This is a genomic window from Flavobacterium sp. MAHUQ-57 (assembly GCF_051908335.1).
Lineage (GTDB): Bacteria > Bacteroidota > Bacteroidia > Flavobacteriales > Flavobacteriaceae > Flavobacterium.
On sequence record NZ_JBPZTE010000006.1, the window covers coordinates 17,046 to 73,834 of the forward strand.

Here is a 56,789-nt window from a genome sequence, read left to right on the forward strand (position 1 = left end):
TTATCATGATGTTTGCCAACTTAAAATACAAACAAAAAAAGCACTTCAAATGAAGTGCTTTTTTGTTTGTATTGTGGGTGAATTATTTTTCAACCTTTTTGATATCTTTTAAAACCGCTCTGTTATCGTAATTTTCAATTACAATTTCTATAGGTTGGTTTTTTAAGGTTTTGCCTATAATCGTATATAATTTGCCACTTTTGTATTTGATATTACTTCGGTCAAAATCAACATCTCCATATTGTAAGGTGTTTTTAACATCTACGGTATCAATCCAGTCTTCGGCTAAAATTACAGAAGCTTCTTTCGATATGGTAAAAGATTTGGATTTGATGTTGCTTAGTACTCTATCATTTGGGAAATAGGTACAGCGCGTTTGCTTTTGGTTTAAAATCGCTACAACGGCAAACGAACTGATAGCAAAACCAATTAGAAAATAACTTAATCTATAACGTAATCTCATCTTGTTTTTATTTCTGCAAAAGTAGTGAGAATAATAAATTAAAACACAATTAAGTTGATATCTCTGTGTGTTAAATCAAACCATTCTCCGATAGTTTTGTTGGTCAAAATTCCATGGTAAAAGTAAACGCCACTTTTTAATCCTGCATCACAACGAATGGCACTTTCTATGCCGCCATCATCGGCAATTTGTAATAGATAAGGCGTGATAATATTGCTAATGGATAGTGAAGCTGTTTTTGAGTAGCGAGAGGGTATGTTGGGTACGCAATAATGAACAACACCATGCTTGATGTAGGTTGGGTTTTCATGTGTAGTGACTTCCGATGTTTCAAAACAACCACCGGTATCGATGCTTACATCAACAATCACAGCTCCTTTTTTCATGTTTTCAACCATGGTTTCAGTAACGATAATGGGTGTTCTGTGTTTGCCGCGCATAGCACCAATGGCAACGTCACATCTACGTAGCGATTTCATTAATGTTTTGGGTTGTACTGTAGAGGTAAAAATAGGTTGTTTTAAATTGTTCTGTAGACGGCGAAGTTTTGTAATCGAGTTGTCGAATACTTTTACAGAAGCACCTAATCCTAAAGCTGTTCTAACTGCGTATTCGGCTGCGGTTCCTGCTCCTAAAATAACAACTTCGGTTGGTCTGACACCAGTAATGTTGCCAAATAATAATCCATTTCCACCTTTTCCGCAGGTCATTAATTCGGCAGCTACTAAAACAGAGGCTGTTCCGGCAATTTCACTTAAGGATTTTACGGCAGGAAATGCATTGTCATCGTCTTTGATATATTCGAAAGCCAAAGCTGTTATTTTCTTCTTTTTTAAGGCTTCGAAATAGTCTTTTTTTCTGGTTTTAATCTGCAATGCCGATATGATGATCGTTTGAGGTTTCATCATTTCAATTTCGGTGATTGTAGGTGGTTCTACTTTAAGTATCATCGGACAATCGAAAACCTTTTGTGTATCGTTGGTGATTTCAGCGCCAGCATCACTGTAATCTTTGTCAGAATAACTGGCATTCACGCCAGCTCCAGCTTCAATTAAAACTCGGTGACCATGTGAAGTGATAGAACTTACAGCATCTGGTGTGAGACAAATGCGGCGTTCCTGATAGGAAGTTTCTTTAGGAATGCCAATAAAAAGTTCACTTTTATGTTTAGCTATTTCTAGTTTTTCTTCCTGAGGAAGTAATTCTTTCTTGCTAAAAGGGGTAATGGCCATAGTGTTATGTTATTTGGCACAAATTACAAAATTTCTCATAATCTAAACTAATTCCAGTAATCTATTTCCGTTCTCTAATTGGGTTATAGTTACTTCCGAATGATTTTCAGGGATTAAATCTGGGATTTTTTCGGCCCATTCAATGAAACACCAATTTCCAGAATACAAATACTCATCAATACCCATATCCAATGCTTCGGTTTGATTTTTTAGACGATACACGTCAAAATGATAAACTAATTGGTTGTTCGTAGTTTCGTATTCATTTACTAAGCTGAATGTAGGACTGCTGGTAGGATTGTCAACACCCAGATGTAAACATAACGCTTTGATGAAAGTGGTTTTTCCAGCGCCCATTTCCCCGTGGAAAAGAATCACTCTTTCTGGATTTGCAGTAATAACTTTTTCAGCAACTTCGTTAATCTGATCTATTGAAAATTCAATTTTCATGGGTGTGATGTTCTTTGTCATTCTTTTGCAAAAATACTAATTGAAAGAGAAATAAAAAGAGGAATTTTAATTAAGTAATAAAGGTTTTGATATTAAAAAAAAACCGATGAAAATTCATCGGTTATACAATTTATTTTTTAGGACTAAATACTAAAAAGGGTACAATCATTTCTTCTAATGAAATTCCACCATGTTGGTAGGTGTTTCTGTAATAACTCGCATAATGGTTGTAATTGTTGATATAGGCTAGGAAGTGATCGTTTTTTGCGAAAATATAAGAACTTGTCATATTTACGATAGGTAATCCAATTTTTTTCGGATCTTTTACTGCGTAGACATCTTTTTGTTCATAAGTCAAGCTTCTTCCGGTTTTGTAACGTAAATTCAAACTGGTGTTTTTATCGCCAATTACCTGTGAAGGGTTTTTTACGTTGATAGTTCCGTGATCTGTAGTCAGTACTAATTTGAAACCTAGTTTTTGAGCTTGCTGAATGATTTCCAATAGAGGTGAGTTTTTGAACCAGCTTAATGTTAGAGAACGATATGCTTTGTCGTCTGAGGCTAATTCTTTTACTACATCCATATCGGTTTTGGCATGCGACAGCATATCAACAAAATTGTATACAACAGCAACTAATTTTTTATCTTTTAATGCTTTGAAGTTTTCGGCTAATTTTTTTCCGTTGGTGAAATTTGTAATCTTGAAATATTCATGCGAAATGTCCATACGAAGTCGTTTCAACTGTGCCGTAAGAAATTCGGATTCATATAAATTTTTACCACCTTCGTCCACATCGTTTTTCCAGTACTCAGGATGTAATTTTTCCATTTCTAAAGGGAGTAATCCGGAAAACAAAGCGTTACGGGCGTATTGTGTAGCAGTTGGTAAAATGGCGTAATATGGTGTTTCGGCTTCCAACTTGTAATGATTGCTCAATACGCTTTCGAAAGCTTTCCATTGATCGTATCTTAAATTGTCGATGACCACGAACAATACATTTTCTTGTTTACGGAGTTCGGGTACTACCAGTTTTTTGAAAACTTCATGGGACTGAATAGGCTTGTGGGCATTGTGTTCAAACCAATCTTCGTAATTTTTTTCAATGAATTTACCAAATTGTGAATTGGCTTCGGCTTTTTGGGATTCTAAAATCTGGAACATGTTTTGGTCGTCTATATCTTCTAATTCCAATTCCCAGAATAGTAGACGTTTGTAAAATTCAGTCCATTCTTCAAAAGAATTTACCATCGCCATATCCATTGCGATTTTTCGGAATTCTTTCTGGTAATCTAAAGTTGTTTTTTCAGAAACCAATCGGGAATGATCCAGATTCTTCTTTAAGCTTAATAGGATTTGATTTGGATTTACCGGCTTAATAAGATAATCGGCAATTTTTGAACCAATGGCTTCTTCCATTATGTATTCTTCCTCACTTTTAGTAATCATAATTACTGGGACGGAAGATTTTTTTTCTTTGATTTCGGATAGCGTTTCCAGTCCTGACATACCCGGCATGTTTTCATCTAAAAAAACAATGTCAAAGTTTTCCTCCTGAAACATGTCAACGGCATCTCGGCCATTATTGCAGGTAGTTACTTTGTAATTTTTCTTTTCAAGGAATAATATATGAGGTTTTAATAAATCGATTTCATCATCGACCCAAAGTATCTTAATGTCCATAGTAGTTTATTTTCTGTTGCAATTTACTATTAATTAAACAGCACATTCATAATTTTATTATAAAAATAAGGATGCTTTTTTGATACAATTTTGAAATCAATATCTTTGATAACTAATCAAAACTAAAAAAAAACCAAATGAATTATTACAAAACGGCACTACTTTTAGTCGGAATTACTTTGTATACTGCAAGTTGCAAAAAGGAAAAAGACTTTGATCCGAATGCACCGGACGTTTTAGTGACTAACCGAGATACATTGGTTGATCCATCCGATGATTTTTTTGCTTATGCCAATGGTGGATGGTTTAAGAAAAACCCAATTCCGTCCACAGAACGAAGTAATGGTATTTTTAGAACTATCGGAGATACTATCAATAGTCAAATCAGACAGATTTGTGAAAAATCTGCGGCTGATTCAGCTGAAAAAGGTTCCAATAAACAGAAAATCGGTGACTTTTATGCTTCCGGTATGGATACCATTACAATTGATAAACTAGGTATTTCTCCACTGAAAAATGAATTAGCAAAAATTGATAAAATAAAAGATATTGATGGGCTTTTGCAAACTATGGCCTATATGCATACTATTGGCGCTAGTCCCGCTTTTGGGTTTTATGTAGGTCAAGATGATAAAAATAGTACACAATATGCTTTGTTTTTATCACAAGGTGGATTGGGTATGGGGAATAGAGATTACTATGTTAATTCAGATAAAGAAACAGTTACGATTCGCAATGAATATGTAAAGCATTTGGAGGCGATGTCTAAATTGATGGGTAATGATGCTTCGACTTCGAAGAAGAATGCTACAATTATTATGAAGTTGGAGACACAATTGGCTCTAAATTCACGTAAATTGGAAGATCTTCGTGATCCGAATAAAAATTACAACAAAATGTCTTTGGAAGAATTCAAAGCATTTACGCCAAATATGCCATGGGATACTATGCTAGCTGCAATGCATATAAAAAATGCAAAACAAGTAATTGTCGGACAGCCAGAATTTTATAAAGCATTGGATCAAACCCTAAGAACGTATTCGCTATCGGATTGGAAAACGTATTTAAAGTGGGATCTGATGAATACTTATGCTTCTTATTTAGGGAAAGATTTTGAAAAACAAAATTTCTACTTTTTCTCAACAGTTATGGGAGGAGTGAAAGAACAAAAACCAAGATGGAAGCGAGTAGTGGAGCAAACAGATAACTCTTTGGGGGAGTTGATTGGTCAAGTGTATGTAGAAGAATATTTGCCTGAAGGTACCAAAGAAAAATTGTTGGAAATAGGGAATAACATCCGTGATGTATATGCTGAGCGTATTCAGAAATTAGATTGGATGAGTCCTGAAACTAAGAAAAAGGCTTTGCATAAGTTGTCTGAAATTGTAATGAAAGTAGGATATCCAGATAAATGGAAAGATATGTCATCTGTAAATATCGATAGAAAGACTTACTGCGCTAATGTAATGAGTGTGAATAAGTGGGCATTTAATGATATGGTGGCTAAATATGGAAAACCAGTTGATAGAACAGAATGGGGAATGTATCCGCAAACCTATAATGCCTATTATAATCCAAGTAATAACGAAATTTGTGTTCCCGCATGCAATATAATTGTTCCTGGATTTGAAGGGCGTTTACCGGATGATGCTATTTTATATGGTATTATCGGTGGTTCTACCTTCGGACATGAAATTACACATGGTTTTGATGATCAAGGGTGTCAGTATGATGAAAAAGGGAATTTGAATAACTGGTGGACAGCGGAAGATCTGAAGAAATTCAAGGAGAAAACCAAGGCAATTGTTGATCAGTATAAACAATATGAGGCATTGCCAGGTAAGTTTGTAAATGGAGACGCTACGCAAGGTGAGAATATAGCCGATTTAGGCGGTGTGGTTATGGGATTCGAAGCTTTCAAAAAAACGACTCAATATAAAAACAAGGAAAAAATAGGCGGATTAAAACCGGAACAACGATTTTTCTTGGCATACGGGTATGCTTGGATGGTTAATATTAAACCTGAGGCACTGGGGCAACAATTGATAGTTGATGTTCATGCTCCAGCCAAATACCGAATTAACGGCCCGTTAAGTAATATTAATGAGTTTTATAAAGCATTTAATATCAAAGAAGGAAGTAAAATGTTTATTCCTTTGAAGAAAAGAATTGTAATTTGGTAAGTGATGTGCTGAATCTAAATAAATTAAGCCTGACAAGTTTTTGAAACCTGTCAGGTTTTTTTATCTTTGTTTACTTAAATCATTTTTTGTGAGTAACACGAATAAACTGAAAATCTTCAATGATCCTATATATGGTTTTATTACCATTCCGAATCCTTTAATTTACGATTTAATACAACATTCTTATTTCCAGCGTTTGCGTAGGATTTCTCAGATGGGTTTATCGTATTTGGTATATCCAGGTGCGAACCATACGAGATTTCATCATGCTTTGGGCTGTTTGCATATCATGCAGAAGGCAGTTGGTGTTTTGCGATTTAAAAATGTTCAAATATCCGAAGCGGAAGAAAATGCTTTATATATTGCTATTTTACTCCATGATATTGGACACGGCCCTTTTTCGCATGCTATGGAACACAGCATAGTAGAAGATGTGCATCATGAAGAAATATCGTTGTTATTCATGAAAAAGTTGAATGAAGAATTTGAGGGTAAATTAAGTTTGGCGATTCAAATTTTTAAAGGTGAATACCATCGAAAATTTATGTTGCAATTGGTTTCTAGTCAGTTGGATATGGATCGTATGGATTATCTGAAACGCGATAGTTTTTATTCAGGAGTGGAAGAGGGAAAAATCAATTCGGATCGTTTGATTCAAATGATGAATGTGGTTGATGATGTTTTGGTGATTGAAGAAAAAGGAATCTATTCGGTAGAAAAGTTTTTAATGGCACGCCGATTAATGTATTGGCAGGTGTATTTGCATAAAACAAGTTTGGTTGCCGAGGAAATTTTGACCAAAACATTGAAAAGAGCCAAAGAACTATACCAAAAAGGTGTTCAAGTAGAATGTAGTAAGCCATTGTATTTTTTTATTGAAAATAAAATTACCTTGGATGATTTTACTGATGAAATTCTTAACGAGTTTTCTAAATTAGATGATACAGACATTGTTGGAGCCATTAAAAACTGGCAATACCACGAGGATTTTACTTTGTCTGAATTGAGTAAAATGATCATTAATAGAGACTTGCTTAAAATTAAGATGAACGATGAAAAGTTTTCTTCGGAAGAAGTTCAGGAATTATTGGAACAATTTGCAAAAGAAAATGCATTGAGTATTCAAGAATCCAAATATTTTGTCTTTAAAGGAAAAATTAAAAATCAGGCGTATAGTAAAATTGCAGAACCCATTAGAATCTTGCAAAAAGACGGTGGTTTAGAAGATGTTGCTGTTTTGTCGGATCAATTATCTCTTAAAGCTCTATCGAAACACGTAACCAAATATTTTTTGTGTTACCCAAAACAACTCAATAAAAGTTAAATTATCATTAAAAATTTATATTTTTGTGCTAATGAAATTTACGGCCGAGCAAATAGCAGGAATTTTAGAAGGCGAAGTGGTGGGAAATCCAAACGCAGAAGTTTCTAAATTGTCTAAAATTGAAGAAGGTACTGAAGGTTCTTTAACATTTTTAGCGAATCCTAAATATATCAATTACATCTACGAAACGAAAGCTACAATAACGATTGTTAATGCTACTTTTGTTCCTGAAAACGAAATTGCAACTACCTTGATTAAGGTAGAGGATGCCTATAAGGCATTTTCAAAACTTCTAGAATTTTACAATCAAATTAAACTCAATAAAGTAGGAGTTGAGGTGCCTTGTGTGTTGTCAGAAACTGCTACACATGGTTCAAATTTCTATCTTGGAAGTTTTAGTTATGTAGGCGAAAATGTAGTAATTGGAGACAATGTGAAAATTTATCCCAACTCTTTTGTAGGTGATAATGTGGTAATTGGAGATAATACTATTATTTTTGCAGGCGCAAAGATTTATTCCGAAACAATCATTGGGAAAAATTGTACAATTCATTCTGGCGCCATAGTTGGAGCAGATGGTTTTGGTTTTGCACCTAATGAAAACGGCGAATACAGCAAAGTACCGCAAATAGGAAATGTAATACTAGAAGATAATGTTGATGTTGGTGCAGGAACTACTATCGACCGTGCTACCCTAGGTTCAACCATTATCCGTAAAGGAGTAAAACTAGACAATCAAATCCAAATTGCGCACAATGTGGAAATTGGTGAAAATACGGTAATTGCTGCACAAAGCGGTATTGCTGGCTCAACCAAAATCGGTAAAAATTGTATGATTGGAGGTCAGGTTGGTATTGCAGGTCATCTTGTTGTAGGCAACGGAGTTCGTATACAAGCACAAACCGGAGTAGGGAGAAATATTAAAGACAATGAAACATTACAGGGAAGTCCGGCTTTAAATTACAGCGATTACAATAAGTCGTATGTGCATTTTAAGAACTTGCCCAAAATCGTTTCAGAAATTGAAGAACTAAAAAAGAAAAATAACTAATCATGGTTAAGCAAAAAACCATTCAATCGGAAATTACTCTTAAAGGAGTTGGATTACACACAGGTAAGGAAGTAACAATGACTTTTAAACCTGCACCTATTAACAATGGATATACTTTTGTTCGTGTTGATTTAGAAGGGCAACCCGTTATCGAGGCGGATGCAGCTTATGTTGTCAATACGCAAAGGGGAACTAATCTTGAAAAATTAGGAGTAATGATTCAAACTCCTGAACACGTATTGGCTGCTTTTGTTGGAAGTGATATTGATAATGTGATTATTGAGTTAGATGCCTCTGAATTGCCTATCATGGACGGTTCTTCAAAATATTTCGTGGAAGCTATTGAAAAAGCTGGAATTGTTGAGCAAGATGCCGAAAGATATGTATATACTGTAAAAGAAGTTATCTCATATACCGATGAAACAACGGGAAGTGAAATTACTGTGATTCCTTCTGATGAATACCAAGTAACTGCAATGGTTGATTTTGGTACTAAAGTTTTAGGAACGCAAAATGCCAGTATGAAGGGAATTTCTGAATTCAAATCGGAAATTGCCGATTGTCGTACGTTCAGTTTCTTACATGAATTGGAAATGTTGTTGGAAAATGGATTAATTAAAGGTGGCGACTTGAATAATGCTATTGTTTATGTAGACAAAGAATTGTCTCCTGAAACTATGGATAAATTAAAAGTTGCTTTTGGTAAAGATAAAATATCGGTGACACCAAACGGTGTTTTGGATAATTTAACACTACATTATCCAAATGAAGCTGCGCGTCATAAATTGTTGGATGTAATTGGTGATTTGTCTCTAATTGGTACTAAAATTAAAGGTAAAATTATTGCAAACAAACCAGGTCATTTTGTAAATACGCAATTCGCTAAGAAAATGGCTAAGATTATTAAAAACGAACAACGAAACAATGTACCGGTTTATGATTTGAATCAAGAACCGTTAATGGACATTCATAAGATTATGGCAATGTTGCCTCACCGTCCACCATTTTTGTTGGTTGACCGTATTCTTGAAATGTCAGATACACATGTAGTTGGTTTGAAAAATGTAACCATGAATGAAGATTTCTTCGTGGGACACTTTCCGGGTGCACCCGTTATGCCGGGTGTGTTAATCGTTGAAGCGATGGCACAAACAGGAGGAATCTTGATTTTAAGTACTGTTCCTGATCCGGAAAACTACTTGACTTATTTCATGAAAATTGATAATGTGAAATTTAAACATAAAGTATTGCCAGGCGATACATTGATATTTAAATTGGATTTGCTTTCTCCTATTCGTAGAGGAATTTGTCATATGCAAGCTTATGCTTTTGCTAATGGAAAGTTAGTGGCAGAAGCTGAATTAATGGCACAAATCGTGAAGAAACAATAAGAAATTGAACAACTTGGTTGTGATGTATTTCATAACCTCAATTGTTTGACCCATTAAAAGAAAATTAAATGAATCAACCTTTAGCATATGTTCACCCGGGCGCTAAAATTGCCAAAAATGTGGTAATTGAGCCATTTACAACGATCCATAACAATGTAGTTATTGGTGAAGGAACCTGGATTGGTTCCAATGTAACCATTATGGAGGGTGCAAGAATAGGTAAAAATTGTAATATTTTTCCAGGAGCCGTTATTTCAGCGGTACCACAGGATTTAAAGTTTGGAGGAGAAGAATCTTTGGCAGTTATTGGTGATAATACCACTATTCGTGAATGTGTTACTATTAACAGAGGTACTGTAGCTTCAGGACAAACTAAAATTGGTAATAACTGTTTAGTTATGGCAACTGCACACATTGCACATGACTGTCACATTGGTGATAATGCAATTGTTGTAAATGGAGTGGCTTTGGCTGGACACGTAACAGTTGGAAATTATGCCATCATTGGCGGTTTGGCAGCAGTTCATCAATTTATTTCAATTGGTGATCATGCCATGATTTCTGGTGGATCTTTAGTTAGAAAAGACGTTCCTCCTTACACAAAGGCAGCAAAAGAACCACTTTCATTCATCGGAATCAATTCTGTTGGATTAAGAAGAAGAGGTTTTACAACTGAGAAAATTAGAGAGATTCAGGATATCTACAGAATTTTATACCAAAAGAATTTTAATACCACTCAAGCTTTGGCTAAAATTGAAGCGGAGATGGAAGCAACTCCAGAACGTGATGAAATCCTTGACTTTATCAGAAATTCTTCAAGAGGTATCATGAAAGGTTACACTGGAGTTTAATAATTATACAAATAATAAACATTTATATACACAAAAATGGCAAGTACGGCAGACATTAGAAACGGATTATGTATTAAGTTCAATCACGATATTTACAAAATCATAGAATTCCTTCACGTTAAACCAGGTAAAGGTCCTGCTTTCGTAAGAACGAAATTAAAAAGTTTAACTTCAGGAAAAGTGTTGGATAATACATTCTCAGCTGGACATAAAATTGATGTGGTTCGTGTTGAAACACATACTTTTCAGTTTTTATACGCAGAAGGGAATGATTTCCATTTCATGAACAATGAGTCTTTCGAGCAAATTACATTGAACAAAGATATTTTAGATGCACCGGATTTATTAAAAGAAGGTACAAACGTAATGGTTCAGATTAATACTGAAACTGATTTGCCTTTGTCAGTAGATATGCCAGCTTCTATTGTTCTTGAAGTAACTTATGCAGAGCCAGGTGTTAAAGGAAATACAGCTACTAATGCTACTAAACCAGCTACTGTTGAAACTGGAGCTAACATCAATGTTCCTTTGTTTATCAATGAAGGGGATAAAATCAAGATTGATACCGCTACTGGTAAATACATGGAAAGAGTTTAGTAGTAGGTTCTGAAGGCGATTTTCATTTACACTAATTAAATGTCAATCGACCTTTATTAATTACGCTTTACTAATCACTAAGTACTAAAAAATATGAAGTTTCCCCAAGCACATACTTTAAAAGAAATTGCGACTATCATTAATTGTAAGTTTGTCGGTAGTGAACAGTTTCAGGTTCTGGGAATGAATGAAATTCACGTTGTAGAACCGGGAGATATTGTGTTTGTGGATCATCCTAAATATTACGATAAAGCTTTACAGTCAGCCGCAACCATTGTTTTAATTAATAAAGAAGTGGAATGCCCTGATGGTAAAGCTTTATTGATTTCTGACGATCCTTTCAGGGATTTTAATAAATTAACTCTACATTTCAGACCTTTTCAGGCTTCGAATGTTGCAATTGCCTCTTCTGCAAGAATTGGCGAAGGGACAATAATTCAACCCAATAGTTTTGTTGGAAACAATGTGATTATAGGGAGGAATTGTTTAATTCATTCCAATGTTACTATCTACGATAATACTGTTATCGGAGATAATGTTATCATTCATTCCGGTACTATTTTAGGAGCTGATGCCTTTTATTACAAGAAAAGACCGGAAGGATTTGATCAGTTGATTTCAGGTGGTAGAGTAGTCATTGAAGATAATGTTGGTATTGGAGCATTATGTACCATTGATAAGGGAGTGACAGGTGATACCACTATTGGTGCCGGAACTAAAATAGATAATCAGGTGCATGTTGGACATGATACAGTTATTGGTAAAAAATGTTTGATTGCTTCTCAAACCGGTATCGCTGGTTGTGTGGTTATTGAAGATGAGGTAACACTTTGGGGTCAGGTAGGAACTACAAGTGGTATCCGTATCGGTTCCAAAGCAGTTGTTATGGGACAAACCGGTGTAACGAAATCAATTGAAGGCGGTAAAACCTACTTCGGAACACCTGTGGAAGAATCCCGTGAGAAATTGAAACAGTTGGCGAATTTGAAGAAATTACCACAGATACTCAATAAACTGAATCAGAATGAAGGTTAGGAAATTTATTGAAGAAATTTATTCTTCCGATGCGTTGTATAATAGCGAACGCTTAGAACAGTATTTACATCCCGAAATCACATTAGAGTGGAACAGCAGTAAAGGCTTTCTTAAAATGAAAAAGAAAGACATTATGTTGCTCACCAAAGAACTCGAGCGGACTTACATTGCTATGCGCAGTGATATTTCACATTTGCTGAAGGATGATAAAACAGTAACAATTCGGTACAAACATTACGGAAAAACAATTGAAAATCCATCTGAGGAAGTCTTGTTAGCCTCATTTATCACTATTTGGGAAATAAAAGACGAAAAATTGTTTAACGGCTTTCAGATGAGCCAACTATATTAAGAAATTCCAGCCTCTAAATTTCAAAATCCAAATTTCATGTTAATTGGGATTTTGTTATTGGAATTTAGAATTTAAATAAAAAATAATTTTCGAGAGTAGATATAAAAACTTACTTTTGCAACACAAAAAATAAACATAACAAGCAATAATATGAGTGTTTTAGTAAATAAAGATTCAAAAATAATCGTTCAAGGTTTTACAGGAAGTGAAGGTACTTTCCATGCTTCTCAAATGATTGAATACGGAACTAATGTTGTAGGTGGTGTAACTCCAGGTAAAGGTGGAACATCTCACTTAGAGCGTCCGGTATTTAACACAGTTAAAGACGCTGTTGAGCAAGCAGGAGCAGATACATCAATCATCTTCGTTCCGCCAGCATTTGCTGCAGATGCAATCATGGAAGCGGCTGACGCTGGTATCAAAGTAATCATTTGTATTACTGAAGGTATTCCTGTATCTGATATGATTACTGCATATGACTACATCAAAGGTAAAGACTGTCGTTTAGTTGGTCCTAACTGTCCTGGTGTAATCACTCCAGAAGAAGCTAAAGTAGGTATCATGCCTGGTTTCGTTTTCAAAAAAGGAAAAGTAGGTATTGTTTCTAAATCGGGAACTTTAACGTATGAAGCTGCTGACCAAGTTGTTCGCCAAGGTTTTGGTATCACGACAGCAATCGGTATCGGTGGAGATCCAATTATTGGAACTACAACTAAAGAAGCTGTTGAATTGTTGATGAATGACCCTGAAACAGAATGTATCATCATGATCGGTGAAATTGGTGGTCAATTAGAAGCTGATGCTGCTAAATGGATTAAAGCGGATGGAAATCGTAAGCCAGTTGTAGGTTTTATCGCAGGTGAAACTGCTCCTAAAGGAAGAACGATGGGTCACGCAGGTGCAATCGTAGGTGGAGCTGATGATACTGCTGAGGCAAAAAAACGTATCATGAGAGAAAACGGAATCCATGTGGTTGATTCTCCAGCTGAAATCGGTAAAAAAGTGAAAGAAGTTTTAGGATAATAAATATCTTAAAATCAATATACTAAAAGCGAATCCAAAAAGATTCGCTTTTTTTATGTAATCTACGCAACCTTTTCACAACTTTTCCGTCTACTTAATGGTTAATAAATGAATTCATAGTTTGTTTGGTTACAAAAAGAAAACGCTCTGTTATGTCAGAGCGTTTTTTTGCTTTCAGTAGAAAGCATTGAAATAATCTAAGGATTTGAATAAATTGTGATTTCAGTTATAATCTCATTACTTTTTGAAGTAAATACTCTGTTACTTGTTTGTTTTGCTGATTGATATCGTGTATAGTATTCACTACAATCTTAAATGACATTATAGGTTGAGAATTTCCGTTTTCTGCATACATTCCTTCGAGTTCATAACGTATCTCTTTGTCGTAACCCTCATTCTCATCGACGACTCTAGAGTTGTCTATTTTTAGTTGAATGTTAGGTCCGTCAGTAATTCCATTCATAAAAATAACAGATATTCCATTTTTGTGAAAGATTGTATATATGTGCTCTTTTAGGTCGGCAAAATAATAATTCGAATGGTCTTGGGTGGCAGTAAATACAAAATTTATTTTAGTTGGTTTGTTATATGGTCGAGTATAAATGCATTCTTTTTCTTTTAGTTCCAATTGTAAATCTTTGGAGTGCTTTTGTGAAAATGAAAAGGTTGAATGTAGAAAAATAGCGAATAGAATAGATGTAATACATAAAGAAATAATAGTTTTCATGGCGTAAATAGTTTTCATGTTTTGTACGATTCAAATCTAGAGAAGGTTGATTAACTGCACAAATTGTTATACCTAGGATTCATGAATTCAGGGTAGAAAATAACCCAAACTAATTCGAATAGTCTGTATCACCAAAAATGGAAAATTGAAAAAGGTAAAGAAGTTTTATTGTATAATGAATTTGTATTTTAGCATTAAATCTCATAACGCTATACAATAAATAACATAAAAAAAGCCCTGAATTTCAGGGCTTAGTTTTTTTATATTTTAAAGATACCACCTACAGTGATAATGCGTTGTAGAAACCAAAATTCTTGATCGGCTCTATCTACTGAATCATGTGTTGTACGGATATCGTTCATGTTGATATAACCGCCTTTTAATTCTGTCTGGATGAAATAGTTTTTAAACAAGGTAAAATTCAATCCTGCTTTAGCAGATACTCCAAATCCAGAAACGTGAAAATCATCGTGACGTTCTTTTCCTAAGACTTTGGCATTGGTTTTAGGGAATAAAATACCGGCACCTAATCCTTCTGTCAGGTTGATTTGTATTTTATCACTATTCCATGTTTTAAATAACTTAGAAGAAATATCATCTACTCTTGAAAATTCTGTATTCACATAGTTCAAACCATCTGTATGTTCAAACGTAAGAAAATCTTCAGTAAGTAATACCTGACCTGGAGCTATGGCTTCACCAAAAGTACCTCTATCTTGGTACGTCCCTGTGTAGTTAACTACTTTGTTTTGGTACATTACATATTTCATGTGGTCAACTCCAATAGAAACATTATAATGATCTGAAATGAAATATCCTATACGTAAATTAGTTTGTGGGATCGTCATTCTTGCAGGGTTGAAATAATCGATATGCCATCCTTTGGGTTTGTCACGAGCTTCTACATTGTGTAATGTAAAATCGTAATCGGCGCCTTTGAAATGAATATCTGATGTAGTGAAAGACTCTCGGTTTCCACCCCAGTAAACATAAAACTTTCCTTTATTATGTGCCGTGTATTTTTCAGGATTTTCGACTGTTTCTTGCGAAAAGGCGTACTGTGAAAAAACACAAAAAGTTAGTACAGCCATTAAAAATGGTTGTTTCATTTTTTGGGTATAAATAATTTAGAATTGATTGACAGTCTGACGGATAGCCACTAACTTTTTCATTAGATCTTCGAAATAATCCAAATGTAGCATATTTGCCCCATCACTTTTGGCATTCGCCGGGTCAAAGTGTGTTTCGATGAAAATACCATCAACACCAACAGCGATTCCTGCTTTAGCAATAGTTTCAATCATATCAGGACGACCACCGGTTACACCAGCCATTTGATTAGGTTGTTGTAAAGAGTGAGTCACATCAAGAACTGTTGTCGCTAAATTACGCATCGTTGGAATACCTCTGAAATCTACAATCATATCTTGGTATCCAAACATTGTACCTCTATCGGTTACCATAACATTATCGTTCTGACAATCCAATACTTTTTGTACAGCATGCTTCATACTTTCCGGACTCATGAATTGCCCTTTTTTAAGATTGACAGTTTTTCCCGTATTAGCAGCAGCTACCACTAAATCAGTTTGACGTACAAGGAATGCAGGAATTTGTAGTACATCTACATATTCAGCAGCCATTGGAGCGTCTTCATTTGTATGAATATCGGTTACGGTTGGAATTCCAAATTCCTTCCCAACTTTTTGTAATATTTTTAATGCTTTTTCGTCCCCAATTCCAGAAAAACTATCAATTCTTGAACGATTGGCTTTCTTGAAGGATCCTTTAAAAACATAAGGTATTTTAAGATTATCAGTAATACCGACTAATTTTTCGGCAATACGCATTGCCATTTCCTCGCCTTCAATAGCACAAGGTCCTGCCAATATAAAAAAGTTCCCACTATCTAAGTGCTTGATGTTAGGGATGTTGTGTAAGTTCATGGTATACAAAATTTTTTGCAAATATAGTTATTTTTTATCTTTACTTTAAGCATTCATTCTCAGTTTACAATCGACTCTATATAGGGAATTGTAAACTGAGAATGTAGATTCTTTTTTTAATGCATGGCTTCTGATAAATCGACTTTATTTTTGGATCGTTTAATCAGAAAAACGATTGGAATACAACATAGGAACATAATTCCCAATGCCATGAAGATATCCATATATGCTAATACCGTACTTTGCTTTAGAATGGTTAAGTTGAAAATTTCAAGTGCTTTTTGTGAGGCTTCATTAATAGAAAATCCTTTCGAACGAAACATTCTTTCCATGGTATTTAAACGCTCTTGGACTTCAAATTTACTACCATCCAAATTAGCAATCAGATCCACACGGTGTTTTTGTGAAAAACGAGTAATGAAAGTCGTAATGATTGCAATACCGAAAGAACCTCCAAGTTGTCTGAACATTCCTGTAAAAGCGGCACCTTCACCAATATGCTTTCCTTTTAAGGTTGAAAGTGAAAGGGTAGTGATGGGTACAAATAGTAATCCTAATCCGATACCTCTCAAAATCAGTGGCCAGTAAAAATGCTCAACTCCAGTATCGGGTGTCATTACATTGTGCATCCAGAATGTAAATCCGAAAAACACCAAGAATCCTACTGCAATCATGTAAGCCTGAGGCACTCCTTTTTGGATCATTTTACCCACAAATGGCATCAATAAAGCTGTTGTAATTGAGCCTGGAATTAGAAGCATTCCGGCATCTAATGCTGTCCAACCTAAAATCTGTTGTGTATAGATAGGAATGATTAATGTTGAACCATACAATCCGAAACCTAAAATGAATCCCATTAAAATTCCAATACGTAAATTTCCGTCTTTTAAGACACTCAAATTCACAATAGGGTGCTTGTAGGTGAGTTCTCTCCAAATGAAGGCTAATAAGCCCGAAAAGGATACTATACTCAGTATAATGATGGTTGTGTTGTCAAACCAATCGTCTTGCTGACCGTGTTCCAATACGAACTGTAACGAACCAATGAAAGCAGATAAGAATACGATTCCCCACCAATCCACTTGGTTGGCCTTAAGTTTTTCACCGTATTTCGGACTTCTTACGAAAGTAAACGTCAAAAACGTTGCGATGATTCCTAACGGTATATTGATGTAAAAAATATACGGCCATGAATGATGTTCTATTAAGTAACCTCCTAATGGTGGTCCTAAAGTAGGACCAACAATTACTCCCATTCCGTAGATAGCTTGCGCCATACTGCGTTTTTCTAAAGGATAGCTTTCTGTAATAATGGTTTGTGCAGTTACCAATAAAGCACCTCCACCTAATCCTTGAATGAAACGGAAAGCTACCAATTCCCAAATATTGGTTGCATTACCACATAGAAAGGACGCTACAGTAAATACAATAATTGAGGCCGCAAAGTAATTTCTTCGCCCGAATTGTTGGGATAGCCAACTCGTCATCGGAATTACAATAACATTCGCAATGGCATAGGCTGTAATTACCCAAGCTACGTCGTTTAATGTGGCGCCCAAAGTTCCGCGCATGTTAGTCAATGCTACGTTTACAATTGTGGTATCTACAATTTCCAATAAGGCACAAAGTACAGCCGTAATGGTAATGATAACCCTTCTGTAGCCGTATTCGACTAAGTCGTTGTCTGCTATTGCTGCTGTTGCCATTTTCTTTTTTTGAATTGATATTCTATGATTGTAATCACTTGTCTTGATTATTTGATGTGAACATCTACTTCAACGTTCATTCCAGGACGAAGTAACTTCACTTTTTCATTCGCGCTGTTTAAACTAATTTTAACGGGTAAACGTTGAATTGTTTTTACAAAGTTTCCAGTTGCATTATCTGGAGGTAAAATAGAGAATTTAGATCCTGTTGCAGGTGAGAAAGAAGCTACTGTTCCTTCAAATTCATCATCTGGAAAAGCATCAGCTTTGATGGATACTTTTTGTCCTACCACCATTTTATTCAATTGTGTTTCCTTGAAGTTAGCAATTACCCAAGTTTCATTGTTGTTTACAATATAAAATAGGGATTGTCCAGGTTGTATCATTTGCCCTGGTTGAATAGCAATTTTAGAAACTTGACCATCCGTTGCAGCAGTAACTACTGTATAGTTCAAATTCAATTGTGCGGCATTTAAAACGGCTTTGGCTCTTTCAATATTGGCTGCAGCTACTTCAGCTTGTTTAGCTGTAACATTCGTTTTTGATGCGGCAACCGTTTTTTGATAGCTACTTGCTCTTTGTTGGTCTTGTAATATCTTCACTTGGTTTTGTGCTTCTAACTTAGCAGCCTCTGCTTGTTCGAACTGTTGTTTTGTAATCGAATGATTTTTATACAAATTGGCATAACGCTCGTAATCATTAGTCGCTCTTGTTAATCTGATTTTAGCATTTTCGATACTTCCCACAGTCGATTGAACATTAGCATCAGAAACCGATACATTGGCCTGTGCTGTACCGATATCTGCTTTTGAAACGGCATAGTTTTCCTGAGCAGCTATCAAAGCGGCTTTAGCTTCTTCTACTTTTACTAAATAATCTCTATTGTCAATCGTAAAAAGTGTATCTCCCTTTTTTACAAAATCATTGTCTTTTACATTTACATTGGTGATGTAACCTCCAACTCTTGCAATGATGGGATTCATGTTTTTTTCTATTTGCGCGTCATCGGTTGTTTCGTGCGCTAAGGAATGCATGTATTTATAAACTCCGTAAGTAGTTCCTAAAAGGATGAATATACCGAAGATTGCGATGAATTTTTTATTGGTTTCTTTCTTTTTCATGATAGCTGATTTTATTTTTGGGACAATTCGAATGAGTTGATTAGTTTTCCGGAAGCAAACTGCAACTGGTAATATTTTAAGGCAATATCAGCTTGGGATAAGGCCAAATTGATTTTGGTTTGTAATTGTTGGATATCGGCTTCTAGTAAATCGTTGGTAGTTGATAAACTGTTGTCGTATTTGTCTTTTACGATTCTGTAATTCTCAGTAGCTTGTTCAACGGCTTGTTTGTAAACAACATTTTGTTTTTCCGACAAAGTATAGTTTTCCTGTGCTTGTTGTACTTCTTCCTTGATTTTATCGTTCATCATGTTAACAGCCGTTTTGGTTTGTTCTACCTTAGATTTGGCTAGTTTAACTTCTTTTCCGTTTTTGAAAATACTGGATAAGTCATAGCTTACACCCACGCCGAAATTCATGGCGTTGGAAACGGTCATTACATCCTTTAAATCGAAAGCAATATAACCTCCCATTAAAGATAGAGAAGGGTAGTAGCCACTTTGTGAAATCTTCACTCCAGCTTCGGCAGCTTTTTGTTGGTAATTCAATGCTTCTAAGTCACTTCTTTTAGCTTCTGTTGAGGTCGTTTTAGTAACTAGCATATCTCTTTTTACCGCTTCAATATCAATATCAACTACTGTTCCTTCCGGAAGTTTAAGTAAAGTCACTAATTGGTAATTGATAACGTTGAAGTTCTTCTGAGCACTATCCATCGATAATTGAATGTTGGATTCCTGTAATTGTGCTTTCAATAAATCGTTTCTTGCCATTAATCCGTTGTCAACCATTGCAGAAAAATCTGTGGTACGTTGTTGTGCACTTTTTAGATTTTCTTTGAATAGTTCAATCATTTCCTGCGATTGGTATAATTTGGCGAAAAGTTCTACTACATACAAACCAATTTCTTCTTTTGCATGAGTAGCATTCGCTGTTTCTGATTTGTATTGATTTTCCGATGCAGATACCCTATTTTTTAGTTTAAAACCGCTAAATAATGGCATGGAAAAATTGGCTTGTCCTAATAACAACTGACTAACTTCTACGCCTTGTCCGGTACTTCCTGATCCAAATGCTGTGGAAACATTAGCATTAGTAAGCTGCATGTATTGTGCCGAGGCTTTTAATGATGGATACTGATGGTTTTTAACCGTTTCCATTTCCAGTTTTGCAGTCTCAGCTTTTAAATTAGCCATCGTTGTTTGATCACTTTTACTGACTGCAATGCTTATGGCTTCTTTAAGTGATAATGTTTTTTTCTCTTGAGCAAAACCGGTAATGGTTGTCAAGATAGCAATGATAATTGCTGTTGTATTAATTCTCATAGGTTAAAAGGGCTTTTATTGTTTTCTGAATATGTTTTGTCAAGTCATTCGCTACATAATGATCAAAATCAGCTTCAGTTTGTAAATTGAATATTTCTTTGTAAAACGGACGATTCATTTGAAAGTGGAAATACGTTCCCATTATCGTTGGGGGTATCATCGCTACGTTTACGTCCTTGGTGAATAATCCTTGTTGTTGTCCTTCTTCTATGATGTTGATCAAAAGTTGAAGGTTTTCTTTTTTCACTTCATTAAATGCTTCGCAATTGATTTCTCTCTTTTTTAGCGATATTTCAAAGTGAATGATTTGATACATGCCTCTGTTTTTATTCAATCGACTAATGTATAATTCAATGAGACGGTCAATCTTCTCAAAAGGATTCAAATCTTCTTTAAAAAGATTTTCTATCTGAAGACGCATATCCGAAATTCGGGTAATAATTAAGGCTTCTAAAAGTCTCTCCTTAGAACCAAAATAATACGAAATCATCGCTACATTTATGTTGGCTTCTTTGGCAATATCTCGAACTGAAGCACCATCAAATCCCATTTGGGTGAAGAGCTTTTCAGCTATTTTTAAAATCTCTAGTTGTTTGTCGTTAAAATCATTCATAGGTATGAATTTTAAAATCGGGTACAAATTTAAACACTTGTTTAAATTAAACGTTTGTTTAAATTTGTTTTAACTTTTCTTTAACAACTTTGTAAGAATAAAAAAATCACTCTTTTTAAAGCGAAAAGAGTGATTTTTAGTACTATCGATAAAATTGATAGTAGAAGGTTAATGGTTTTGTTTTCAGTGGTTTTGTAAGAATTATTTAAATTATAGTTTTAATGAATTCCGGAATGTTTTCTATACTGTTGTTTTGTATGAATTTGATGAAAGCACTTCCTATAATAGCGCCTTTTTGATGTTGTGTTGCTTGTAGGAAAGTTGCTGAATTGGAGATTCCGAAGCCTGTTATCTGAGGATTTTTAAGTTCCATTTTGGCTATTCTTTCAAAGTAATTTTGTTGTTCTACATCGAAAATTTGTTGGCTTCCGGTAGTACTCGAACTACTTACCATATAGATAAAACTATCCGATTCTTGATCAATTTTTCGAATGCGTTCCTCAGAAGTTTGTGGTGTAATCAAGAATATGTTTTTAAGTTTATAGTGCTCAAATATGGCCTTGTATTCGTTCTCAAATGTTGCCATTGGAAGATCTGGAATAATCAATCCATCGATGCCAACTTGGGCACATTTTTGACAAAATTCTTCAATTCCAAATTGTAAAATCGGATTGAAATACCCCATTATGATTAATGGAATTGTCACCGTTTCGCGAATGTTTTCCAGTTGCTCAAAAAGCAATTTTGTGGTCATTCCATTCTTTAATGCAATAGTGGAACTTTCTTGTATGGTGGGGCCATCGGCTAAAGGATCACTGAAAGGCAATCCAATCTCAATCATATTAACGCCGCTTTTTTCTAGGGTTTCTAAGATAGGTACAGTGTCGTTGAGGTTAGGATATCCTGCCGTAAAATAGACAGAAAGTAGCTTTTTTTCTTCTTGTAGTTGGGTTTGTATTCGGTTCATCTTTGAGTTGTTTTGCTGTAATAATTACTAGATCTTCAAGTGCTTCTTGGGTGAATTCAAAAACCAAAATAGTTGATATAGGTATTCAAATCTTTGTCACCTCGACCGGATAAGTTGATGACCACAATGTCATTTTCTTTGAATTGTTGCTGATCAAGTACCGCCAAAGCATGCGAACTTTCGATTGCCGGTATAATACCTTCTGTTTTGCATAAATTCAAACCGGCTTCCATAGCTTCTGCATCGGTTATAGCTATAAATTGTGCTCTTGCTGTTGCGTGCAGATGAGCATGTAACGGACCAACGCCGGGATAATCCAATCCTGCCGAAATAGAATACGGCTCGGTAATCTGTCCATCTTCGGATTGCATCAATAATGTCTTGCTTCCATGGATAATTCCTATTTTACCAAGTACCGAAGTAGCCGCACTTTCTCCTGTGTTTATACCTTTTCCTGCCGCTTCTACTGCAATTAGCTGTACTTTTTCTTCATCTAAAAAATGATAAAAGGCACCTGCCGCATTGCTGCCTCCACCCACACAAGCAATTACATAATCTGGGTTTTCTTTGCCTTCTTTTTCTTGTAATTGGGCCTTGATTTCCTCAGATATGATGCTTTGAAACTTAGCTACCATGTCCGGATAAGGATGAGGTCCAACCACCGAACCGATGATATAAAAGGTGTCAATCGGATTGTTAATCCAATCTCTAATGGCTTCGTTGGTTGCATCTTTTAAGGTTTTAGAGCCTGATGTGGCGGGACGTACTTCAGCGCCTAACATTTTCATTCGTGCTACATTGGGTGCTTGGCGTTCTATGTCTACTGCTCCCATATAAACAATACATTGCAATCCCATCAAAGCGCATACTGTAGCTGTGGCCACACCATGCTGACCGGCTCCTGTTTCGGCTATAATACGGGTTTTACCCAATCGCTTAGCCAATAATATCTGTCCAATGGTGTTGTTGATTTTATGCGCTCCGGTATGGCATAAATCTTCTCTCTTTAAATAGATTTTTGTATGGTATTTGGAGGATAAACGTTCTGCAAAATAGAGTGGAGTAGGCCTTCCCACATAATCTTTTAATAATTGTTGGAATTCCTCCTGAAAATCGGATTTCGCAATAATTTCAAGGTACTGTTCACGCAACTCTTTTACGTTTGGATAAAGCATTTCGGGTATAAAGGCACCCCCGAATTCACCATAAAATCCTTTTTCATTAACTTGATATTTCATTTTGTAATTGTTTTAAAAGTGGTGTGTTTTTTAATCCTGGTTCAATTTCGAATTTGCTATTCACGTCTATCGCATGTATAGGTAAGGGCATCGCTTGTATGGCTTTAATATCTTCAATTCCAATGCCTCCACTCAAAAAAAAGGGTTTCGCCGATGGATATTTTTCTAAGATTTGCCAATTGAATGGAATGCCATTACCGCCGTGGTTGCTGCCTTTGGTATCAAACAGAAAGTAATCGCATACGTTTTCATAGGGCTTGATGGCTTCAAAATCGAAGGTGTCTCCTACCGAAAATACTTTGATGACTTTAACCTCGGTTTGTTGAAATAGCCTACAAAAATCGGGTGTCTCCTTACCATGTAATTGAACATATTGCAAATTGTAGCGACGTACTTTGTCTAAAATATCATCCAAATAGGCATCTACAAAAACGCCAATTTTTTGTGTCGTTGCTGGCAGAATGGGAAGGTATCCGTCAAAATATCGGGGCGATTTTTCGTAAAAGATAAAACCCATGTAATCAGGCTTTAACTGCGCTACCTCCTGAATGTTTTTTTCGTATTTCATACCACATACTTTTACTTTCATGGCTTAGGAAATTAAAACGGTTATGAATTCTTTCGCTGCTTTTGCTGGGTTTTCGGTTTTCATGAAATGCTCGCCTATCAAGAAGCCTTGGTAGCCGAAGGGTTGTAATTCGGAAATGGCACTGGTCGAATGGATTCCGCTTTCCGATACTTTTACAAATTCATCCGGAATATATGCAGCAAGTTGTTTGCTGGTATCCAAACTGACTTCAAAGGTTTTCAAACTGCGGTTGTTAACACCAATCATATCCAAACTTGACATAATGGATTTTTCAAGTTCTTCTCTATTGTGAACTTCCAATAGTACTTCTAAACCTAACGATTGGGCAAATTCTGACAAGTGCTTAATCTCCGCTCTGGTTAAAACTGATGCAATCAATAAAATAGCATCGGCTCCATGGGCTTTGGCTTCTAAAATTTGATATTCATCAACAATGAATTCTTTTCGCAATAAAGGAATGGTTACCGAGGCTTTGGCTAAAAGCAAATCGTCTAATGAGCCTCCAAAATATTTTCCATCTGTCAATACGGATACCCCTGATGCACCGGCATTCTGATAGCCAATAACGACTTCTTCTACCGAAAACGCATTATTAATTACCGACTTCGACGGTGAACGACGCTTGTGCTCGGCGATTATTCCAATCAAATTATGACGTAGATTTTTGCTTAATGATTGTGTTCTCGCTCCAAAAAGTACCGAATTTTCCAATTGTGCAACCGGAATCAGCTGTTTCTTGAGTTGAACTTCTCTCTTTTTATCTGCTATTATTGTATCTAGTATGGTCATGATGTCTTTTTATTAAATTGTAGTATTCACTGTTGTTTGTTGAGCCAATATTGCTGCTTGTGGAGCCTCTGTTGCCTATTGTGGAATCAATAGTGCCGCTTGTGGAGCCTCTGTTTCCTGTTGTGGAGCCAATGTTACCGCTTGTGGAGCCTCTAGTGTCTGTTGTGGAACCAATGTTGCCGCTTGTTGAACCTCTGTTGCCTGTTGTGGAGCCATCAAAACGTATAACTCATAATTCATAACTTATAATTTATAACTTAACTGCTGTAACTTCTTCAATTTCTCCAGTGCTTTTCCACTTAGCAGACTTTCCTTTGCTAATGCAATTCCTTCCGTTATCGGAATGTTTTTGACCGTAGCAATAGCCATTCCTGCATTGGCGCAAACCACATTGTTTTGGGCTTCGGTGCCTTTTCCTGATAAGATATCCAAAAAGAGTGCTGCCGATTTCTCAACGGTTATTCCGCCTAAAATGTCATTTTCCTCCAATTTTTTCAACTGAAAGTCTTCCGGTTTCAATAATTGTTCATAGTTTTTGGAGATGATTTTGGTAGTTCCAGTCAATGAAATCTCATCGTACCCATCCAAACTGTGTAGAATAGTGAAGTTGGTGGCTGTGTTTTGATACAAATACGCATACATTCGTGCCAATTCTAAACTGAATACGCCTACCAACTGATGCTTTGGGAAACTTGGATTCACCATCGGTCCTAACATGTTGAAAAAGGTTTTTACTGCCAATTCTTTACGTATTGGTGCTACGTTTTTCATCGCAGGATGGAAGAGGGGAGCATGCAATACACAGATCCCGGCTTCGTCCATGCACTTTCTAAGGAAATCACTGTCGTTACTGAATTGAACACCTAAACTTTCCATAACATTGCTCGATCCTGATATGGAAGAAACGCCGTAATTACCGTGCTTGGCCACTTGTATTCCGGCTCCTGCCGCTACAAATGATGCCAATGTCGAAATGTTGAAGGTGTTTTTTCCATCACCCCCGGTCCCGCATAAATCAATCGTATTGTATTCCGACAAATTGATGGCAACGCAAAGTTCTAGTAAGGCTTCTCTAAATCCGGCAAGTTCTTCAATGGTAATGCTTCGCATCATGTACACGGTTAAAAAACTGGCTATCTGCGCCGGATTGTATTGCCCGTTGGAAATGTTGACCAATGTCTGCTTCGCTTCTTCCCTAGTCAGCGTTTCGTGTTGTATCAATCGGTTTAATATCGTTTTCATCGTTGTTTTGGTGTTTAGTGTAAGGATGTAAAAGCCCAGGGCTAGTAATTTTACTATCCTTAATTATTATTTTAATTATGTTTCGCTAATTGCGAGTCACTTTGACTAAGTACTAACTACTATAGACTAAGGACTAAGAGCTATGGACTCAAGAGTTAACCCAATTCTGCAGAATTTGCTTCCCATCGGGTGTAAGAACGCTTTCCGGGTGGTATTGCACACCTCTCACATCGAAGGTTTTATGTCGTAATGACATAATTTCTCCGTTGCCATCTACCGAAGTGATTTCAAGTGTTTCTGGAAAATTGACTTTGGAAACTACCCACGAATGATAGCGTCCCACTTCGATTTCGTTGTCTAAACCTTGGAAAAGTACTTCATCGGGAACGGTGATACTGACTTTGGTTGCCACACCATGATAGACTTTTTCAAGGTTGAGTAAACTTCCACCAAATACTTCTCCAATGGCTTGTTGGCCAAGACAAACACCGAGAATACTTTTGGTTGGTGCGTAAGTTGAAATGACTTCTTTCAACAAACCTGCCTCATCAGGAATTCCCGGTCCTGGTGATAACAAGATTTTATCAAAAGATTTCAGTTCATCAATATAAAATTCATCATTACGGAAAACGGTAACTTCACAGTTTAAATCTTCTAGATAATGCACTAAATTATAAGTGAAGCTATCGTAATTGTCTATGACTACTATTTTTTTCATTTTTTTACTCGTTTTGTTACTGTAACTAATTACTAAATGGTTTCCGCTAATTCTAAAGCTTTGTTCAATGCGCCCAGCTTATTATATACTTCCTGCATTTCGCTTTCTTCACTCGAATCGACAACTATTCCAGCTCCTGCTTGATAATGCAACTGATGATTTTTACTCAAAAAGGTGCGAATCATGATGGCGTGGTTAAAATTACCATCAAAATCCATAAAACCAATCGCTCCTCCATAGAAATTTCGGTTGGTGTTTTCAATCGATTCAATGAGTTGTAAAGCGTTGTGTTTTGGTGCTCCGGAAAGTGTTCCTGCTGGAAATGTATTGGCTACCACTTGCATTGTTGAGGTGTTCTCATGCAATTGACTGCTCACTTTGGAAACCAAATGAATCACATGGGAAAAGAATTGTACTTCTCTGTATTTCTCCACTTCTACATGATGTCCGTTTCTACTTAAATCGTTTCTTGCTAAGTCAACTAACATGATGTGTTCGCTGTTTTCTTTTGGATCTTCAGATAATTGTTTGGCCAAAATAGCATCTTGTTCATCATTTCCCGTTCGTTTGAAGGTTCCTGCTATGGGATGAATTTCAGCTTTTCTGTTGTTGATGACTAATTGTGCCTCAGGTGATGATCCCATGATTTTGAAATTGCCATAATCGAAAAAGAATAAATACGGAGAAGGGTTGATGCTTCGTAAAGCTCGGTACACATTGAATTCATCGCCTTTGAAACCTTGTGTAAAACGTCTGGATAAAACCAACTGGAATACATCACCGCGCTGACAATGCTTTTTGGCTAAAGCAACATTGCTTTTGAAATCTGCATCGGTTAAGTTGGAAACAGATTCGCCTTCTTTGACAAACGAATAGGAAGCGAAATTTTTAGATTGGATTAATTGTTCTATTTCTGCAATGTTGTTCTGATTGTCAATACTATGACAGAAAATATAAGCTTCATTTTTGAAATGATTAATGGCAATGATGTTTTGATAAACAGCATAATACAGATCCGGAATTTGTAAATCGCTGCTTCTTTTGGTAATGCTTACTTTTTCGAAATAACGCACAGCATCATAACTGGTAAACCCGAATAAACCATTGGTTATGAATTTAAAATCATTTCTTTCGGTTTCAAAACGCGAAGCAAATTCCTGAATGCTTTCTGTAACATTGGTTTGGTTTTCAATTTGTTTCATAGTTGTGCTTCCATCAGGAAGTGTCACAGAAATGCTTTCGTTTTCGATTCTTATACTAGCCATCGGATTGCAGCAGATGTACGAAAAACTATTCTCATTGCTATGATAGTCATTACTTTCAAGCAAAAGACTATTCGGGAATTTGTCGCGTATTTTCAAATAAATACTTACCGGCGTAATGGTATCGGCTAGAATTTGTTTGTGGTAAGTATGTAATTTATATTTCATAATGTTTCAGTTTTGAGAATAAAAAAAGGCTTGTCGTGATTGACAAGCCTTTTTATCTATTTTGGTTTTAAATATACAGATAGGAGGATTCGCTCACGATTTTCGACGTAAGTAATTCCACCACCAAGTATTGTTTAAAATGTTTTTCATTTTGTTGTTGTTATGTAACGTTACAAATTTATAGAAATTATTTTTGAATATGCAAGTTTTTTTATAAAAAAAATATAAGGCTGAATGATGTGTTCTACTTGAAATATATAAATAAGATAAAAAATTATTGTTTTACGATAATTAATTATTACATTTGCTTTGAATATTTAAATTGAGAACCAATGAAACTCGTCCGTGTTATCGCTTCTTTTTTATTTGTAATTGTAAGAATTGCAGCTGTTTTTTATTTAATTACGGCAATTTATGCCTTGATAAACTGTGTTTTTGCTGGACCTTTTTTCGAAATCATGGAGAAGAATCGCTTTGCTATTAACTTTCCTTTTTCATCCCGTCATTTTCTTTTGGGATCAGAATATACTGTTGCTTATGTGGCAGAAATGGTATTGGGTTTATTGCTTTATGGTTTGTTTTTTTGGGTATTGGGAAGTGTGTTTAAAACGTTTAAGCAGGAACGTTTGTTTACTAATGCCGGATTGAAAAATTTAAAACAGTTTTATCGATTCAATTTAGTATTGTATCCTGTTGCAATAGTGATCTGGTCACTTTTTAGTATTGAAGATTTTCCGTTTTTTGCTATGATTGTTGCACATGCAATAATGGGGGTTTTCATCTTTTTTATGGCTGCTATTTTTCAACAGGGTGTGAATTTGCAAAACGAACAGGACTTATATATTTAAAGTATGCCAATTATAGTAAATGTAGATGTAATGCTGGCTAAGCGTAAAATGCAATCGAAGGAATTGGCAGAAATTCTTGGAATTACTCCAGCTAATTTATCAATTCTGAAGACGGGAAAGGCAAAAGGTATCCGGTTTGAAACCCTTGAAGCGATTTGTAAAGCCTTGGATTGTCAGCCGGGCGATGTCTTAGAATATACCAGCGAATAATTTTTTAGCAGATTGGATTTAAAGTATCGGTTTTTTTGACCGACAGGGATTCTTTTGCTTAATTTTTTTAAAACAGAATTATATAATTTTCAATCAATAATCATCAAAATCATCAGAAAATGAACAGTTTAGTAATCAAAAATCTCCATAAAACATATGGAAATGGAGTAAAAGCGATTGATGGTCTTTCGCTTGAAATCAGCAACGGAATGTTTGGCTTATTAGGGCCAAACGGTGCAGGTAAATCCTCTTTTATGAGAACCATTGCAGGTTTACAATTACCAGATAATGGAACAATTGAATTCAATGGTGTGGATATTCTTCAGAATCCGGATTCTATCCGTCAATGTTTAGGATATCTGCCTCAGGAATTCGGTGTGTATCCTAAAATATCGGCCTATAAATTGTTGGAACATTTAGCAGTATTGAAAGGCATTCTGAATAAAAAAGAGCGTCATGAACAAATTCTTTTTTTGTTACAGCAAACCAATTTACTGCCGCATAAAGACAAAGCGGTGCATACTTTTTCAGGCGGAATGCGCCAACGTTTTGGTATTGCACAAGCATTATTGGGAAATCCGAAGATTATTATTGTCGATGAGCCTACAGCCGGTTTGGATCCTGAAGAACGCAACCGTTTTAATAATTTGCTGAGTGAAATAGGGGAGGATAAGATTGTGATTTTTTCCACTCATATCGTGGACGACGTTCGTGATTTATGTACAAAAATGGCAGTTTTAGTGAATGGAAAAATAGTTGTTGAAGGCAATCCTTTTCAAACTATTGCATCACTGAAAGGTAAGATTTGGACGAAAACCGTTGAAAAGTCACACCTTGAAGCATTAAAAACGGAATACAATGTGATTTCCACTCGTTTGTATGCAGGTAAAATTCAGGTCAATGTGTTTTCTGAAGAAGATTTAAATTCTGGATTCTCTTTAAAATCTCCAGAATTGGAAGATGTTTATTTCAATGAGTTAAGGTTAAATCACACTAAAATTGAATGCTATGTTTAGAAAGATGTTGCAGTTCGAATGGCATTGCCATACTCGAAATGTTTTGTTCTACGCTACTTTTCTAGTGTTGTTTTTGTTGGGTTTTGTGACAACAAGAGGTAGTTTTTCCTTCGCGAACACCAATCATAATTCGCCTTACATTATTGGTTATCTTACTGGGATGATGTCTTTGGTACTTATTTTTTCAATGACGATCATGGTGGCGCAGACCCAATTGAAAGACAGTGAAAGTAAACTGGATGCTATTATTTATGCTACTCCGGTTTCTAAATTCAATTATCTGTTTTCTCGTTTTCTATCCGTGTTTATAATTAGCGGCTTGTCTTATGCCATGCTAATGTTGGGAGTGATGATTGGCCATTTATTCCCTTCGGAAACACAACAGATGGGACCTTTTTCTATTATGGACTATGTGGTTCCGTTTTTGGTCTTTGCCATTCCGAATGTTTTTTTGATTGCGTCAGTAATAATGGCATTGGCTTGGCTAACAAGAAGTAAGCTGATGATTTACGTTGGAGGCTTGTTTATTTACATTTTGTATGTAGTGGGATCGATATTTTCGAATTCGCCCATTTTTGCAGGTGCTTCTCCGGCAACTCCCGAAGCGATGAGTCTGATGGCCAAAATTGATCCATTTGGTTTGGCAGCCTATTTTGAACAAACCAGATATTGGACAGTTGCTCAAAAAAATACGCAAATCGTTTCGATGTCAGGAAATATTCTCTTTAACAGAAGTTTATGGATAGCTATAGCTTTGATGGTTTTATTTATTTCATTTCAATTGTTTTCTTTCAGAAAAGTAAAAGAAAAGGCTAAAAAAACATCAAAAACTAGTAAAAAGGATTTTAAAATAGATAAAAAGCAACTATTCCCTGAAACTGAATTTCATACGATAAAGCATAATTTAAGCATAATTAAAAGTTTTGTCAAAATTGATTTGGCTTTGATTTGCAGGGGAATTCCTTTTGTATTAATTGTAATTATGCTTTCGGGTTTACTAACTATTGAAATTGCTGATGAAATCGATGGAGGCCGACGCATGGCTGAAAGTATCACAACCACAGGTTTAATGATTTCAACTTTGATGGATCGTTTGCCCATAATTATGATTCTGATTCTACTGTTTTATAGCAACGAACTCATTTGGCGTAGTGAAGCAGTAGGTATTTCGGCACTGGAAAAAGCAACACCACACCAACCTGGAATGACTTTTATTGCCAAGTTAATGGCACTTTCTGCCTTACCTTTTATGCTTATAACATTGGGTATTGGAATAGGAATGATTTTTCAATTGGTAAATGATAATGCGCCATTTGATTTCGGTTTGTACATCGCTCTTTATTACTTTTTGGGATTACCAATGGTATTGATTTCCATTTTGGTTTTGACAATTCAGTCGATTATTCAAAACCGTTATTTAGGATTGGTAGTAGCTTCCGTTGCAGCAATTGTATTGTCAACATCAATTGGTCAAATGATTGGAGTAACCTATCCTTTGTTTCGTTTTGCCGATACTTTGAAAGTGGACTATTTTGATATGAATGGCTTTGGTCAATATACCTTTTCCTTCTTGATTAGAATGCTTTATTGCATCGGAATATCACTTATTTTACTGTTTTTGGGTAGTATTTTATGGAAAAGAACTGCTTCAGTTCTCAAAACTTTTAGAGATGTACAGCTGAATTTATTTCAGAAGATGTTATTGATTTTGGGTTGTTTGTTCGTTTTGGGTTTTGGAAGTTATACTTTTTACGAAGTAAATATAAAAAGTGAATATTTGACAACTGATGCACAATTTGATTGGCAACAAGAATATGAGAAACAATACAGAAAATACGAAGATTTAATACAACCAACCATCACTTCGGTAAAGACAAAAGTTGATTTATATCCAAATGAAAATCGCTATGAAGTTGAAGGAAGCTATGAACTGATTAATAAATCAGAAAAACCAATAGACAGTTTACTTTTGTATGTTACCAATGCTGTCAAATTGAAATCTATCACTGTTTTCAATGCAAAATTGGTGTCAAATGAGGAGCAATTCGGACATTTTTGGTACAAACTAAATACTCCACTATCACCGGGTCAAAGTACAAAAGTAAGTTTTTCGTTCTTTTCCTCTTGGTCGACATTTACAGGTCATACACCATTCAATTCTATCATTGATAATGGTTCGTTCATGCGTATTAGTAATTATTATCCGCGATTGGGTTACCAAACGGATAATGAAATGACGAATTCCAAAGAACGGAAAAAACGCAATATGCCAGATGAAACTCCCATCCGGAAATTGGAAGATGAAGAAACACAATCGTATGATTTTATTGATTTTGATGCAGTTGTTTCTACTTCTGAAGAGCAAATTGTTGTTGGTGTTGGCGATTTAATGAGCCAGTGGAAATCAGAAGGAAGAAATTATTTTCATTACAAATCCAATGGAAAAATGCCGTTTCGTTTTGCATTTTCTTCAGCCGAATATGAAATGAAAAAAGAATATTATAAAGGAGTTTCAATTGAAATCTATTATGATCAAAGACATGGACGAAATACCGGAGAACTGATTTCGGCAACTAAAAAAACATTGGATTATTGCCAAAAGAATTTTGGGCCGTATCCTTACAAAACGATTCGATATGCCGAAGTTTCTGCTTTTGCCGAAGGTTTCGCTGCCACAGCATATCCTTCTACGATTTATATGAAAGAAAATTTTGGGTTTTATAGTGACATTACTCGTGGTGATAAAGAAGATATCATCAATCAATTGGCAGGCCATGAATTATCACATCAGTGGTGGGGAAATTGTCAGTTCAACCCGGAAGAAAAAGAAGGCGGCTATATCTTAACAGAAACGTTAGCAATGTATACCGAAATTATGCTTTACCAAAAGCGTCACGGATGGGAACGTACTTTAGAAACACTAAGAATTCATCAAGATTTGTATTTAAGTAGCCGCAGTTTTGTAATCGAAATGCCATTGTATAAAACCCATTATGATACACCGCATTTGCCTTATAACAAAGGTACGGTTGTCATGCATCAATTGTGTATGCTAATAGGAGAGAAGAATGTCAATAAAGCACTGCGGAATTTGATGATTCATTATGCTTATCCAAAAAAAGCAGCTGATACACGTGATTTTCTAAATGAAATTAATAAGGTTTCACCAAAATCTACGCATGCCAAGATTAATGAGTTGTTCAAACAGATTGTGACGTATTCGGCAAAAATTGAATCGGTTCATACTAAAATGAATTCAAATGGTAGGTATGAAATCACTTTTGAAGTCAGTATTTCCAAATTCAGTGAAGATGGAAAAGGAAAGCAAACTATGATTAAAAATGATGAAACACTTGATGTTGCTTTTTACGACAATAACGGTAAGCAAATCATTAAAAAATTCCCAATTTCTGGAAATAAAGTAAAAGGAAGAATGACATTGGGTTCAAAACCGGAATCGATCGAAATTGACCCCAAATTGATGATAATGGATACTTTTTTGGAAGATAATGTGAAGCAAATCAATTAAAATGTAAAAAAGCCAGCTGTAAAGCTGGCTTCTTGTTTTTGGGTCAAATTTGAGTTTGATTAGTATTTTAAATTTACTTTTAATTCAAATTCGTCATCAATAGCTTTGTCAGCTAAAGCTCCGAAGTTTTTAGAAGCATATTTAATATCGTATTTAGTTCTATCAACCATTAATTTTGCATTAGCAACACCTTTGTTTGCTACGATGTCAAAAGTAATAGGAGCAGTAATTCCTTTGATAGTCAAATCAGCAGTTACAGTATAAGTATTGTTCGATTTTGCACCAATTGATTTGAAAACCAATGTAGCCGTTGGGAATTTTTCAACACCGAAGAAGTCATCATTTTTTAAGTGTCCGTCTAATTTTCCTTTCCATTCACCTTGTAAATCAGTAGTGTTGATTGTAGTCATATCAACTACGAAGTTACCACCTACTAATTTTTTTCCGTTGAAAACTAAAGCACCTTCTTTTAAAGTTACGTCACCATTGTGTTGACCACCTACTTTTTTTGCTAACCAAAGTACTTTACTCTTTGAAGCGTCTACTTTTTTAGTTGTTTGAGCAGTAGCAGTTAAAGTTCCTAAAGCCACTACTAATGCTAAAGCGATTGATTTTAAATTTCTCATGTTTAATTTGATTTAATATAATTATAGATTGATAAATAATTCTTCTTTTGATTTACGAACTTTCTTAACGTGCTGATTTACATCTTCTTCATGACGGTAACCAATTGTTGCCACTAATGAAGCATTTAAATTTAAATCATTTAATTGTAAGATTTCGTTATATTTTTCTGGCTCAAAACCTTCCATTGGAGTTGCATCGATTTTTAATTCGGCAGCAGCATTGATAAGATTGCCAAGCGCAAGATAGGTTTGTTTTGACGTCCAAACCGCTTGTTGTTCAGGAGTTAATCCTAAAATTTTAGATTTCATGAAATCTCCATAACCTTGAATAGCATCAGTTGGGATTTCTCTTGTTTTACTTATTCTCTCGATATAATTATCAATTAGCGTTTCGTCTAATTTAGTATAATTTGCGAACACCACCAATTGTGATGCTTCGGTGATTTGAGATTGGTTCCAAGATGCTGGTTTTAAAGCTTCTCTTGTTGCAGGATCTTCAATTATAAATACCTTGTAAGGTTGCAATCCATAAGAAGATGTACTCAATCGAATCGCTTCTTTTAATGTTTCTAAATCTTCAGTAGAAATTTTTTTGGTTGCATCAAATTTCTTAGTGGCATAACGCCAATTCTGGTTTTCTATAAATTTGCTCATTTTTTTAACTTCTGTATTTTTCTAATAATTCATTTAATTGTAGCAATTCTGATGCCGAAAGTTTTGCCGCAAAAGCATTTTCGTGTTCAATTACTTTAGGATCTAACTCAGCCAATACAGCTAAACCTTTGTCGGTAATCGTAATTTCCATTTTTCTGCGGTTATCAGGACAAACTTTTCGAATCACTAATTCTTTGTTTAATAATTTGTCTACCAATCGGGTAGTATTACTTGTTTTGGCCACCATTCGTTCTTGAATGCAGGCCATATTCGCCGGTTTTCCTTTTTGACCTCTTAATATACGTAATACATTGTATTGTTCTCCCGACAAATCATATGGCTTAAGGATTTCTAAAAAACAATCGCCAACGACATTTCGGGTATAGGAAAGATTTAGCAATACTTTTTTTGCTAATGATAATTCCACAGTACTTTTTATTTCGTCTTCAATTTTCATCATTATGAAATTTGTATGTACAAATGTATGAACTTTTTTTATTTGTATATACAAATGTGTATTAAATTTTTGTTAATCTTTCTTTTTACGGTTTTTGAATAGCTATTTTTAGGGTATTAATTGAAGAAGTATGAGAAGCATTGTTTTGCTATTATTGATAATGTCACTAAATGTATTAGGTCAGACAGCATCGAAAACGCCAGTTCCACTAAAGGTATACACTGTTAATGGAGTAGAAGTAAAGTCATACAATTTCACTAATCTGCAAGAGTTTTTGAATAAAAACGACAATACGACCTATGTCATTAATTTCTGGGCAACTTGGTGTTTACCTTGTGTAAAGGAATTACCGCATTTTGAAACGTTGAACAAAAATTATAAGGATAAGAATGTAAAAGTGATTTTAGTGAGTTTGGATATGCCAAAGAAAATCGAAACCAACTTAATTCCTTTTATGATTAAAAAGAAATTGCAATCGGAAGTAATTCATTTGGATGATCCGGATGCGAATTCGTGGATTGAAAAAGTGGCAAAGGAATGGTCAGGTTCTATTCCTGCTACTGTAATTTACAATAAAGAGGCACGTCAGTTTTATGAACGGTCTTTTACTTATGAAGAATTAGAAAATGAATTAAAAACAATCTTAAAATAACAACTATGAAAACAGTACAATTGTTGGCTTTGACCATTTTATTTGCAGGTTTAAGTGCTTTTACCCTAAATAAACTGAATACAGGATATCAAGTAGGCGATAAAGCAACCGATTTCAGTCTGAAGAACATCAACGATAAGAATGTATCCTTAAAGGATTTTGAAGATGCTAAAGGATTTATTGTAGTTTTTACATGCAATCACTGTCCGTTTGCTGTGGCTTATGAAGATCGCATCATTGCTTTGGATAAGAAATACAAAGCATTGGGATATCCGGTTATTGCCATTAATCCAAATAATCCGGCGGTACAACCAAAAGATAGTTTTGAATTAATGAAAGAACGTGCCAAAGAAAAAGGATTTACCTTTCCGTATTTGTTTGATGAAGGTCAGAAAATTTATCCGCAATATGGAGCAACCAAAACGCCACATGTCTATTTGCTTCAAAAAACAAACGAAGGAAATGTTGTAAAATATATTGGAGCCATTGATGATAATTATAATGATGCTGCTGCGGTAAAAGTGAAGTATGTAGAAAATGCGGTAAATTCTTTATTGGAAGGCAAAGAAATAGAAGTAAAAACAACCAAAGCTATTGGATGTTCGATAAAAGCATAGTATTTTTGAAGTATAAATTAAAAAGCTATGAATTTAACACAAGAAGATTGGTGGACTAAACTTCAGGAAGACGATAATGCCGTTATTCTCGATGTTAGAACAGAGGACGAATGTCTTGACGGAGTTATTCCCGGAGCTATCAATATCGATATTTATAAAGGTCAAGGTTTCATTTACCAAGTAGAAGAATTGGATAAATCTAAAAATTATTATGTGTATTGCAAAGCAGGAGGAAGAAGTGCTCAAGCTTGCAACATCATGAATCAATTAGGATTTGAAACCGCCTACAATTTAATGGGTGGTTTTTCCGAATGGGAAGGTCCAGTTAGCGAATTGAAATAATAATTACTATTAAAAGCCTTGATAAATCAAGGCTTTTTTACTATCCAACTTTTAATGAAGTCATTGTTAAAGAACCGGCTACAGCTTTGTCATTGAATAAGCTTATGGTTTCTTTTTCATCTTTTATTCCTAAAATATAAAGCAGAGGTAGATAATGCTCTGGAGTTGGAATGGCCATTTCAAAAGCTTTACCTTGTTTGTTATAGTGAATCAGTTCTTGATGCTCATGATTCAGAATGAATTGTTTCATTTTGGTACTGGCTTCCAATGCCCAATCGAAGCTGTAATTATCTGTATTAAGTTGATCCCAAGCCATCATTCTTAAATTGTGTACCATATTGCCACTACCAATAATTAAAACACCTCTATAGCGTAAAATATCCAGTTCTTTGGCTAATTCATAATGCTCTTTTGGCGTCTTATAATAGTCCAAACTCAATTGAATCACCGGAATATCAGCATTGGGATATAAGTGTTTGATTACACTCCATGCCCCATGATCCAATCCCCATTTATCATCCAATTCAACTGGGGTTTGTGTGATGATTTTTTGAGTTTCTTTGGCCAATTCCGGACTTCCAGGAGCAGGATATTGGACATCAAACAAAGCTTTGGGAAATCCACCGAAATCGTGAATGGTTGGTGGATTTTGCATGGCAGTAACCAAAGTGCCTTTGGTTTCCCAATGTGCAGAAATACACAAAATAGCGTTCGGTTTGGGGATTTTTGTGGCAATATTTCGAAATCCTTGCACAAATTCATTTTCTTCAATAGCATTCATCGGACTTCCATGTCCCAAAAACAGCATAGGCATTTTCATTCCGTCCTGATTTTGAAAACTTTCTGTCATTTTGTTTAAATCCCTTAGATTCATGGCATATCCTATTAATGGAAAAAAGGCAAGTATTTTTAAGAATTCCTTACGGGTCATTAGTGAAGTAATTCCGATTTGATCTGGTGGAGTAGCTCAACAAGCTGTGCTTTTTTCTCTTCTTGAACAATTCCTTTTTCTGCATCAAAATTTTGATGAAAATTGGGTAATGAATAGGAATTTAAAATGGTTGCTCCATGTCTCGGGAATCGCTCCAAAGCCGTTTTTAATGAACTTTCGGCGCCTCGTCCTCCAGGAGAAGTTGAGAGTAAAAGCAATTTCTTATTTTCAAACATATTCAATTTAACGCGAGATGTCCAGTCAAATAAATTTTTGAAGGCGGCAGTATAGCTTCCGTTATGTTCCGCCATTGAAATGATAATCAAATCGGCACTATCTAATTTTTTGATAAACTCCTGAATAATTTCCGGATGTCCAGTTTCATTTTCAACATCAACCGAAAAAACGGGTAATACATAATCGTTCAAATCAAGAATTTCGATGTCTGTATTCTCAAATTGATGCGCCACAAAACCGGCTAATTTTTTATTAATGGATTGTTTACTGTAGGAAGCTCCGAAGGCAACTATTTTCATAATTCGTTCTATTTTTTCCTAAAGTTAACAAAAAAAGAAGCCTGAGCTTCTTTTATTCTGACAACTTTTTGAGTTGTGATTTATTTTTGATTGTAATTTTCTTTCCGGTCAAATCCACCCATCCGTTTTTGTTGAATTCAGATAAAAGACGAATGCAACTTTCGGTAGCTGTACCAATCATTCCGGCTAATTCTTCTCGTGACAATTGGATTCGTAGACTTCCATCTTCATTAACTCCGAAGGTTTCTTCCAAATACAATAAGGTTTCTGCCATTCGTTCCTTTACTGTTTTCTGTGCCATGGAAACCATATGGTCATCAGCGTCTTTCAAATCGCCACAAATGGTTTTCATCATATTCATGGAAAATTGATTGTTCTGATTGAAAAATTGTAAAATTTCACTTTTTGGTACAAAACACACTTCCATATCTTCGAGCGCAACTGCGGTAAGGTTTGCTGGCTCATCACTAATCATGGAACGTTGACCAAGTAATTCTCCGGGTTTGACCAATTTTACAATTTGATCTTTTCCATTAGCACTTAATTTGGTCATTTTGCATACGCCGTCTTTGATGCAGTAGACTCCATTGGTAATCTCTCCTTCCTCAAAAATAGGTTCTCCTTTTTTTATGGTGTAGGAGGTTTTACAATTGGCCATTCTCAAAAGCTCGTCTTTGTTTAAAGCTTTTAAAGAACTGAATTGTCTTACTATGCATTGCTCACATTTATTCATTATGCAAATTTTGAATAACAAATATATTTAAAGTATGATAAATATCATAGTTTGAAAATTCATGCAGTAGGAAATTTGCCAAAGGTAAATGAGTAAATTATGGAAAAACAGAATTGTTACCATTGTGGAACAGCTGTTGTATCAAGGAATGAGATTTTCTTTGACGAGAAAGCGTTTTGTTGCATGGGTTGTAAAACCGTGTATGAAATTTTCAGTTTGAACGACTTAGGTTGTTATTACGATTTTGAGAATTCCCCTGGAGCCACACCGTTAGATATTAAAGGCAAGTACGATTTTCTTGAAGATACTACTATCGTGTCAAAACTTCTCGATTTTCAAGAGGAAGAAACGAGTGTCGTTTCATTATACATTCCGCACATTCATTGTAGTTCGTGCATTTGGATATTGGAAAATTTACAGAAACTTAATCCCGCAATCTTTTCTTCACAGGTTAATTTTCATGAAAAAAAAGTACGCGTTCTCTATCGTTCCGATGCAACTAGTTTGAAGGAAGTCGTAGAATTGTTGTGTAGAATAGGTTACGAACCTTACATCAGTCTGGAGAATTACGAAAACAGAAAACAGAAAATTGATAGAACACTGATCTATAAGATTGGGGTTGCTTTTTTTTCTTTTGGGAACATTATGTTGTTATCATTTCCCGAATATTTTGAAGTAGGGGAGTTTTGGATCGAGCAATACAAAGGCTTTTTCCGTTGGTTGATTTTTTTACTTGCTTTGCCTCCCTTTTTTTATTCGGCATCGGGTTATTATGTTTCGGCTTGGAAAAGTATCAGATTGGGTATGTTAAATATTGATATTCCAATTGCATTGGGCATTGTAGTGATGTTCATTAGAAGTACAATTGATATTGTATTGGATCATGGACAAGGTTTTTTCGACAGCATGTGCGGACTCATTTTCTTTATGCTTTTGGGACGATTATTTCAGCAGAAGACGTATGATTTCCTTTCTTTCGAGCGCGATTACAAATCGTATTTCCCTATCGCGGTTACTAAAATAAATAAAGACGGTTCCGAAATTCCTATCCAGGTTTATGATATAAAAAAAGGAGATCGATTGTTAATCCGTAATCAAGAGTTGATTCCCGTTGATGGAATATTAATTTCCAATGCAACTTCTATTGATTATAGCTTCGTGACGGGTGAAGCGGTAGCAATTCATAAAAAATCTGGCGAAAAGGTTTATGCTGGTGGAAAACAATTGGGAAATATAATTGAAATGGAAGTACTGCATTCGATGTCACAGAGTTATCTTACGCAGTTATGGACTAATGAAGCATTCCTGAAAAAATCAGAGCAGCACTATAAAACGATTACAGATACAATCAGTCGCTATTTTACTCCAGCTCTGCTATTATTGGCTTTTCTTTCTTTCGGCTATTGGGTTTTCATCGATACTACGATTGCTTTCAATGTTTTTACGGCAATTCTTATTGTAGCCTGTCCCTGTGCTCTTGCTTTAACGGCTCCTTTTACTTTGGGTAATGTACTTCGACTCATGGGATACCAAAAGTTGTATTTAAAAAATGCTACTGTTATTGAGCAACTAGCAAAAGTAGATACGATTGTTTTTGATAAAACGGGAACAATTACCACCAATAAAAAGACATCCATTTCGTATGAAGGAGTAGAATTGTCCGACTATGAGCTTTTATTATTAAAGAGCGTTGTTAGAGCCTCAAATCATCCTTTGAGTAGAAGATTATATGAGTTTATTCCGAATCAGACTACCATTGAAATCAACAGTTTTGAAGAAATCACCGGAAAGGGTATAAATGCTACAATTGATAATCATTTGGTGAAGCTGGGTTCTTCTCAGTTTTTAGAACACATGAGCGAAAACACACACAAGAAAACCAAAGTACATATTGAAATGGATGGTACGTATAAAGGATGTTTTGTGTTTAATAACCAATACCGAGAAGGATTGGAGCAACTTTTTGAAAATTTAGCCAAGAATTACAACCTGGTAGTTCTCTCCGGGGATAACGATGGAGAACGCAAAATACTAGAAAAGATGCTTCCGGAAGCGACTAATTTAGTGTTCAACCAAAAACCAGAGCAAAAACTACACTTCATAGAGCAACTTCAAAAGGAAGGTAAAAACGTCATGATGGTTGGCGATGGATTGAATGATGCCGGCGCTTTGACGCAAAGTAATGTGGGGATTTCAATCTCAGAAAATGTAAATGTGTTTTCACCTGCTTGCGATGGTATTTTGGATGCTACACAATTTTCAAAAATTGACTATTTCCTTGGTTTTTCCAAAAATGCAATGAAAACTATTTATGGGAGCTTTGGATTGTCACTTCTGTATAACATCGTTGGATTGAGTTACGCCGTAACCGGAAATTTATTGCCAATTGTAGCCGCTATCATAATGCCATTAAGTACCGTTACAATTATAAGTTTTGTAACGCTGATGAGTAATTATTATGCCCAAAAGCGGAATTGACAATGCTGCATTTTAATTATTTCGGCATGATAAAAGTCATATTTTATCCGAAAGGGCAACGCTAATTTTGGTTCATAAAAATCAAGGTATGAGTGTCATTTATTTATTAATCTGTATCAGTATCGTACTGGCGATAACTTTTCTCTACATCTTCATTAGAGCGGTTAGAAGTGGTCAGTTTGACGATGATTATACGCCATCGGTCAGAATGCTTTTTGAAGATGAGCTTAAACAAAACAAAACCCAAACAAAATCAGTAACAGAAAATCAGAACTAAATTATGGAAATGCAACAGTTTTATTACGATAACAAAATTGTAAATAAGTTCATTTACGCGACTATTGTTTTTGGGGTAGTGGGAATGCTGGTCGGGCTGTTATTGGCTACGATGTATTTATTTCCAAACCTTACTGACGGTATTTCGTGGTTGAGCTACGGACGACTTCGTCCATTGCACACTAACGCGGTTATCTTCGCTTTCGTAGGAAATGCCATGTTTGCCGGGTATTATTATTCGATTCAAAGGCTTCTAAAAACCAGAATGTTCAGTGATGTAATGAGCAATATTAATTTCTGGGGATGGCAGCTGATTATTTTGGCAGCAGCGATTTCTCTTCCATTAGGATATACGTCTTCAAAGGAGTATGCAGAACTGGAATGGCCAATAGATATCGCCATAGCAGTGATATGGGTAGTTTTCGGAATCAATATGATCATGACGATTTTACGCCGAAGAGAGCGTCATCTGTATGTGGCCATTTGGTTTTACATCGCCACATTTGTGACCGTTGCTGTACTTCATATTTTCAATAGTTTGGCTTTGCCGGTAAACGGTTTGAAATCGTATTCGGTATATGCGGGTGTTCAGGATGCTTTAGTACAATGGTGGTACGGACACAATGCTGTTGCGTTCTTTTTGACTACTCCGTTCCTTGGATTAATGTATTATTATATGCCTAAAGCGGCTAACCGTCCGGTGTATTCGTATCGTTTGTCTATTATTCACTTTTGGTCTTTAATATTTCTATATATCTGGGCTGGCCCTCACCATTTGTTGTATTCCGCTTTGCCGGATTGGGCGCAAAATTTAGGGGTGGTTTTTTCTGTAATGCTGATTGCGCCTTCTTGGGGTGGTATGATTAACGGATTGTTGACGCTTCGTGGTGTTTGGGATAAAGTGCGTACCGATGTAGTACTGAAATTCTTTGTTGTAGCCATTACAGGTTACGGTATGGCCACTTTTGAAGGTCCTATGCTTTCATTGAAAAATGTCAATGCAATTGCTCACTTTACTGATTGGATTGTTGCGCACGTTCACGTTGGAGCTTTGGCTTGGAATGGTTTTATGACTTTTGGTATTGTGTATTGGTTATTGCCACGATTAACTAAAGGAGAAGTTTATTCACAAAAAATGGCCAATTTCCATTTCTGGATTGCAACTCTGGGTATAATTTTATATGCTTTACCAATGTATGTGGCTGGTTTTGTTCAGGCGCAAATGTGGAAACAGTTCAATCCCGACGGATCCTTGGTGTATGGTAATTTCCTTGAAACCGTTTCGGAAATAATGCCAATGTATGCCATGCGTGCCATTGGAGGAACATTGTATCTTTTGGGTATGCTGGTAATGGGGTACAATGTCTATAAAACCGTGCGTAAAAATAAGGCAGTTGAGGATGAATTAGCAGAAGCTCCGGCTCTTGCCAAAATAGCGCCTTATCGATTAAAAGGGGAAAAATTCCACGGATGGTTGGAAAGAAAACCAATTCAATTAACGCTATTGGCTACGATTGCAATTCTTGTTGGGGGTGTAATTCAAATTGTTCCTACCATTGTAGTGAAATCCAATATTCCAACAATTTCAAGTGTTAAACCATATACTCCTCTGGAGTTGGAAGGCCGTGACTTATATATCCGTGAAGGTTGTGTGGGGTGTCACTCGCAAATGATTCGTCCCTTCCGCTCGGAAGTAGCTCGATATGGCGAATATTCTAAATCCGGTGAATATGTATACGATCACCCATTCCTTTGGGGTTCTAAACGTACTGGTCCAGATTTGATGCGCGTAGGAGGTAAATACAATGACAACTGGCATTTCAATCACTTATGGGATCCGCAAAGTACTTCATCAGGCTCTATTATGCCGGGATACAAATGGTTGTTTGATAACAAAATGGCCAACTATTCCGATATCGAAAAGAAAATGGGAGTAATGCAAACATTGGGTGTGCCTTACACTGATGATGATATCAAGAATGCCAAAACGGCTATCGCCAAACAATCAGAAACTATCGAAAACAATCTGAAAAACGATCCCGATTTCGTGAAGAGTTACAAGGAAAGTGAAAAGAATGCAAAAGCAAGAGGAGAGGAGTTTGTTGCAATGCGTGACCGCGAAATTGTCGCTTTAATTGCTTATCTGCAACGATTAGGAACTGATATCAAAATTAAAGAAACTCAAAAATAGAATGTCATGCTAAAGTTTGTAAAACATACCATGGAGAATATTTCCGGAATAGAAATTTATCCAATACTATCATTACTCATTTTTTTCTTCTTTTTTGTGGGATTGTATTGCTGGGTCTTTACGTACAATAAAGAAAAAATAACACAATTGGGTAACCTACCATTTGCTGAAGGTACAACCGATGAATCATTAAAATAATAGCTAGACCTATGAAAAAATTGTTTCCAATATATGTGAGAATCCCGGTTTTGTTTGCTTTGTTTTTCATGGCAATGGAGTTCTTCATCGATTCAGGCGATAAACCGGCTTTTATAAAGTATCCTTTACTTAACCTGGTATTGGTCATCTTTATAGTGCTTTTGGTGGCCATGGAATTGATACTCAAAGCAACGAATACGATTTTGGATACTTTGTTAACTGAAGAACAAAGAAAAGCCAAGGAAATTGAAGAAAATCTACCCTTTACAGAAACGCAATTCTACAAAGGTTTAGTACACAAATTAACGCGTACGCGTAAAGTGGAAGAAGAACATGACCTGATTTTACATCATAATTACGATGGAATTCAAGAATTGGATAATGTACTTCCTCCATGGTGGGTGGGTGTTTTTTATATCACCATTTTATTTTCAGTAGTTTATCTGGCGCGATACCATTTTTTGGGACATGATAATCAAGCCGCAGAATTCGACAAGGAAATGGCGGAGGCTAAAATTCAAGTGGAAGAGTATCGTAAAACGGCTCCCGATTTGATGGATAAGGAAAAAGTAACCTTGCTGACAGATGCTTCTAGTATTAATGCAGGTAAGGCAATATTTCAAACCAATTGTGTGGCGTGTCACCGTGCCGATGGTGGTGGTGCTATTGGGCCCAATCTAACGGATAAAGAATGGATTAATGGTGGTGGTATCAAAAATGTATTCAATACGATTATGGAAGGAGGACGTTCCGGTAAAGGTATGATTGCCTGGAAGGAACAAATTAAACCTACCGAAATTCAAAAAGTGGCCAGTTATGTATTGAGTCTTCAAGGATCAAATCCTAAAGAGGCCAAAGCGCCGGAAGGAGAAGTATGGATAGATGATGTAGCTGCAGCAGGAGGTAGCGCCGTTAAAGCCAAATAATTACAATGACAATGCAATCACCCAATGATGATTTTAGGGATTCAATAGCCACAATCGATAAAGAAGGAAAAAGGGCTTGGATTTATGCTAAAATTCCTAAAGGAAAGCTCTACGAAAGAAGAAAATGGTTGAGTTATTTCTTATTGGCGTTTCTATTCACGTCTCCATTCCTTACAATCAACGGTAATCAGTTCCTTTTATTCAATATTCTAGAACGGAAGTTTTCCATTTTCGGAAATCCGTTCTGGCCTCAGGATTTTCACTTGGTGGTAATTTCTATGGTCATTGGCGTTGTTGGTCTGGCTTTGTTTACAGTCGCATTCGGTCGCATCTTCTGTGGATGGTTCTGCCCGCAAACTATTTTCATGGAAATGGTTTTCCGCCGGATCGAATTCTGGATTGAAGGAGATCGTGGCGCGCAAATCAAATTGGATAAACAGGAATGGAATACAGAAAAAATCAGAAAGAAATCCTTAAAATATCTGTTGTTCTTTTTACTGTCGTTCTTAATAGCCAATGTCTTTTTGGCGTATATCGTGGGTAGCGATCATGTTCTGGATATGGTACGTCAAGGGCCGTTTCATAACACCGGTACGCTAATCGCCTTAATCATTTTTACCGCTGTTTTCTTCTTTGTCTATGCGTGGTTCCGGGAACAAGTATGTATCATTGCTTGTCCTTACGGACGAATGCAGGGAGTGTTACTTGATACTAAATCCATCAATGTGGCGTACGATCATGTGCGTGGTGAGGGCGAAAAGGGTAGAGGGAAATTTAAAAAGGGAGAAGATCGATTGGCTTCTGGTAAAGGGGATTGTATCGATTGCCATCAATGTGTAAATGTTTGTCCCACAGGAATCGATATTCGCAATGGCGTCCAACTCGAGTGTATCAATTGTACCGCTTGTATCGATGAGTGTAACAGTATCATGAAAAGTGTGGACTTGCCCATTAATCTTATTCGGTATGCCAGTGAAGACGAAATTGTAAAGAAAGAAACGTTTGTGTTTACCAATCGTATGAAAGGATATGCGGCGGTATTGCTTATTCTGACCGGAATATTCTTCGGAATGTTGTTCCTCCGAAATGATGTGGAAGCAACGGTATTGCGTTTGCCAGGGCAATTGTACGAATACAAAGGGGATACTATCAGTAATGTGTTCACCTATAAAATCGTGAATAAAACGATGAATGATTTTGATCACATCCATTTTAAAATCGTAGACCCCAAAGGCGTAATTAAATTAGTAGGAAATCAACAAATTAAGGTCAAAAAAGACAATCTCACGCAAGGGACTTTGTTTATAGAAATAAACCCTGCTGTTCTCCAAGGAGATAAAACAGAAGTGACCATTGAAGTCTATAATGGTAACCGATTATTGGAAGTGACGACCACAAATTTCTTAGGACCAAGACACTTTAATTAAAAGAGTTGAGGTAATGATAATCATTTAATACAACAGGATATGAGAGCAAATTGGAGCACAGGAATCGTGATGGCATTCGCAATATTCATCACATTCATTCTATATTTTGTCCTGAAAGTTCAGGGCGACGCAGAGTACGACCACGAAATGGTCACTGAAGACTATTATAAAAAAGAAATCGGATTCCAAACGCAGTTGGACAAACAACAAAATGCAATGGATTTATCCGAAAGAGTAGCAGTTATAAACACAACCGAAGGACTGGAAATTCATTTTCCAAAATCTTTCGATTGGAATCAAATACAAGGGAAAGTGTCTCTTTATCGGCCGTCAAACCAGCAATTAGATTTCGATATACCAATATCGTTATCTTCTTCCAATTTGCTCATACCTAAAACCAAGTTGGCTGGCGGCCGTTGGGACATTACCATCGATTGGAACTATAACGGTAAAGGATTTCTCAACAAAGAAACCGTTAATTTATAGTTGAAGGTTGATACGAATGCGTAATAGGTTATAATTACTACCTAAAAGATTATAATTACTACCTAAAAGGCTATAATTAATAGCTAAAAGGTTATAATTAATAGCTAAAAGGTTATAATTAATAGCTAAAAGGTTATAATTAATACCTAAAAGGTTAAAATTAGAACCTAAAAGGTTAAAATTTGAGTCTAAAAGGTTAAAATTTGAGTCTAAAAGGTTAAAATTTGAGTCTAAAAGGTTAAAATTAGAACCTAAAAGGTTAAAATTAAAGACTAAAAGGTTAAAATTAGAACCTAAAAGGTTAAAACTAGAGCCTAAAAGGTTGAAATTAGAACCTAAAAGGTTGAAATTAGAACCTAAAAGGTTGAACTCATAACCCATAACTCATAACTCCTAACTCATAACTCATAACTCATAACTCCTAACTCATAACTCATAACTCCTAACTCCTAACTTCCAAATGATCACAGCCTTTATTTTAGGATTGATAAGCAGTTTGCATTGCATGGGCATGTGCGGCCCTATTGCCATTATGTTACCATTGGATAGAACGAATGAGGCTAAAAAAGTAACACAACTATTCACATATCATTCGGGTAGAATAGTGGCGTATTCTATTTTAGGATTTTTCTTTGGTTTGTTGGGAAGAGGTTTGTTTCTGGCAGGTTTTCAGCAAAAAATTTCAATTGTAGTGGGTGTTTTAATGATTATTGCGGTAGTTGTACCCGAAAAAGTTTTCGCTCGTTATAATTTTTCAAAGCCCGTTTTCGCAATTATTAGTCGGTTGAAATCAAAACTTGGCGCACAGTTCAAAAAGAAAACCTACCGTTCTTTGTTTACCATTGGATTGCTTAATGGTTTTTTACCCTGCGGACTCGTTTATGTTGCTCTTTTTGGTGCTATTGCCATGCAAGAAGTACATTGGAGTGTTGCATATATGGCATTGTACGGACTGGGGACGATTCCTATGATGAGTTTGGTTGTTTATGTTGCCAATGTGCTCACAGTACCGGTTCGGACAAGCATTCAGAAAATCATTCCCATTTTGATCATTGGTATCGGTATATTGTTTGTTTTACGAGGCATGGGATTGGATATCCCGATGGTTTCACCGGGTAATATAAGTTTGTTTGTGCAAAACACACCGCATTGTAAGTAGTTTATTTTCAATGCGTTAAAATGCGTATCTTTAATAGTTAAAAAAACGAAAGATATGAATCCGAACAAAGCATTATGGGAAAAAGGGGATTTCACTAAAATTGCTGCAACGATGCGTGAAAGCGGTGCTAAACTAGTGGATTCTTTAGGCATCACAAAAGACACCTATCTTCTTGATTTGGGTTGTGGTGATGGAACTACAGCCGTGCCGGCAGCGCAATTGGCGGCAAAAGTGCTAGGAGTCGATATTGCACAAAATTTAGTGGAAGCGGGAAATCAACGTGCCAAGGAAGAACAGCTAACGAACCTCACTTTTCAAGAAGGTGATGCCACCGACTTGCATGACTTGAGTGATCAGACTTTTGATATGGTCATTAGTATATTTGGGGCTATGTTTGCGCCAAAACCGTTTGATGTTGCCAAGGAAATGGTGCGTGTGACAAAACCGGGAGGAAAAATAGTTATGGGCAATTGGATTCCGGGTGATCCTACTTTCGTGGCGCAAATCCTCAAGATATCGTCTGCGTATACGCCACCACCGCCTGAGGGTTTTGTAAGTCCTATGCTATGGGGTGTCGAAGATAATGTGATCGAGCGCTTTAGCAGTGCCGGAATAGCTAAAGAAAATATAGCCTTTGCGAGAGCAACTTTTACTTTCAAAGCGCCTTTTTCACCTTCTGAATTTTTAACGCGCTTCAAACACTTTTACGGTCCAACGATGAATGCCTTTGATGCTGCTGAACAAAATGGTAAAGCAGCTGATTTACAAAAAGAATTGGAAGATTTATTTACCTCGCAAAACCAAGGAGGATCTAATGCTACTGATATCGCAGCTACTTTTTTGAGAGTAACGGTGCAGTGTTAATTGTAAAAAATGAAATAAAAACCGATGTTTGAAACGGAATATACTTTAATCCAGTTTCAGTTGCATCATTATATCGGTTTGCTCATCAGTCCCAAGTTTGAAAATGTGTTTGTCAAAAGCTACAAATCCGTTTTTCTCATAAAATCGGATAGCTCTTTGGTTTTCTTCCCAAACGCCAAGCCAAACATATTTCTTATTGTTGGCTCTTGCTATTTGAATGGCTTTATCAAAAAGAATTTGTCCTGCTTTTTTACCGTGAAATTCTTTTAAAACATAGATTCGTTCTATCTCCAGCGCGTCTTCACTTTTTATTTCTGTCTGCGATGATCCGCTATTTACTTTCAAATAACCAATCGCTTTTTCTTCAAGTTCTACAAAATAAAACTCGGAGTTTTCATCCTCAAGTTCTGCCATGATCTTTTCATTTGCAAAACTAGTTTCCAAATAGTTTTTCATGTCTTCTTCGCTGTTCTCAGAAGCGAAAGTTTCTTGAAAGGTACGTTTTCCTATTTCCTGTAAATCCTGTAAATCACCTACAGTTATTTTTCTAATTGTAATATCCATGTTTCATTTTTTTACAAAGTTCTGCATTTGCTTTCTGTAAAAATTTTACAAATGATAAAAAAGAATATTATTTGCTATTGTTGCGTATTCTACTCAAACTAACCTGAGTTATGCCCAAATATGAGGCAACATGACCCAATTGTACCCTTTGAATAATGCTGGGATTGTTTTTTAAAAGTTCGTCATAACGTTCTGTAGCCGTCCCAAATTGTCTCGAAATAAGTCGTTCCTCCGCTTTTAAGAGTTCATATTCGGCAAATTTCCTGCCCCAGTTGGCAATTTCGATATTCTCCTGAAATTGCTTTTTAAGGTTTTCGGTAGTAAGCTTATAAAGTACGCAATCTTCTAGAAGTTCGATGCTTTCGTAGCCTTTTTGATTGTCGATATAGCTTTTTAAGGAAGCTATAGTATCACCTTCTTTCCCAAAAGAAAAAGTAACTTCTGTACCATCAACCTCAAAAAATGTTCGAGCAATCCCTTTTTTAATGAAGAAGATGTTTTTTTCAATTTTATCAGCTCTAATAACGATAGTGTTTTTAGGAAAAGTAACTTCTTCCACATTTTCTATTAGCAATAGTTTAGCCGAAGAAGAAATAGGATGTATTTTATCTATGATTTGATCGAAATTCATTTTATTGATGCTATGTTGACCGATTTGCGCCGTTTCGTCGAACTGGAGATCGTATTCTACTGCGACCGAGACGAAGTTAATAAAATAGACGCACAATTCACTCAAAACCAGCAATGGTTTGAATTGGCGGTTGTGCGAAGTGCTAACTGATTTTTATGTTGAAAAGTCTCGAGCCAGAATTTCGTTTGCCTTTTTCATCAATCTCTGTAAAGTAGACTACAAAAAAACGATTCCCATTTTTAGATTTAAATTTGGAGAGTATAGCTTTCAAATCTATTGTCATAAATTTGTACTTATCTTTAGTAGTCAAAGTAAAAATCGGATCTTTTCCTTCAGCAACGACGGTCAGTTCGTAAGAGCATGTATGGCAAGGCATGTCGTCCCCATATTGGATTGCTAAATAGTCTCCACTCGAATAATCGGATGCTTTAATTTGGATTTCTTTTACCTCTGGGTTTGCTTTGAATTGTTTTATCAATTTATGATTGTAATACACATTCCAAGTTGTAATTGTGTCTGCTTTTGCAGAGTAAGATAAAAGTAAAAGCAATAAAGAAGTATAGATTTTCATTACACAGTTTTTAAGCATTGCGCATAACGATCCGGAGGATTTGTGAAGGCGGAGATTTTTATTCCCGAACCATTCCGTAAGGACTGAAGTCAAATATACAAAAAGCTCGTTCCATTAAACACCGAAACCCCAATTTCCTAAAACCGCCTTAAGTTGACATTTTCTAAATTTAGCTATTAATCAGAAAGAACAATAGAGAGGAGTAAGGTTGTCGATAACCGCAGGAACTTCAGATTCTGTTAACAGTGATAATCCCCTCTCTTTTCTACTCATATTTTGTACTGTTCTATGAGACTAAGATCTCGCTGTTAGTAGCGGTAATATTTTTAAATAATCCGCAAAATCCATTGACCAATACCAATAAGAAAAAAGGGAATAAAAAACAGAAATGTTTGATAAAAGAATTCTTCCCATGTCGACTCTATTGATTCTTTGGCTTGTGAATGTTTTGTGTAAAAGTAGATATGCCTATTGTGTTTTAATAAAATGATTTTATCAAAAACTTTATATAAAACTAAAAAGCATATTGGTCCCAATGATAAAAAATTAAAAATAGCAATAGTATCACCTATCAAGTAATCAATTAAAGAGAGTAAAGGTAATAATGTAGCAATTGTAAATACTACTTTGTAATTTCTGTCATTTCTTAGCACTTTGTGTAATTGAAAGACACTCATAGAGAATGTAAAAATAAAAGAAATTATACCAATTATTAAAGACATGATTTTTTTGTTCAGTTTTGGATTATTACTGCCAACGGTTTCGTGCTTTGCGTAGGTGGGCTTTTGAAACCGTAAACTGTCTGCCAGCACCAACGTTTATTAATTGCTCAAATGTTCCTGTTCTTACTGTCCGCCCACAAATGCAAAACATTTGTTAGCGGTTTGTTGTTTACTTTCTGGGTTCAATTACTTGTCGAAATATGAAATTGTCTTTTACTAAAGTGGTGTCTCTAATACTTCGATTTGTCTTTGCGTTGATTCGCTCCCTCACAATTAACTTACTTCCATCTTCATTTGTTTGCAAAACGGAAATGTCTTGAGGTTGAGTTGTCGTGTCTATGGGATATATTGCAGCGCATGAATTGATAAAAAAAATTAGAAACAGAATAACTCCTAGTGGAATTGTCACTATTTTGGTCGCCTTGAAGAAAATTGGAATCGATAATATGAAACCCGAAAAAGCAAAATAACCAAGAATTCTGTTGGCAATCGTCAAGTTACCTTTCACAAAGGTCAAGTTAGGAAAAAACTCTCCGACCAAAATTTCAACCAGCAGGATAAGTCCTAAGGTGATTGATATAATTAAAATGGCTTTACTGTTTTGTTTCATAGTGTCGTCCTGAAATGACCGCTAACGTCAGTCTGTGAAAAACTTCACAAACACCATCAAATATAACTAAAATACTTTCGTATAAACGCCTTTAAAAGAGCTTTACTGATAAGTTTTTTGGGGTTATTTTGAAAATAGGGTAGTTGTGAGACAGTTACCGTTATTTTGCGTAGCTCTTGTTATTCGGTCAATTGGTTTTCAATATCCATTTTCTCATGTAGAACTCTTATGACTTCTATTTCATTAGATTTTGTTTTCTTGAAAAATTTTAAGTGAGATTTTACTTTTGAACAACGGTAGTTTTTTCTAATGTTTCCAAAGTCACGAGCAATTTCGAAATTGATTACAATATATTCAATTTCGTCAAAAATTAAATTATAATAGCGGTCAGCTTGTTCAACAGACCAATTTTCTGCTGTGTAAATCCAGATTTTGTTAATGTCATCAAGTGCTTTTTCGCTAATAATATATGCTGACATTATTTTCCGAAGTTTGCTTTAAGTTGTTCAAGATTTTTGTTGCGATCAAAATTTTTAATCTTAGCACTTTTTTCTCCTATTTTAAGTTCATTGATTAAGGATTTTTTCTTGTTTTCTTCTTGTTCAAAAACTCTTAAAGCTGTTCTAACAACTTCACTAACAGAATTGTATTTTCCTGAAGCAATTTGTTCGTTGATAAAATTTTCAAAATAATCGCCTAGTAATATTGAAGTATTTCGTGCCATGTTTTTAATTTTTATCAAATATACCAAGTATTGGTATTTCAACAATTTTTTTTAACGATTTTTTGGAGGTGCTGGGCGAGTTATGTACAACGTCAGTCGGTGAAAAAACTTCACAAACACCATCAAATATAATTGAAATACTTTCGTATAAATATCTTTAAAAGAGCTTTACTAATAAGTTTTTTGGCGTTATTTTGAAAATAGGGTAGTTGCGTGACAGTTGCCGCTGTTAGCGGTAGTCATTAATGATTTGAGTAATCATCGATTTTTTAATTTCAATTATCCCTTTCTCTATTTCCAATAAATCAGGAATTGAATTTTCAAGATCTTTTTCCTCTATTTTTACGTTGTAAGCAGAAACTTTTAAAAATTGAATTAAATTACGGTTGATACTTCTTTTAAAAAGTGATTTTAGCTTTTCTTTTTCAGAGTCTTCAATTTCTTCTCTTTTAATTAAATCAAAAATAAAATCAAAAGAGTGTCCAATAAATGGTAGTAAATCATTTATTGTATCTTGATTGATATCATTGAATAATCTTTGTTGTGAGTCATCATCTTCCCATTTTTCATAAATTTCCATTGCTTTACTAAACTTTACTTTATTTAGATCACTATAGGTATGAAGGTTAAATGTAAATTCTTCTATTCGTCTATTAAAAACTTCAATTTGTTTATTAATAGTATCCAATAAATGATTGAATTTGAATTGCTGTTGACTTTGTTTATTAGACTCATATTGCAAATAAACGGTATAAGCTACTCCACATAAAGCAAGTCCTGAAAATAGAGAATTCACGGCTCCAAACATATCTCCAAATTGACCTTGTTCTGTAGGATTTGGTATCACAATCTTAATTATGATACACGAAATAATCCATAGTGCTACAACTAATATAGAACCGTAAATTAAATAATTTTGTTTTTTCATGATAAGTTGTCGAATGATTACAGCTAACCCTCAAATATACGAAACCTTAGTAATATAGAATCAATTCCGTTTTGTAGCTTGGATTTTTACTTAAACCGTAGCCGTTTTAAAAATAAAAAGGGAATACAAACAGATAAACAATAAACCTTCCCATACGGATATTTTTTTGTCTTGGGTAAGCAAATAAAACAAAAGTCCACAGGCTGCCATTACCGGTAATGAAAATTGTAACAAGTTATTGGTCACAACGATGGTACCAAAAAAGGATGCGATGGAAGGAATTACCAGTGTGTTAAAAATGGACGAACCTAGTACATTTCCGATAGCCATTTCGGCTTTTCCATTTTTGATGGCACTAATGTTAACGGCAAGTTCCGGTAGGGTGGTACCAAGTGATAATAGCGTTAATGCTACAATAGATTTTGGGATTGATAAATCAAAGGCTATTTTTTCAAGGGAAATAATAGTATAATCAGCTCCGAAATAGATTCCTACTGCCGATACCAGCAATAGTAACAAAGAGACGATTGGGAATTTCTCGGTTTTTGAATTGCTATCTTCTTTACTTTTTGTTTCTCCTTTTATAAGATAGATACTGTATACAATAAAGATTAATAATCCAAAAAAGGATTCGGCCGCGTCCATTTTGCCGTCATAAGCGATCATGTAGAAAAATAAAAAACTTCCTATAAGGTAGTTTAAGTCAATATACATATAGCCGCTTTTCAACGAGATGTTTTTCTTGTTGATAACCACAGCAAGACCAGTTATAAGAAGAATGTTGGAGATATTTGCCCCAATGATATTTCCTGATAAAATCTCTGATGCGCCTTTATTCACCGAGAGGATACCTGAGATAAGTTCGGGTAATGAGGTTCCTATTCCGACAATAAAAACGCCAACCACAAAAGAAGGTAATTGTAAATATTTTCCGATTGCTTCTGCGGCATTAGTAAAATAATTTGAAGAAACTAAAAGTCCAATAAGAGCCAGGGAAAAAATGAAATAGTGCATTAGGATTTTATTTAGATCACGAAATTAAACCAAATGAATCACCTAAAAAAATAGAGTGGTAAGAATCACCTTTTTTTTTTACGTAACTATTTTTAAATTAATTTGAAGTCATTGAATTCAGGCTTAATCGTAAAACAATTAAAGAAAGGTATAGTTCTATCTTTGAATTGTAGCAGTTTAAAAAGTGATTCGGGAAATATGCTTCGCTTGTCATTAGTTGTCTGTGAATGAACAAATGAAGTATAGAGCTACAGTAGCGCTTACTTCCCTAAGATTACTTTCGCAAACGAATCACTATCACCATTGAATACATCAAAATCATTGGTATAATTGTCCAATGAATAGTTTTGTGTTTTTTGCCAAATTGTCCAAGAGTTATTCTTCCAAACCGATGGAACAGTAGGAGATGTACCCGGGTTATAATCGGCTATCCATAGTTTGTAATTCGCAAAAGCGGGATCATTAAGTTCTGCATTCCCAATGTTGGTATCGGTATATAAAATGGGTTTTTTTCCTGTTTTTTGCTCCAAAATCGTTAAAAACTGCAATAAGTTTTTCTGTATTGTTGATTTGCTGCATCCTGCATCAATACTGTTTTCCTCAAAATCAACAATAGGAGGGAAATCGGTTGAGGATAAATCGCCTATGGTTGCTAGATAATAGTTGGCTTGTTGCGTCGGATCGTCGGCACAATGGTAAAAATGATAAGCGCCTCTAACAAATCCCTGTTGTTTAATCATCGACCAATTGCTTTTGAAGTCAGGGTCGGTATACGTAACACCTTCGGTTGCTTTACAGATCACAAATTCCAATTGATTCCCTTTTTTGGTCAGATAATCAATTTCGTCTCCTTGAAAATGAGAAATGTCAATCCCTGTAATGGTTGAGTCTTTGACAATTTCTTTCTTTGGTGCCAAAGAGAACGATGCCAGAATTCCAAAGGATAGCAGTACTGCCAATAGGTAATGTTTGAGTTGCATAGTATGTTGTTTACGAAACTCAAAGATATAAAAAGAGCTTTTTTCTTACAATAATTAAATTTTTAAACTGTCATTGAAAATAATTGAGTATTCGGTATTTTTCGTTTCATACGAAGGTCAAATGCCATGCAAATGTTGCGTACGAAGGGTTTGCCTTTTTCGGTAACCATAATCTGATTAGGAAGAAGCTGAACTAAGCCATCCAACTCCATTTCTCGTAACTCTTCCACTATTGCAGGTAGTTCCGCAAAGTACAAACTGGTAGTACTCCATTGTGTTTTGAAGCGACACATTAAATTCAATATGTGTTTTCGGATGATGAGGTCTTCGGAGGTTAGAATATGACCTTTGCAAACCGGAAGTTGGTTTTTATCCAAAATGGTATAATAGGCTTCAATTTCTTTTTCGTTTTGTGCAAAACCGTACCAACTATCGCTAATTGATGAAGCACCTAAACCAATCATCACTTTTGTTTTTGAAGCAGTATATCCCATGAAATTACGGTGAAGATTTCCTTGTTGTGCTGCTTTATACATAGCGTCACTTTTAAGCGCAAAATGATCCATACCTATTTCGTGGTATCCTTTTTTGGTTAGTAGCGTTTTGCCAATTTCATACAGTTTACGTTTTTCATCATCTTTGGGAACATCATGGTCTTTAAATCCGCGTTGACCGTTACCTTTCATCCAAGGAACGTGCGCATAACTGTAAAATGCCAATCGGTCTGGAGAAAGTACTTTGGTTTTCTCAATGGTATCGATGATGTTTTCAATCGCTTGAAATGGTAAACCGAATACCAAATCGTGAGATATCGAAGTATAACCAATTTCTTTGGCCCAAAAAGTCAC

General features: G+C 35.6%; 61 protein-coding genes (1 of these 61 only partly in view). 25 read left to right on the forward strand and 36 right to left on the reverse strand.

The features are described from left to right. Positions 1-82 precede the first annotated feature (82 nt). The 4 genes from ACS8MM_RS00120 to ACS8MM_RS00135 form a co-directional block, all read right to left on the reverse strand. Positions 83-463 carry a DUF4258 domain-containing protein gene (locus ACS8MM_RS00120; RefSeq protein ID WP_379711773.1) on the reverse strand — a complete coding sequence of 127 codons (381 nt, stop codon included), beginning with the start codon at positions 461-463 and terminating at the stop codon, positions 83-85. A 38-nt stretch (positions 464-501) separates the two neighbouring features. Continuing rightward, on the reverse strand, positions 502-1,695 hold the full coding sequence (locus tag ACS8MM_RS00125) for an alanine dehydrogenase (protein WP_379711776.1): 1,194 nt from the start codon (positions 1,693-1,695) through the stop codon (positions 502-504). A gap of 42 nt (positions 1,696-1,737) precedes the next feature. Then, positions 1,738-2,145 carry a tRNA (adenosine(37)-N6)-threonylcarbamoyltransferase complex ATPase subunit type 1 TsaE gene (tsaE, locus tag ACS8MM_RS00130; protein ID WP_379714970.1) on the reverse strand — a complete coding sequence of 136 codons (408 nt, stop codon included), beginning with the start codon at positions 2,143-2,145 and terminating at the stop codon, positions 1,738-1,740. Between the two features lie 130 nt (positions 2,146-2,275). Beyond that, entirely contained in the window at positions 2,276-3,826 is a 1,551-nt protein-coding gene (locus ACS8MM_RS00135) for a response regulator (protein WP_379711779.1), read from the reverse strand. A 137-nt stretch (positions 3,827-3,963) separates the two neighbouring features. On the opposite strand from ACS8MM_RS00135, the gene ACS8MM_RS00140 reads away from it, so the two are divergent. The 9 genes from ACS8MM_RS00140 to sucD all read left to right on the forward strand — a co-directional run bounded on the left by ACS8MM_RS00140 (position 3,964) and on the right by sucD (position 13,633). Then, complete coding sequence (locus ACS8MM_RS00140; protein WP_379711781.1) at positions 3,964-6,009, forward strand: M13 family metallopeptidase; 2,046 nt, start codon at positions 3,964-3,966, stop codon at positions 6,007-6,009. An 88-nt stretch (positions 6,010-6,097) separates the two neighbouring features. After that, entirely contained in the window at positions 6,098-7,333 is a 1,236-nt protein-coding gene (locus ACS8MM_RS00145; RefSeq protein ID WP_379711784.1) for an HD domain-containing protein, read from the forward strand. 31 nt (positions 7,334-7,364) lie between these two features. Next, positions 7,365-8,384 carry a UDP-3-O-(3-hydroxymyristoyl)glucosamine N-acyltransferase gene (gene lpxD / locus ACS8MM_RS00150; RefSeq protein ID WP_379711789.1) on the forward strand — a complete coding sequence of 340 codons (1,020 nt, stop codon included), beginning with the start codon at positions 7,365-7,367 and terminating at the stop codon, positions 8,382-8,384. Between the two features lie 2 nt (positions 8,385-8,386). Then, complete coding sequence (locus ACS8MM_RS00155; RefSeq protein WP_379711791.1) at positions 8,387-9,775, forward strand: bifunctional UDP-3-O-[3-hydroxymyristoyl] N-acetylglucosamine deacetylase/3-hydroxyacyl-ACP dehydratase; 1,389 nt, start codon at positions 8,387-8,389, stop codon at positions 9,773-9,775. A 68-nt stretch (positions 9,776-9,843) separates the two neighbouring features. After that, on the forward strand, positions 9,844-10,626 hold the full coding sequence (gene lpxA, locus ACS8MM_RS00160) for an acyl-ACP--UDP-N-acetylglucosamine O-acyltransferase (RefSeq protein ID WP_379711793.1): 783 nt from the start codon (positions 9,844-9,846) through the stop codon (positions 10,624-10,626). Between the two features lie 36 nt (positions 10,627-10,662). Next, positions 10,663-11,223, forward strand: a complete 561-nt coding sequence (efp, locus tag ACS8MM_RS00165; RefSeq protein WP_379711795.1) for an elongation factor P — start codon at positions 10,663-10,665, stop codon at positions 11,221-11,223. 93 nt (positions 11,224-11,316) lie between these two features. Beyond that, complete coding sequence (locus ACS8MM_RS00170; protein ID WP_379711797.1) at positions 11,317-12,258, forward strand: UDP-3-O-(3-hydroxymyristoyl)glucosamine N-acyltransferase; 942 nt, start codon at positions 11,317-11,319, stop codon at positions 12,256-12,258. After that, a complete protein-coding gene (locus ACS8MM_RS00175; RefSeq protein ID WP_379711799.1) occupies positions 12,248-12,610 on the forward strand; it encodes a nuclear transport factor 2 family protein in 363 nt (120 codons plus the stop codon). The genes ACS8MM_RS00170 and ACS8MM_RS00175 overlap by 11 nt, the downstream gene beginning before the upstream one ends. Before the next feature lie 150 nt (positions 12,611-12,760). Then, the gene (sucD, locus tag ACS8MM_RS00180) at positions 12,761-13,633 is read left to right on the forward strand and encodes a succinate--CoA ligase subunit alpha (protein ID WP_379711801.1); all 873 of its coding nucleotides are present in this window, start codon (positions 12,761-12,763) and stop codon (positions 13,631-13,633) included. Positions 13,634-13,859: 226 nt separating this feature from the next. Here sucD and ACS8MM_RS00185 read toward each other — a convergent pair whose 3' ends face one another. The 15 genes from ACS8MM_RS00185 to ACS8MM_RS00255 all read right to left on the reverse strand — a co-directional run bounded on the left by ACS8MM_RS00185 (position 13,860) and on the right by ACS8MM_RS00255 (position 28,041). Continuing rightward, positions 13,860-14,378, reverse strand: a complete 519-nt coding sequence (locus ACS8MM_RS00185; RefSeq protein WP_379711803.1) for a hypothetical protein — start codon at positions 14,376-14,378, stop codon at positions 13,860-13,862. A gap of 242 nt (positions 14,379-14,620) precedes the next feature. Continuing rightward, positions 14,621-15,469, reverse strand: coding sequence for a hypothetical protein (locus ACS8MM_RS00190; RefSeq protein ID WP_379711805.1), 849 nt, complete (start codon positions 15,467-15,469; stop codon positions 14,621-14,623). An 18-nt stretch (positions 15,470-15,487) separates the two neighbouring features. After that, positions 15,488-16,306, reverse strand: a complete 819-nt coding sequence (gene kdsA / locus ACS8MM_RS00195; RefSeq protein WP_379711807.1) for a 3-deoxy-8-phosphooctulonate synthase — start codon at positions 16,304-16,306, stop codon at positions 15,488-15,490. Positions 16,307-16,422: 116 nt separating this feature from the next. Further along, positions 16,423-18,012, reverse strand: a complete 1,590-nt coding sequence (locus ACS8MM_RS00200) for an MDR family MFS transporter (RefSeq protein WP_379711809.1) — start codon at positions 18,010-18,012, stop codon at positions 16,423-16,425. Between the two features lie 47 nt (positions 18,013-18,059). After that, positions 18,060-19,133, reverse strand: a complete 1,074-nt coding sequence (locus tag ACS8MM_RS00205; RefSeq protein ID WP_379711811.1) for an HlyD family secretion protein — start codon at positions 19,131-19,133, stop codon at positions 18,060-18,062. An 11-nt stretch (positions 19,134-19,144) separates the two neighbouring features. After that, positions 19,145-20,455, reverse strand: coding sequence for a TolC family protein (locus ACS8MM_RS00210; RefSeq protein ID WP_379711813.1), 1,311 nt, complete (start codon positions 20,453-20,455; stop codon positions 19,145-19,147). Next, positions 20,445-21,068: a TetR family transcriptional regulator gene (locus tag ACS8MM_RS00215; protein WP_379711815.1), complete on the reverse strand. Its 624-nt coding sequence runs from the start codon at positions 21,066-21,068 to the stop codon at positions 20,445-20,447. The genes ACS8MM_RS00210 and ACS8MM_RS00215 overlap by 11 nt, the downstream gene beginning before the upstream one ends. A gap of 205 nt (positions 21,069-21,273) precedes the next feature. After that, positions 21,274-22,035, reverse strand: a complete 762-nt coding sequence (gene trpA / locus ACS8MM_RS00220) for a tryptophan synthase subunit alpha (RefSeq protein WP_379711817.1) — start codon at positions 22,033-22,035, stop codon at positions 21,274-21,276. A 56-nt stretch (positions 22,036-22,091) separates the two neighbouring features. Beyond that, a complete protein-coding gene (trpB, locus tag ACS8MM_RS00225; RefSeq protein ID WP_379711819.1) occupies positions 22,092-23,273 on the reverse strand; it encodes a tryptophan synthase subunit beta in 1,182 nt (393 codons plus the stop codon). Further along, positions 23,257-23,862 carry a phosphoribosylanthranilate isomerase gene (locus ACS8MM_RS00230; protein WP_379711821.1) on the reverse strand — a complete coding sequence of 202 codons (606 nt, stop codon included), beginning with the start codon at positions 23,860-23,862 and terminating at the stop codon, positions 23,257-23,259. Before ACS8MM_RS00230 ends, trpB begins: the two co-directional genes overlap by 17 nt. Before the next feature lie 3 nt (positions 23,863-23,865). After that, positions 23,866-24,651, reverse strand: coding sequence for an indole-3-glycerol phosphate synthase TrpC (gene trpC, locus ACS8MM_RS00235; protein ID WP_379711823.1), 786 nt, complete (start codon positions 24,649-24,651; stop codon positions 23,866-23,868). A 75-nt stretch (positions 24,652-24,726) separates the two neighbouring features. Next, a complete protein-coding gene (locus ACS8MM_RS00240) occupies positions 24,727-24,891 on the reverse strand; it encodes a hypothetical protein (RefSeq protein ID WP_379711825.1) in 165 nt (54 codons plus the stop codon). Positions 24,892-24,894: 3 nt separating this feature from the next. Then, the gene (gene trpD / locus ACS8MM_RS00245; protein ID WP_379711827.1) at positions 24,895-25,893 is read right to left on the reverse strand and encodes an anthranilate phosphoribosyltransferase; all 999 of its coding nucleotides are present in this window, start codon (positions 25,891-25,893) and stop codon (positions 24,895-24,897) included. A 148-nt stretch (positions 25,894-26,041) separates the two neighbouring features. Further along, a complete protein-coding gene (locus ACS8MM_RS00250; RefSeq protein ID WP_379711829.1) occupies positions 26,042-26,611 on the reverse strand; it encodes an anthranilate synthase component II in 570 nt (189 codons plus the stop codon). Positions 26,612-26,643: 32 nt separating this feature from the next. After that, positions 26,644-28,041, reverse strand: coding sequence for an anthranilate synthase component I family protein (locus tag ACS8MM_RS00255; RefSeq protein WP_379711831.1), 1,398 nt, complete (start codon positions 28,039-28,041; stop codon positions 26,644-26,646). 332 nt (positions 28,042-28,373) lie between these two features. On the opposite strand from ACS8MM_RS00255, the gene ACS8MM_RS00260 reads away from it, so the two are divergent. From ACS8MM_RS00260 to ACS8MM_RS00275, 4 genes are all read left to right on the forward strand, one after another. Then, complete coding sequence (locus tag ACS8MM_RS00260) at positions 28,374-28,889, forward strand: DUF2975 domain-containing protein (protein ID WP_379711833.1); 516 nt, start codon at positions 28,374-28,376, stop codon at positions 28,887-28,889. A 3-nt stretch (positions 28,890-28,892) separates the two neighbouring features. Next, positions 28,893-29,099 (forward strand): helix-turn-helix domain-containing protein, encoded by a 207-nt coding sequence (locus ACS8MM_RS00265; protein WP_379711835.1) that lies wholly within the window; start codon positions 28,893-28,895, stop codon positions 29,097-29,099. A gap of 119 nt (positions 29,100-29,218) precedes the next feature. Further along, positions 29,219-30,115, forward strand: a complete 897-nt coding sequence (locus ACS8MM_RS00270; RefSeq protein WP_379711837.1) for an ABC transporter ATP-binding protein — start codon at positions 29,219-29,221, stop codon at positions 30,113-30,115. Continuing rightward, positions 30,108-33,644: a M1 family aminopeptidase gene (locus ACS8MM_RS00275; RefSeq protein WP_379711839.1), complete on the forward strand. Its 3,537-nt coding sequence runs from the start codon at positions 30,108-30,110 to the stop codon at positions 33,642-33,644. The genes ACS8MM_RS00270 and ACS8MM_RS00275 overlap by 8 nt, the downstream gene beginning before the upstream one ends. Before the next feature lie 59 nt (positions 33,645-33,703). Here the strand turns inward: ACS8MM_RS00275 and ACS8MM_RS00280 are convergent, their stop codons facing one another. Genes ACS8MM_RS00280 through ACS8MM_RS00290 form a run of 3 tightly spaced genes read right to left on the reverse strand, consistent with a single transcriptional unit; the run spans position 33,704 to position 35,381 of the window. Continuing rightward, positions 33,704-34,270, reverse strand: coding sequence for a YceI family protein (locus ACS8MM_RS00280; protein WP_379711841.1), 567 nt, complete (start codon positions 34,268-34,270; stop codon positions 33,704-33,706). Between the two features lie 21 nt (positions 34,271-34,291). Beyond that, positions 34,292-34,924 carry an NAD(P)H-dependent oxidoreductase gene (locus tag ACS8MM_RS00285; protein ID WP_379711843.1) on the reverse strand — a complete coding sequence of 211 codons (633 nt, stop codon included), beginning with the start codon at positions 34,922-34,924 and terminating at the stop codon, positions 34,292-34,294. Positions 34,925-34,928: 4 nt separating this feature from the next. Further along, positions 34,929-35,381, reverse strand: coding sequence for a MarR family winged helix-turn-helix transcriptional regulator (locus tag ACS8MM_RS00290; RefSeq protein WP_379714972.1), 453 nt, complete (start codon positions 35,379-35,381; stop codon positions 34,929-34,931). A 130-nt stretch (positions 35,382-35,511) separates the two neighbouring features. Here ACS8MM_RS00290 and ACS8MM_RS00295 point away from each other — a divergent pair, with 130 nt between their 5' ends. The 3 genes from ACS8MM_RS00295 to ACS8MM_RS00305 are packed head-to-tail and all read left to right on the forward strand — an operon-like array spanning position 35,512 to position 36,992. Continuing rightward, positions 35,512-36,033 (forward strand): TlpA family protein disulfide reductase, encoded by a 522-nt coding sequence (locus ACS8MM_RS00295; RefSeq protein WP_379711845.1) that lies wholly within the window; start codon positions 35,512-35,514, stop codon positions 36,031-36,033. Positions 36,034-36,038: 5 nt separating this feature from the next. Beyond that, positions 36,039-36,650, forward strand: coding sequence for a thioredoxin family protein (locus ACS8MM_RS00300; protein WP_379711847.1), 612 nt, complete (start codon positions 36,039-36,041; stop codon positions 36,648-36,650). A gap of 27 nt (positions 36,651-36,677) precedes the next feature. Further along, entirely contained in the window at positions 36,678-36,992 is a 315-nt protein-coding gene (locus tag ACS8MM_RS00305) for a rhodanese-like domain-containing protein (protein ID WP_379711849.1), read from the forward strand. Between the two features lie 40 nt (positions 36,993-37,032). Here the strand turns inward: ACS8MM_RS00305 and ygiD are convergent, their stop codons facing one another. Genes ygiD through ACS8MM_RS00320 form a run of 3 tightly spaced genes read right to left on the reverse strand, consistent with a single transcriptional unit; the run spans position 37,033 to position 39,192 of the window. Beyond that, positions 37,033-37,923, reverse strand: coding sequence for a 4,5-DOPA dioxygenase extradiol (ygiD, locus tag ACS8MM_RS00310; RefSeq protein WP_379711851.1), 891 nt, complete (start codon positions 37,921-37,923; stop codon positions 37,033-37,035). Then, positions 37,923-38,459 (reverse strand): NADPH-dependent FMN reductase, encoded by a 537-nt coding sequence (locus tag ACS8MM_RS00315; protein WP_379711853.1) that lies wholly within the window; start codon positions 38,457-38,459, stop codon positions 37,923-37,925. The genes ygiD and ACS8MM_RS00315 overlap by 1 nt, the downstream gene beginning before the upstream one ends. Before the next feature lie 52 nt (positions 38,460-38,511). Continuing rightward, positions 38,512-39,192: a Crp/Fnr family transcriptional regulator gene (locus tag ACS8MM_RS00320; RefSeq protein WP_379711855.1), complete on the reverse strand. Its 681-nt coding sequence runs from the start codon at positions 39,190-39,192 to the stop codon at positions 38,512-38,514. Positions 39,193-39,291: 99 nt separating this feature from the next. Here ACS8MM_RS00320 and ACS8MM_RS00325 point away from each other — a divergent pair, with 99 nt between their 5' ends. From ACS8MM_RS00325 to ACS8MM_RS00365, 9 genes are all read left to right on the forward strand, one after another. Continuing rightward, entirely contained in the window at positions 39,292-41,670 is a 2,379-nt protein-coding gene (locus tag ACS8MM_RS00325; protein ID WP_379711857.1) for a heavy metal translocating P-type ATPase metal-binding domain-containing protein, read from the forward strand. An 88-nt stretch (positions 41,671-41,758) separates the two neighbouring features. Beyond that, complete coding sequence (gene ccoS, locus ACS8MM_RS00330) at positions 41,759-41,947, forward strand: cbb3-type cytochrome oxidase assembly protein CcoS (RefSeq protein ID WP_379711859.1); 189 nt, start codon at positions 41,759-41,761, stop codon at positions 41,945-41,947. A 3-nt stretch (positions 41,948-41,950) separates the two neighbouring features. Next, positions 41,951-44,137: a cytochrome-c oxidase, cbb3-type subunit I gene (ccoN, locus tag ACS8MM_RS00335; RefSeq protein WP_379711861.1), complete on the forward strand. Its 2,187-nt coding sequence runs from the start codon at positions 41,951-41,953 to the stop codon at positions 44,135-44,137. A 6-nt stretch (positions 44,138-44,143) separates the two neighbouring features. Further along, positions 44,144-44,335: a CcoQ/FixQ family Cbb3-type cytochrome c oxidase assembly chaperone gene (locus ACS8MM_RS00340; protein WP_379711863.1), complete on the forward strand. Its 192-nt coding sequence runs from the start codon at positions 44,144-44,146 to the stop codon at positions 44,333-44,335. Positions 44,336-44,346: 11 nt separating this feature from the next. After that, positions 44,347-45,261, forward strand: coding sequence for a cbb3-type cytochrome c oxidase N-terminal domain-containing protein (locus tag ACS8MM_RS00345; protein ID WP_379711865.1), 915 nt, complete (start codon positions 44,347-44,349; stop codon positions 45,259-45,261). An 11-nt stretch (positions 45,262-45,272) separates the two neighbouring features. Continuing rightward, positions 45,273-46,688 (forward strand): cytochrome c oxidase accessory protein CcoG, encoded by a 1,416-nt coding sequence (ccoG, locus tag ACS8MM_RS00350; protein ID WP_379714974.1) that lies wholly within the window; start codon positions 45,273-45,275, stop codon positions 46,686-46,688. Between the two features lie 39 nt (positions 46,689-46,727). Further along, positions 46,728-47,174: a FixH family protein gene (locus tag ACS8MM_RS00355; RefSeq protein ID WP_379711867.1), complete on the forward strand. Its 447-nt coding sequence runs from the start codon at positions 46,728-46,730 to the stop codon at positions 47,172-47,174. A gap of 460 nt (positions 47,175-47,634) precedes the next feature. Beyond that, positions 47,635-48,333, forward strand: coding sequence for a sulfite exporter TauE/SafE family protein (locus ACS8MM_RS00360; protein WP_379711869.1), 699 nt, complete (start codon positions 47,635-47,637; stop codon positions 48,331-48,333). Positions 48,334-48,387: 54 nt separating this feature from the next. Next, positions 48,388-49,197 carry a class I SAM-dependent methyltransferase gene (locus tag ACS8MM_RS00365; protein ID WP_379711871.1) on the forward strand — a complete coding sequence of 270 codons (810 nt, stop codon included), beginning with the start codon at positions 48,388-48,390 and terminating at the stop codon, positions 49,195-49,197. 45 nt (positions 49,198-49,242) lie between these two features. On the opposite strand, the gene ACS8MM_RS00370 is transcribed toward ACS8MM_RS00365, so the two are convergent. From ACS8MM_RS00370 to hemN, 11 genes are all read right to left on the reverse strand, one after another. After that, the gene (locus ACS8MM_RS00370) at positions 49,243-49,761 is read right to left on the reverse strand and encodes a GNAT family N-acetyltransferase (RefSeq protein WP_379711873.1); all 519 of its coding nucleotides are present in this window, start codon (positions 49,759-49,761) and stop codon (positions 49,243-49,245) included. 67 nt (positions 49,762-49,828) lie between these two features. After that, positions 49,829-50,497, reverse strand: a complete 669-nt coding sequence (locus tag ACS8MM_RS00375) for a Crp/Fnr family transcriptional regulator (RefSeq protein WP_379711875.1) — start codon at positions 50,495-50,497, stop codon at positions 49,829-49,831. Between the two features lie 37 nt (positions 50,498-50,534). After that, on the reverse strand, positions 50,535-50,963 hold the full coding sequence (locus ACS8MM_RS00380) for a hypothetical protein (protein ID WP_379711877.1): 429 nt from the start codon (positions 50,961-50,963) through the stop codon (positions 50,535-50,537). A 326-nt stretch (positions 50,964-51,289) separates the two neighbouring features. Next, on the reverse strand, positions 51,290-51,685 hold the full coding sequence (locus ACS8MM_RS00385) for a hypothetical protein (RefSeq protein WP_379711879.1): 396 nt from the start codon (positions 51,683-51,685) through the stop codon (positions 51,290-51,292). Between the two features lie 169 nt (positions 51,686-51,854). Next, positions 51,855-52,295, reverse strand: a complete 441-nt coding sequence (locus tag ACS8MM_RS00390; protein WP_379711881.1) for a hypothetical protein — start codon at positions 52,293-52,295, stop codon at positions 51,855-51,857. 179 nt (positions 52,296-52,474) lie between these two features. Next, entirely contained in the window at positions 52,475-52,774 is a 300-nt protein-coding gene (locus ACS8MM_RS00395; RefSeq protein ID WP_379711883.1) for a type II toxin-antitoxin system RelE/ParE family toxin, read from the reverse strand. Further along, positions 52,774-53,019, reverse strand: a complete 246-nt coding sequence (locus ACS8MM_RS00400; RefSeq protein ID WP_379711885.1) for a type II toxin-antitoxin system ParD family antitoxin — start codon at positions 53,017-53,019, stop codon at positions 52,774-52,776. The genes ACS8MM_RS00395 and ACS8MM_RS00400 overlap by 1 nt, the downstream gene beginning before the upstream one ends. A gap of 229 nt (positions 53,020-53,248) precedes the next feature. Next, the gene (locus ACS8MM_RS00405) at positions 53,249-53,947 is read right to left on the reverse strand and encodes a hypothetical protein (RefSeq protein ID WP_379711887.1); all 699 of its coding nucleotides are present in this window, start codon (positions 53,945-53,947) and stop codon (positions 53,249-53,251) included. Between the two features lie 90 nt (positions 53,948-54,037). Continuing rightward, on the reverse strand, positions 54,038-54,961 hold the full coding sequence (locus ACS8MM_RS00410) for a sodium:calcium antiporter (RefSeq protein ID WP_379711889.1): 924 nt from the start codon (positions 54,959-54,961) through the stop codon (positions 54,038-54,040). 260 nt (positions 54,962-55,221) lie between these two features. Continuing rightward, positions 55,222-55,941, reverse strand: coding sequence for a glycoside hydrolase family 25 protein (locus ACS8MM_RS00415; RefSeq protein WP_379711891.1), 720 nt, complete (start codon positions 55,939-55,941; stop codon positions 55,222-55,224). Between the two features lie 62 nt (positions 55,942-56,003). Next, positions 56,004-56,789, reverse strand: the 3' portion of a protein-coding gene (gene hemN, locus ACS8MM_RS00420) for an oxygen-independent coproporphyrinogen III oxidase (RefSeq protein WP_379711893.1). It continues 579 nt past the right edge of the window; only the last 786 of its 1,365 coding nucleotides appear in the window; its start codon lies off the right edge, out of view; its stop codon occupies positions 56,004-56,006.

Bases quoted from the DNA above. Each gene is read 5' to 3' on its own strand.
- ACS8MM_RS00120 (WP_379711773.1), bottom strand. From the start codon at position 463: ATGAGATTACGTTATAGATTAAGTTATTTTCTAATTGGTTTTGCTATC.
- ACS8MM_RS00125 (WP_379711776.1), bottom strand. From the start codon at position 1,695: ATGGCCATTACCCCTTTTAGCAAGAAAGAATTACTTCCTCAGGAAGAA.
- tsaE (WP_379714970.1), bottom strand. From the start codon at position 2,145: ATGAAAATTGAATTTTCAATAGATCAGATTAACGAAGTTGCTGAAAAA.
- ACS8MM_RS00135 (WP_379711779.1), bottom strand. From the start codon at position 3,826: ATGGACATTAAGATACTTTGGGTCGATGATGAAATCGATTTATTAAAA.
- ACS8MM_RS00140 (WP_379711781.1), top strand. From the start codon at position 3,964: ATGAATTATTACAAAACGGCACTACTTTTAGTCGGAATTACTTTGTAT.
- lpxD (WP_379711789.1), top strand. From the start codon at position 7,365: ATGAAATTTACGGCCGAGCAAATAGCAGGAATTTTAGAAGGCGAAGTG.
- ACS8MM_RS00155 (WP_379711791.1), top strand. From the start codon at position 8,387: ATGGTTAAGCAAAAAACCATTCAATCGGAAATTACTCTTAAAGGAGTT.
- lpxA (WP_379711793.1), top strand. From the start codon at position 9,844: ATGAATCAACCTTTAGCATATGTTCACCCGGGCGCTAAAATTGCCAAA.
- efp (WP_379711795.1), top strand. From the start codon at position 10,663: ATGGCAAGTACGGCAGACATTAGAAACGGATTATGTATTAAGTTCAAT.
- ACS8MM_RS00170 (WP_379711797.1), top strand. From the start codon at position 11,317: ATGAAGTTTCCCCAAGCACATACTTTAAAAGAAATTGCGACTATCATT.
- ACS8MM_RS00175 (WP_379711799.1), top strand. From the start codon at position 12,248: ATGAAGGTTAGGAAATTTATTGAAGAAATTTATTCTTCCGATGCGTTG.
- sucD (WP_379711801.1), top strand. From the start codon at position 12,761: ATGAGTGTTTTAGTAAATAAAGATTCAAAAATAATCGTTCAAGGTTTT.
- ACS8MM_RS00185 (WP_379711803.1), bottom strand. From the start codon at position 14,378: ATGAAAACTATTTACGCCATGAAAACTATTATTTCTTTATGTATTACA.
- ACS8MM_RS00190 (WP_379711805.1), bottom strand. From the start codon at position 15,469: ATGAAACAACCATTTTTAATGGCTGTACTAACTTTTTGTGTTTTTTCA.
- kdsA (WP_379711807.1), bottom strand. From the start codon at position 16,306: ATGAACTTACACAACATCCCTAACATCAAGCACTTAGATAGTGGGAAC.
- ACS8MM_RS00200 (WP_379711809.1), bottom strand. From the start codon at position 18,012: ATGGCAACAGCAGCAATAGCAGACAACGACTTAGTCGAATACGGCTAC.
- ACS8MM_RS00205 (WP_379711811.1), bottom strand. From the start codon at position 19,133: ATGAAAAAGAAAGAAACCAATAAAAAATTCATCGCAATCTTCGGTATA.
- ACS8MM_RS00210 (WP_379711813.1), bottom strand. From the start codon at position 20,455: ATGAGAATTAATACAACAGCAATTATCATTGCTATCTTGACAACCATT.
- ACS8MM_RS00215 (WP_379711815.1), bottom strand. From the start codon at position 21,068: ATGAATGATTTTAACGACAAACAACTAGAGATTTTAAAAATAGCTGAA.
- trpA (WP_379711817.1), bottom strand. From the start codon at position 22,035: ATGAACCGAATACAAACCCAACTACAAGAAGAAAAAAAGCTACTTTCT.
- trpB (WP_379711819.1), bottom strand. From the start codon at position 23,273: ATGAAATATCAAGTTAATGAAAAAGGATTTTATGGTGAATTCGGGGGT.
- ACS8MM_RS00230 (WP_379711821.1), bottom strand. From the start codon at position 23,862: ATGAAAGTAAAAGTATGTGGTATGAAATACGAAAAAAACATTCAGGAG.
- trpC (WP_379711823.1), bottom strand. From the start codon at position 24,651: ATGACCATACTAGATACAATAATAGCAGATAAAAAGAGAGAAGTTCAA.
- ACS8MM_RS00240 (WP_379711825.1), bottom strand. From the start codon at position 24,891: ATGAATTATGAGTTATACGTTTTGATGGCTCCACAACAGGCAACAGAG.
- trpD (WP_379711827.1), bottom strand. From the start codon at position 25,893: ATGAAAACGATATTAAACCGATTGATACAACACGAAACGCTGACTAGG.
- ACS8MM_RS00250 (WP_379711829.1), bottom strand. From the start codon at position 26,611: ATGAAAAAAATAGTAGTCATAGACAATTACGATAGCTTCACTTATAAT.
- ACS8MM_RS00255 (WP_379711831.1), bottom strand. From the start codon at position 28,041: ATGAAATATAAATTACATACTTACCACAAACAAATTCTAGCCGATACC.
- ACS8MM_RS00260 (WP_379711833.1), top strand. From the start codon at position 28,374: ATGAAACTCGTCCGTGTTATCGCTTCTTTTTTATTTGTAATTGTAAGA.
- ACS8MM_RS00265 (WP_379711835.1), top strand. From the start codon at position 28,893: ATGCCAATTATAGTAAATGTAGATGTAATGCTGGCTAAGCGTAAAATG.
- ACS8MM_RS00270 (WP_379711837.1), top strand. From the start codon at position 29,219: ATGAACAGTTTAGTAATCAAAAATCTCCATAAAACATATGGAAATGGA.
- ACS8MM_RS00275 (WP_379711839.1), top strand. From the start codon at position 30,108: ATGTTTAGAAAGATGTTGCAGTTCGAATGGCATTGCCATACTCGAAAT.
- ACS8MM_RS00280 (WP_379711841.1), bottom strand. From the start codon at position 34,270: ATGAGAAATTTAAAATCAATCGCTTTAGCATTAGTAGTGGCTTTAGGA.
- ACS8MM_RS00285 (WP_379711843.1), bottom strand. From the start codon at position 34,924: ATGAGCAAATTTATAGAAAACCAGAATTGGCGTTATGCCACTAAGAAA.
- ACS8MM_RS00290 (WP_379714972.1), bottom strand. From the start codon at position 35,381: ATGAAAATTGAAGACGAAATAAAAAGTACTGTGGAATTATCATTAGCA.
- ACS8MM_RS00295 (WP_379711845.1), top strand. From the start codon at position 35,512: ATGAGAAGCATTGTTTTGCTATTATTGATAATGTCACTAAATGTATTA.
- ACS8MM_RS00300 (WP_379711847.1), top strand. From the start codon at position 36,039: ATGAAAACAGTACAATTGTTGGCTTTGACCATTTTATTTGCAGGTTTA.
- ACS8MM_RS00305 (WP_379711849.1), top strand. From the start codon at position 36,678: ATGAATTTAACACAAGAAGATTGGTGGACTAAACTTCAGGAAGACGAT.
- ygiD (WP_379711851.1), bottom strand. From the start codon at position 37,923: ATGACCCGTAAGGAATTCTTAAAAATACTTGCCTTTTTTCCATTAATA.
- ACS8MM_RS00315 (WP_379711853.1), bottom strand. From the start codon at position 38,459: ATGAAAATAGTTGCCTTCGGAGCTTCCTACAGTAAACAATCCATTAAT.
- ACS8MM_RS00320 (WP_379711855.1), bottom strand. From the start codon at position 39,192: ATGAATAAATGTGAGCAATGCATAGTAAGACAATTCAGTTCTTTAAAA.
- ACS8MM_RS00325 (WP_379711857.1), top strand. From the start codon at position 39,292: ATGGAAAAACAGAATTGTTACCATTGTGGAACAGCTGTTGTATCAAGG.
- ccoS (WP_379711859.1), top strand. From the start codon at position 41,759: ATGAGTGTCATTTATTTATTAATCTGTATCAGTATCGTACTGGCGATA.
- ccoN (WP_379711861.1), top strand. From the start codon at position 41,951: ATGGAAATGCAACAGTTTTATTACGATAACAAAATTGTAAATAAGTTC.
- ACS8MM_RS00340 (WP_379711863.1), top strand. From the start codon at position 44,144: ATGCTAAAGTTTGTAAAACATACCATGGAGAATATTTCCGGAATAGAA.
- ACS8MM_RS00345 (WP_379711865.1), top strand. From the start codon at position 44,347: ATGAAAAAATTGTTTCCAATATATGTGAGAATCCCGGTTTTGTTTGCT.
- ccoG (WP_379714974.1), top strand. From the start codon at position 45,273: ATGCAATCACCCAATGATGATTTTAGGGATTCAATAGCCACAATCGAT.
- ACS8MM_RS00355 (WP_379711867.1), top strand. From the start codon at position 46,728: ATGAGAGCAAATTGGAGCACAGGAATCGTGATGGCATTCGCAATATTC.
- ACS8MM_RS00360 (WP_379711869.1), top strand. From the start codon at position 47,635: ATGATCACAGCCTTTATTTTAGGATTGATAAGCAGTTTGCATTGCATG.
- ACS8MM_RS00365 (WP_379711871.1), top strand. From the start codon at position 48,388: ATGAATCCGAACAAAGCATTATGGGAAAAAGGGGATTTCACTAAAATT.
- ACS8MM_RS00370 (WP_379711873.1), bottom strand. From the start codon at position 49,761: ATGGATATTACAATTAGAAAAATAACTGTAGGTGATTTACAGGATTTA.
- ACS8MM_RS00380 (WP_379711877.1), bottom strand. From the start codon at position 50,963: ATGAAAATCTATACTTCTTTATTGCTTTTACTTTTATCTTACTCTGCA.
- ACS8MM_RS00385 (WP_379711879.1), bottom strand. From the start codon at position 51,685: ATGTCTTTAATAATTGGTATAATTTCTTTTATTTTTACATTCTCTATG.
- ACS8MM_RS00390 (WP_379711881.1), bottom strand. From the start codon at position 52,295: ATGAAACAAAACAGTAAAGCCATTTTAATTATATCAATCACCTTAGGA.
- ACS8MM_RS00395 (WP_379711883.1), bottom strand. From the start codon at position 52,774: ATGTCAGCATATATTATTAGCGAAAAAGCACTTGATGACATTAACAAA.
- ACS8MM_RS00400 (WP_379711885.1), bottom strand. From the start codon at position 53,019: ATGGCACGAAATACTTCAATATTACTAGGCGATTATTTTGAAAATTTT.
- ACS8MM_RS00405 (WP_379711887.1), bottom strand. From the start codon at position 53,947: ATGAAAAAACAAAATTATTTAATTTACGGTTCTATATTAGTTGTAGCA.
- ACS8MM_RS00410 (WP_379711889.1), bottom strand. From the start codon at position 54,961: ATGCACTATTTCATTTTTTCCCTGGCTCTTATTGGACTTTTAGTTTCT.
- ACS8MM_RS00415 (WP_379711891.1), bottom strand. From the start codon at position 55,941: ATGCAACTCAAACATTACCTATTGGCAGTACTGCTATCCTTTGGAATT.